This window comes from Pseudomonas sp. S32 (assembly GCF_016648095.1).
Classification (GTDB): domain Bacteria; phylum Pseudomonadota; class Gammaproteobacteria; order Pseudomonadales; family Pseudomonadaceae; genus Aquipseudomonas; species Aquipseudomonas parafulva.
On sequence record NZ_JACVVF010000038.1, the window covers coordinates 1 to 45,289 of the forward strand.

Here is a 45,289-nt window from a genome sequence, read left to right on the forward strand (position 1 = left end):
CGTAGGAGCGAGCAAAGCTCGCGATGCGCCGCGCGGGCGGCGCTCGGTCTCACAGGCGCAGACCCTGCTGTGGCGAGCACCCAGCGCCCCCCCGCCAATTCACCGCTTGCCCAAGATCTTCTCCAGCATCTCAGGCCGTGGTGCACCCTGCTGGCTCTGGATGTTGCCCTGGTCATCCTTGTAGAAAATCGCCGGGGTGGCCTGCAGGCCCATCTCCTGCATCAAGGCCATGTTCCCTGCCAACTTCTGCTGCACGGCAGCGGGCACCTGCTCAAGGGCCTTGAGAGTGCTCGCGCGGCCGGCTTTTTCATGCTGCTGCAGGGCCTTGGCAGGGTCTCTGGCGGCGAGCAGGGCCGCCGATTTGCCGGGGCTGTCTTCGCGGATGATGCCCACCATGATGTGGCGCAACTGGACCTTGCCAGCCTCTACCCACGGGCGCGCCTGCTCCCAGAACATGTTGCAGTACGGGCAGTTCGGGTCGCTGAACAGGTAGACCGTGCGCGGCGCGTCAGCCTTGCCATCGGCGATCCAGGCAGACTGTTCCATCTTGCCCCAGAATGCCTTGGTCATTGGCCCGTACACCAGTTTCTGCAGAGGCTCGGCGGTGAGGTCCTTGCCTTGTTCGTCGAACAGGTTACCCACCAGCACATGCTTGCCGTCCGGGGTCAAATACAAGGCCAGGCCGTTGTTCTGGTACTCGGCCGCATAGCCGCGCATGCCGTTGGGGGCGTCGAAGCTGCCTTTGATGACAGCGCCCTTGGCCTGCAACTGCTGAACGGCTTTGGGCAGGTCTTCGGCATACACGGCAGGGGTGGCCAGCAGGGCCAGGGTCAGGGGCAGCAGTGGGGTGATGCGCATGTCAGTTTCCTTGTGCGGCAGGCCCGGGCGCAGGGGCCCGGTCGAATGATTCAAGGGCATGACGCAGGCTGGCCCGGGACAGTTCGCCCAGGTGGCTGCCCACCAGCCGGCCATCCGCGTCATAGAAAAGGGTGGTGGGCAGCGCCATGGAGCCCACGCGCTGGGCCAGCAGGCCGGTGCCGTCGAACAGCACGTGGGTCAGGCTCAAGCCCGTGGTTGCGAGAAAGGTGCTGACGTTTTCCGGGGTCTCGCCCTGGTTGACGAACAGAAAGGTCACCTGTGGGTACTCACCCTGGGCCTGCTGCAGCACCGGCATTTCGCGGCGGCATGGCGGGCACCAGGTGGCCCAGATATTGATGACCAGCGGCTTGCCACGGTAGCTGTGCAGCGCCACCGGCTGGTCACTGGCATCGCGCAGGGTCAGGTCTGGCAGCTCGGTGCCCTTGCTGTACAGGTGGCCGCCCAAGCTGGCCAGCGCCCAGAACAAGGCGCCACTGAACAGCGCCCACCCCAGAGGCCGGCGCAACCCGGGCTGGCGCCCGCCCTGCCAGCCAGCCGCCAGCACCATGCCCACCAGGCCGGACCAGAACAGAAAGCCGCCATCACGGATGTCGATGACCTGCAAAGGCTCGTCCTTGTACATGGTCCAGTAGGCCACGACAAAGCCGATACGGGCGCACACCACGCCGACCAGGAACAGGTTGAACAATGCTGATTCGGGGCTTTCGCCACCCCGGCGGGCCACCCACAAGCCGACCACGCTGGCGATGCCCAGCGCCGCCAGCAGCAGCAGGTGGTTGAGGGCCATGGTGAGCGGCCCCAGGGTGACGGTGAGCATCAGCCTTGGCTCCTGGTGTGTGCCCAGTGTTGCACGAACGCCGCTGCATCCACTTCGCCGGTGATGCGCCTGGCGCGGCGCTCGTCGCCTTCAGGGCCAACCCAGATCAGCGTCGGCGGCCCCGGCACCTGGTAGCGCTGCAGCAGGGCCTTGCTGGCGGGGGTGTCTGCGGTTACGTCAAGGCGCAGCAGGTGCACACCTGCCAGCTCGGCCTGTACGTCAGGGCGATTGAACACCTGTTTTTCCATGACCTTGCACGACACGCACCAGTCGGCATAGTAGTCCACCAGCACCCACTGGCCACGGCCCTTGGCAGCGTCCAGTTCGCGTTGCAGGGCTTCTGGGGTGTTGACTGTGACGAAGTGGTCTTCGCCAACCTGGCTGGCCGCTGGCGCGCCTCCGCCACCCGTGAAGGGCCGCAAGGGTTGCCAGAGGTCATCGCCGCCGGCAGCCGCGCCTACCAGCAGCAGCCCACCCCACAGCGCGCCCAGCAGCGGCACGGCGCGCAAGGCCGGCAGGCGTTGCAGCGCCGGCCACGCCGCCCAGGCCAGGGCGATCAGCCAGGCGCCGCTCAACGCCAGCAGCAGGCTGGCCGGCAGCAGGGTACGCAGGATGTACAAGGCCATGGCCAGGAACACGAAACCGAACACGCCCTTGACCAGGTTCATCCAGGCGCCTGGGCGCGGCAGGAAGCGGTTGCCCAGGGTCACCAGCAGCAACAGGGGCAGGCCCATGCCCAGCCCCAGGCTGAACAGCACCAGGCCGCCTTGCACCACGTCGCCACTCTGGGCGATGTACAGCAGCGCGCCGGCCAGGGGCGCCGTCATGCAGGGGCCCAGTAGCAGGCCGGACAACGCACCCAGCAGGGCCGCACCGTACAGGTTGCCACCGCGGGTGCCCTGGCCAGCACGGTCCAGGCGGTCGCGCAGGGCAGCGGGCAGTTGCAGCTCGAACGCACCGAACATCGGCAGGGCCAGCAGCACGAACAAGGCGGCCAGGCTACCCAGCAGCCAGGGCTGTTGCAGCCAGGCCTGAAGGCTGGCGCCCAGCAGGGCGGCCACCACGCCCAAGGCGGCATAGACCAGGGCCATGCTCACCACATAGGCCCCGGCCAGCAGCCAGCCCCGGCGCGCGCTGGCGCCATTGCCCAACACCAGCCCGGCCAGTATCGGCAGCATCGGCAACGAGCAGGGCGTGAACGCCAGCAGCAGGCCAAGGCCGAAGAACGCCAGCAAGCCCCAGGCCAGGTTGCCGTCCTGCAGGTTGCTGGCCAGCGCTTGGTCGCTGGCCTGTTCGCCTGCCGGCGTTGCGGCGCTGCCACCCAAGTCGATCAACGTGGTCTGCGGCGGGTAGCAAAGGCCGGCGTCCGCGCAGCCCTGCCAGCCCAGGCGCAACTGGCCTTGGGCGTTGGCCGGGAGCACCAGCTCAAGCTGTTCACGGTACACCGTGCTGTCACCAAAGAACTCGTCATTGTGGTTGAGCCCGGGCGGCAACTGCGGGTGCTGCTCAGCCGGCAGGCCGTCGAACTTCAGGCGTTTCTGGTACAGGTAATAGCCGGGCTTGATTTGAAAATACAGGTGCATCTGGCCGTTGGCCTGGCGGTCCTGGGTGAGTACGAACGCCTGCTCGACGGGCAGGAAATCAGGTTTGACGGCGAAGGGGTTGGCCTGCAGGGGCCCGGCCAGCAGGACTGTCAGAAACAGCAGAAGAACGCGCATGTGTTTGCCTTGGCAGAATTTCGAATGCGGCCATGCTGGCCCGGGTTTATTAACCCAAGGTTAACCCTTGCCGGCTGGAACGGCAGCCGTGGGAGGGTCTGCCAACGTGAAACACCGCGACACAATGTCAGCTTGACTTTGATTGCGAGCACAAAATTGGTGTAAAGTTGACGCTTGGGTCAAATTTTTTGACCTGCATGACTCGGCTCACTGCCCCCCCACAGAGCCCAGCACAAGAATCAAAAAAAGCATGGGCTGCACGGCGTAGCCCAGAGGATCAAGCATGTCCAACCGTGATATATCCCGGCGCGCCTTCCTGCAAGGCGGGCTGGTTGCTGGTGTCGGCGTGACCATGGCACCCCTTGGCAGCCAGGCATTCGCAGCACTGATGGAGGAGCGTGTTACCGCCTCCCCACAGAAATGGATGAACCATGACGGCAAGGCACGTTTTCGTAACGACGCCTTGTCCAAGGTCTGCGGCAACAAGGTGTTCGCCCGCGATATCCGTGCCAAGGACATGCCCGGCTGGCCCGCCCAGCAGGGCCACGCACTGATGTTGAAAGCTACCCGTGCCGAGCGCATTTACGAAGGCTTTGACCTGAGCCTGCTGGGCGCCGACCTGCAGCCCGACCGCATCGTGGTGGCTGCCGACCTCGAACGTGACGGCATTGCCTGGCCCGAGGCTCACTCCCCAGACCCTTTACTGCCACCGGGCAAGGTCCCGATGTTCATCGGGCACCCGGTGGCGATCCTGATCTGGCACGATTTCGAGCGTTTTCGCCAGGCCAAGCGCACCCTGCAGTTCAACGACCAGGTGATCCGCTATGGCGCCTCGGCACCGCTGTACCAGCGCGACCCTTATGGCAGTTTCCGCTTTGTACGGGTGGCCGGCGCCACGCCGTTCGATGAGGATGAATTCTCAAGCCTGAAGAATTCGCCGCTGTTCCCCACCATCCTCAACCGCAAGCCGGTGTGGAACAAAGCGCCCAACCAGCACGGCGACCTGACCGAACAAGGTTTGTTCTACGCCAACCGCATGGCAGACCAGTTGGCCAACCCGCCGCAGGGCTGGCTGGTGTTCGACGAGCGCTTCAAAACGCCGTCCATCGAGCCGGCCGCGCTGGAGCCGGATAATGGCAATGGCTGGTACGACGCGGCCAGCGCCACGCTGCATTTCGTGGTGGCCACCCAGTGCCCGTTCGAGGCCGCCCAGGAATGCGTGCACATGATCAAGCCGTCACGCTTCGCCCTGAACCGGCTGAACATGCACCCCGGCTATACCGTGGGTTATGGCTCAAAGGACAACAACATCTTCGTCTTCTACGCCGCCGTTGCCGCGCTGTACGGCGGCGGGGTGCCAATACGCCTGGCCAACGACCGCTACGAGCAGTTCCAGAGCGGTATCAAGCGCCACGCCTTCGACATCCGCTACCAGCTGGCGGTGGACAAGCAAGACAACAGCTTCAAGATCTTCCGCGCCGACATGACCTGCGACGGTGGCGGGCGCATCAACTACAGCCCGTCGGTCGCGGCGGTGGGTGCCACCGCCGCGCAGTCGATCTACTACATGCCGCAGAACGACCTGTCGGTGACCGCCTATCACTCCCGCGCTGTGGAGGCCGGCTCCATGCGCGGCTACGGCACCCTGCAGACCATGGCTGCTACCGAGATGATGGTGGACGAAGTGGCCGGCCGGCTGGGCGTGGATGCCATCGACCTGCGCCGGGCCAACGCGTTGAAGTCGGGCATGAAGAATACCCAGGGCGCGGTACCTGCAGGTGCCTTGCGCCTGTACGAGATTCTCGACAAGGCAGCGCTGCACCCGGCCTGGCGCGAGCGGGCTGCGCGCAAGCAACAGCGCGAGGCCAGCGACCCGGACCACTGGTACGGCACAGGGTTTGCCATCTGCCAGAAAGACTTCGGCACCGGCGCCGAGGCGCCGATGGCCAGTATTGAATTCAGCCGCGAGGGCCGCATCAGCCTGCGCCATATCGGCACCGAGCTGGGTACCGGCATGTCGACCTCCCAGGCGCTGGTCGTCAGCGATTTTCTGGGCCACTCGGCGGACGAGGTGCAGACGGCAGTGACCGAATGGCCGGAGTTGCAGCTCAGTACCAGCGGCAACCCGTACCTGATCACCCAGGCCGAGCAGGACGCTGCCCTGCGCGACCCGCGCTGGGTCGGCAAGCTGGCTTCGCCGTCGTCCGCGACCAACTCGGCGTTCTACTTCAGCCATGCCACCCGCGAAGCGGCACGGGCCCTGTTCAACCACGGCCTGTGGCCGGCGGCCCTGGCCATCTGGCGCCAGGGCCCGTATGGCGGCCAGGCCAACCCGCTGGTGGTGCGCCGGGAAAACGCGGTATGGGTCAATGGCGAACTCACCGGCAATGGCCTGGCGCCCATCCCCTTTGCCCAGCTGGCCGAAAAGGCCCACGCCATGGGCCTGGTGACCGGCGTCAGCGTGCACGGTTTCAACCGCTGGAGCTGGGCCGAGGCCGACTTCGTCATCGACGGTGTGCGTGAGCGCTTCCCGCTGGACGCGCTGGCTGTGAAGTACGGCGAGGGGGCGGTAAACGCCAAGAAGGCGCAGATGACCAGCCATGGCTACCACCTGCTCGACCGGCAGAACCCTGCGTACCCGGTTACCCAACTGAACAACGCCATGGTCACCTACTACAGCCCGGTGGCAACCCTGGTGGAGGTAAAAGTGAACAAAGGCACGCACCAGGTGCAGGTGCTCGACCACCACAGCTGGGTGGAGTGCGGCCGGGTGCTGGTGCCCGAGCTGGTCAAGGGCCAGCTCGAAGGCGGCATCGCCATGGGCATCGGCCACGCCCTGACCGAGGAAATGCCCCTGTACGAAGGCGGGCCGGGGGAGGGCGACTGGAACTTCAACCGCTACCGCCTCCCGCACGCCCGCGACGTGGCGGTGTGGGCGCAAACCAGCGAGATACTGCCGCCGCTGTCACCCACCGACCCGTCCAAGGGCATTGCCGAAGTGGTGATGATCCCGGTGGTCGGCGCCCTCGGCAATGCCGTGGCCCATGCCATCGGCAAGCGCGTGCGCGACCTGCCCATCACCCCAGCCCGTATCCAGGAGGCCCTCAATGGCTAACCGTCCCCTGCAACTGACCCTCAACGGTCAACCGGTCGGCCCCGTCGAAGTCCCGGATGACCTGGCGATGATCGACTACCTGCACGAACACCAGAACCTCACCGGGTCACGCCTGGGCTGCGGCCAGGGTATCTGCCATGCCTGCGTGGTCATTGTCGACAACCCCGACGGCACCTGCGAGGAAGTGCGCACCTGCATCACCGGTGCGCACTATTTCGAGGGCAAGCGGGTGCGCACCATCGAAGGCCATGCCAGCCAGGACCCGGCCGGCAACCTGACGCTGAACCCGATCCAGCAGAGGTTCGTCGACCTGTTTGCATTCCAGTGCAGCTATTGCGCGCCGGGGTTCGTCAACGCCGCTACGGTGCTGGTGGAAACCGCCCAGCGCCAGCCGCTGAAACAGAGCGAAGTGCAGGACCGTATCGAGGCCAGCCTGGGCCACCACATTTGCCGTTGCACCGGCTATGTGCGCTATTACCAGGCCACCCGTGCGGTGCTCGACGACCTCGGTTTGGTGAAGGAGGGTTGAACATGGGTTGGCTACGGAACACCCTGGCATTCGCCCTGGGGCTCGCACTGGCAGCCCCGGTGCTGGCCGCCGACCCGGCCCAGGTCAAGCGCGGCCAGTACCTGGCACGTGCTGCCGACTGCATGGCCTGCCACACCGCCAAAGGTGGGGCGCCGTTTGCCGGTGGCCTGCCGATCGACTCGCCGTTTGGCACCATTTACGGCAGCAATATCACCCCTGACAAGCAGTACGGCATCGGCAACTACAGCGCTGACGAGTTCTTCGCCGCCCTCACTGAAGGCAAGCGCAAGGACGGCGCCAACCTTTACCCGGCGATGCCCTACACCTCGTACCACCTGATGCGGCGCGAGGACGCCGACGCCATTCTTGCCTACCTGATGACGGTGCCGCCCATCCACCGCCCGGCCCCACAGACGGCGCTGCGCTTTCCGTTCAATGTGCGGCTGGGGCTCAGCGGCTGGAATTTGCTGTATGGCAAAAGCGTGCAGTTGCAGCCAGCGGTGGGCAAAAGCCCCGAATGGCAGCGCGGGCAGTACCTGGTCGAGGTCATGGGTCACTGTGGCGAATGCCATACCCCGCGCAATGCCGTGGGTGCCCTGCAGCAGGGCCAACGCCTGCAGGGCGGCCTGCTCAACGGCTACCTGGCCCCGAGCCTGCTGGCCCAGGACCTGGCCAAGCGGGGCTGGACGCAGCCGGACCTGACCACGTTTCTCAAGCAGGGCATCAGTGCCCAGGGCAGCATGTTCAACGAGATGTTCCCGGTGGTGCACCACAGTACCCAGCACCTGGAGCACGCCGACCTCGCAGCCATGGCCAGCTTCCTGCTGGGTGACCCACCACCGAAGGCCAGGGTGATCGAGCCTGTACCGGCGGCGCAGATGGCCGCCAGTGCCCAGCGTGGCCGCCAGCAGTACCTGAACGTGTGTGCCGGCTGCCACGGTGTGGAAGGCGAGGGCAAGCCGCACATTGCCGTGGCCATGCAAGGCAACACCGTGCTGCGCCAGGGCGACTCGCGTAACCTGGTGAAGGTGATCCTGGACGGCATTGGCGAGCAGCAATTCACCGGCTTCGAGCGCATGCAGCCCATGCCGGGGTTCGCTGACAAACTCGATGAACGCCAGGTGACCGACATGGTCAACTATCTGCGTCAGGCATGGGGTGGCTTGCCCGGTGACTTTAGTGAACAACAGCTGGCCGAGCTGAAGGCGGAGTGAAGCGTGCAGCATCTCGATCTACAGGTGGTTCGCCAGGCGTTGCAGTGGTCGGGTGCCGGCCAGCGTGTCTGGTTGTGCACGGTGCTGGCCACCTACGGTTCGGCGCCTCGTGCGCCGGGTTCGCTGCTGGCGGTGAATGCCGCTGGCCAGTGGCTGGGCTCGTTGTCCGGCGGCTGCGTGGAAGACGATTTTCTGGAACGGGTGGCCTTGGGTGAATTCCCTGAGCCGGCCGCCATCGTGCGTTATGGCGATGGCAGTGATGCACGCTCGCAGGTGAGCCTGCCGTGCGGCGGGGTGCTGGACGTGCTGGTCGAAAACCTTGCCCCCAGCTGCGAGGTGCAGGGCCACCTGCGGCAACTGGAAAGCGCGCTGCTGGGCCAGCGCCGGGTGCTGCGACAGGTGAGGGTGCCCGAAGGCCTGCAAGGCTTGGCCGACGATCTCAGCCAGGGTCCGCGGGTACAGCGGGAAGGCAACAGCGTGCAACTGCGTGTTGGCGCGGCCCAGCGCTTGCTGCTGGCGGGTTACTCCAGCGTCGCCCAGTACTGCGCCGAGTTCGCCAGGGGCATGGGGTTCGAGGTGGTGCTGTGCGAACCCCGCGAAGAGGTGCTTGCTGGCGTGCACATCGACGGCATCGAGCTGCGCCGCGAGCTACCGTCCGAATTCATCATCAATGGTGGCTGCCATGCCGACACGGCGGTGGTGGCGCTCACCCACGACCCCAAGATCGATGACCTCGCCATGCTCGAGGCCGTGCGCACCGACGCGTTCTACATCGGCGTGATGGGCTCGCGGGCAACCTCCGACAAGCGTCGGGAACGCCTGCAGCGCATTGGTGGCCTTGGTGCACCGGAGCTGGGCCGTATTCATGCGCCCATTGGCCTGAACCTGGGCAGCAAGACCCCGGCGGAAATCGCCCTGGCGGTGCTCGCCGACGTGCTGCGCGTGCGCAACGGCATCCAGCGGGCTGCCCTGTGACGGTGGTCGCCCTGGTACTGGCGGCCGGGCGTGGCGTGCGCTTTGGCGGCGACAAGCGGCTGGCCGTCATGGCCGACGGCCGGAGCCTGCTGGCGCACAGTGTGGATAACGCCCGGGCAGTGTTCGAGGACGTGCGGGTCGTGCTGCGCGAGGGTGAACGGGCCGAAGCGTTTGGCCTCCCGGCCGATTGCAGGGTCGTCATCAGCCCCGAAGCGGCCTGTGGCATGGGGCACAGCCTCGCCGCCGGTGTGGCTTCGCTGGCAGACAGCCCGGCACAGGCCGTAGCGATTTTGCTGGGCGACATGCCATGGATTGCAACAGCCAGTTTGCGTCGCCTTGCCCAGGCCGCCAGCCCCAGCACCATCGTTGTGCCCTGCCATGACGGGCACAGCGGCCACCCGGTGATCTTTGGCCGCGACCTGTGGCCCGCGCTGCAGCAACTGGCCGGCGACCAGGGCGCACGGGTGATCGTGCAGGCCCACGGCGCACGCCAGGTGCGGGTGCACCTGGATGATGCAGGTGTGCTGCGCGATGTCGACACACCCGGCGCCCTGCAGTAGCCGGCAAAGCACCTCAGTGGGCCGCAAAGGGTTCATAATCCCCCCTTAATCCGCCCAAGGTGCAATGCCTGCCACACCATCCGGGAGCCCCACCATGCACGTTCTGCTCTGCGAGGACGATGACCTGATCGCCGCTGGCATCTGCGCCGGCCTTACTGCCCAGGGCCTGACCGTGGACCGTGTGGGCAACGCCGGCGCGGCGCGGGCCATGCTGCAGGCTGCGCAGTTCGACGTGATGATCCTGGACCTTGGCCTGCCCGACGAAGACGGCCTGAAGCTGCTGCGCCGCCTGCGTCAGCAGGGCGAGACGCTGCCCGTGCTGGTGCTCACCGCCCGCGATGCGGTCACCGACCGTGTCGATGGCCTGCAGGCCGGTGCCGATGACTACCTGCTCAAGCCCTTCGACCTGCGCGAGCTGGCGGCGCGCCTGCACACCCTGCTGCGGCGGGTGGCCGGCCGCGCGGTAAACGTGATCGAGCACGGCCCGTTGCGCTACGACCCCAGCAGCTGCGAGGCCACCCTGGCGGGCCAGGCGGTGGACCTGTCGCGCCGTGAGCAGGCACTGCTGCAGGCATTGCTGCAGAACCCCGGGCGCGTGCTGTCCAGCGACCAGCTCAAGGACTGCGTGTACGGTTTCAATGATGAGGTCGAGAGCAACGCCCTCAACGTGCACATCCATCACCTGCGGCGCAAGCTTGGCAACGGTATTGTCGAGACGGTGCGCGGCCTGGGTTACCGGCTGGGCCCGGCGCAGGCGCCGGAAGGGGTAGCATCATGAGCCTGCGGGTACGCCTCAGCCTCATTCTGGGCAGCGCCTTCGTGGTCATCTGGGTGCTGGCGGCCGCCTGGATGCTGCGTGATTTGCGCCAGCAGATGATGTTTTCCCTCGACCAGCGCCTGGTGGCATCGGCGCGCATGGTGGCCGGGCTCATCGACCAGTTGCCGCAACCGCTCAGCGTCAAGGGCGAAGGCACCCACTATGCGGCCGACCAACTCAGCGTGCCGGACGGCATGGCCTGCCAGGTCAGCTCGTTGCGCGGCGAAATCCTGGCGACCAACCACAAGCACGACGGCACCATGGATGACCAGCGCAGCGGCTTCCGTGACCAGACCATCGACGGCGCATCGTGGCGCACCTTTACCTACAACCATGGCGATGTGCGCATTACCACCGCCGACCGGCACCTGGAGCGCGAGGCCCTGAACCAGTCGATTCTGCTGGCCGCTTCGGCGCCGGTGCTCATGGCCCTGCTCGGTAGCCTGGGGCTGCTGTGGATCGGCCTGGGCAAGGGGCTGGAGCCGCTGAACCGCATGCGCGATGCCCTGCGGCGGCGGCGCCCCGACAGCGTCGAGCCGCTGCAGGTAGCCGGTATGCCCAGCGAGCTGCAGCCGCTGCTGGAAACCCAGAACCAGCTGTTTGCGCGCATTGGCCAAACCATCGAACGCGAGCGGCGCCTCACCGATGATGCCGCCCATGAGCTGCGCAGCCCGCTCACGGCCATCAAGACCCACCTGCAGGTGGCGCGCATGACCGATGGTGCCGTGCGCGAGCAGGCGCTGGAGCATGCCGAGCAGGGCACCGACCGCATGCACCGCACCCTGGAGCAGCTGCTGATGCTGGCACGGGTGGAGGGCAGCCTGTCGTTTGACGACGGCATCCAGTGCAGCGCCGAGCAGGTGGCCCGCCAGGCGGTGCAGGATGCAGGTGGCGGCGACAACCGGCGGATCGTGCTGCGTTTGCCCGAAGAAGCCACACAGGTCTACCTGGGCATGCCGGCGCCATTGGCCGTGGCGGCGCTGCGCAACCTGCTGGACAACGCCCTGCGCCATGGCGGCGATCAGGCCGTAGAGCTGGAGGTGCAGATGGCCGATGGGCAGGTGGGCTTCATGGTGCGCGACCATGGCCCAGGCATTGCCGAAGCCGACCTTGAGCACCTCACTGAGCGCTTCTGGCGCAATGGGCAGAGTGGGGGCTGCGGGCTGGGCCTGGCGATTGTCCAGGCCATCGTGCAACGCTGCGCCGGTAGCCTGCGCTTTGACAGCCATGCCGATGGGTTGCGGGTGCTGTTGCAGGTACCGGCGCGCGCCGGGCACTGACAAGAAATCCAGCAACAACCGCTAAATCCTCCTCGCACCCAAGCGTTTCCAAAGCGACAACTGCCCATTCGCTTGCTTGCGAGGATTCACCATGTCCACCGCTACCAGCCTTGCTCAGGTCGCCCCGGCCAATGCGCCGCAGCCCCTGTACGAATTCACCGACTCGCCGCTGCTGCACCGCCAGCAGCAGCAGGAATCCAACGCCCGCAGCTACCCCCGGCGCATCCCGCTGGCGCTCAAGCGGGCGCGGGGTATCTATGTCGAAGACGTCGAAGGCCGCCAGTTCATCGACTGCCTGGCCGGGGCCGGTACCCTGGCGCTGGGGCACAACCACCCGGTGGTGGTCGAAGCGATCCAGCGCGTGCTGGCCGACGAACTGCCCCTGCACACCCTGGACTTGACCACACCGGTCAAGGACCGCTTCGTCCAGGACCTGTTCGGCGTACTGCCCGAAGCCTTGCGACGCGAGGCCAAGGTGCAGTTCTGCGGGCCCACCGGCACAGATGCAGTGGAGGCCGCCCTCAAGCTGGTGCGCAGCGCCACCGGCCGCAGCACCATCATCACGTTCCAGGGCGCTTACCATGGCATGAGCCAGGGCGCGCTGAGCCTGATGGGCAGCCTGGGGCCCAAGCAGCCACTGGGTGCGCTACTGGGCAGCGGCGTGCAGTTCATGCCGTACCCCTACGATTACCGCTGCCCGTTCGGGCTGGGCGGCGAGGCGGGGGTGAAGGCCAACCTGCATTACCTGGAAAACCTGCTGCTCGACCCTGAAAGCGGTGTGCCGCTGCCGGCAGCGGTGATCCTTGAAGTGGTGCAGGGCGAAGGCGGGGTGATACCGGCGGACATCGAATGGCTCAAGGGCGTACGCCGCATCACCGAGCAGGCCGGGGTGGCGCTGATCGTCGACGAAATCCAGAGCGGCTTTGCCCGCACCGGGCGCATGTTCGCGTTCGAACACGCCGGCATCGTCCCGGACGTGGTCACCTTGTCCAAGGCCATCGGTGGTAGTTTGCCGCTGGCCGTGGTGGTGTACCGCGACTGGCTGGACACCTGGAAGCCAGGCGCCCATGCCGGCACCTTCCGCGGTAACCAGATGGCCATGGCGGCCGGCTCGGCCGTGCTCGACTACCTGGTGGAGCATCGCCTGGCCGACCACGCCGAGGCCATGGGCCAGCGGTTGCGCGGGCACCTCACCACCTTGCAGAAGGATTACCCGCAACTGGGCGATATCCGTGGTCGCGGGTTGATGCTGGGGGTGGAGTTGGTCGACCCTGACGGTGCAAGGGATGCCCAAGGGCACCCGCCCGCCCACCGGGCGCTGGCACCCCGCGTGCAGCGCGAGTGCCTCAAGCGTGGCCTGATTCTGGAGCTGGGCGGGCGCCATGGGGCGGTGGTGCGCTTCTTGCCGCCGCTGATCATCAGTGGCGAGCAGATTGATGAAGTGGCACGGCGCTTTGCCGATGCCCTGGTCGCGGCTGTCTGAGCCCGTACCGGGGGCCATGCGCCCCCGGTTGTGGCGCGTCAGTCGAAGGTTCGCCCGGCGCGCCAGTAACCCATCAAGGTCAGGCAATCGCGTGGCAGGCCGCGCTCCGTGATCAGGTAGCGGCGTATGTCCATCACCGTGCCTGACTCCCCTGCCACCCAGGCGTGGAACGCGCTGCGGTTGCCGCTGGCCTGCTCCCACAGGATGCGGGTGTCGATGTCCACGTCTTCAAGCGTTGCCGGTGATGCCGTCAGCCCGTGCGGCAGGCTTGCCAGTTCGCGCACGGCATGCAGCATGGCCTGCCCTTGTGCACAGCCCAGCAGGTCGCGCGGCAGCCAGTGCAACTGAACGGCACTGCCATGCACAAGCGCCAGGCAATCGGCCTCCAGCGGCACCTCGATGAACGCCTGTACCGCCAGGTCGGGTTGCGTCAGGGCCAGCGCTTCGAGCACGCCGGCAATCGCCGGCAGCGCGGTTTCATCGCCTATCAGCAAAACAGTGCGTACACCCTGGGGTGGCTTCCATTCGTAACCCCCAGGGTCGCCTTCGTAGGCCAGGTTGGGCGCCAGCATCTGCAGGCAATCGCCCACCTGCGCCTGGGTGGCCCAGGCCGAGGCCGGGCCGTTGACGCCGTGCAGGACGAAGTCCACGTCCACCTCCAGCGCCTCCCGGCGCAGGGCGCGGATGGTGTAGGTGCGCATGGGCGGGCGGGCGGCTTCCGGCAGTTTTTTGCGCGCCTCGTTCCAGTGGCTGCCGTGCGGCAGGGTGGGCAGGCTGCCGTCGGCAGCCGGGAAGAACAACTTGACCCGCTGGTCGGGCCCGGTACGTTGCATGCTGCCGACATCGGGCCCGGTAAATACCAAGCGGCAGAGCGAGGGGCTGAGCGTGACCTTGTCGACCAGTTGCAGGTCGAACATCCGGTAAGCGCTGGGCTTTTGCACCAGGCCGGTGGCCAGCCTGCGCAGGCCGCGCTGCATGGCAGTGGCGAGAGTGGAAGTGGTGGACATGGCAAGTCCTTTGGGATCGGGTTCACCGATTGGACGAAGCCTGCGCCGGACAATTTAGCGTCACGCCGGCCCGGTTGACCGGCTCTGGCCGGCCAACGCTAATTTTTCCGGCTTGGGTTCGTTCTATAGGGACGACCTGTCATCGGGTTATTCGACCCACGCTCCGGATGCCAAGAAATGAATGCTGAAGACGCCCTGAAACTCGCTCGCCGGTTCATCGGCCTGCCCGCGGAAAAACGCCAGGTGTTCCTGGCGGCGCTACGCAAGGAAGGGGTGGATTTCTCCCAGTTCCCCATCCCTAGGGATATAGAGGCCCAGGACCGTCAGGCCCTGTCCTATGCTCAGCAGCGGATGTGGTTTCTCTGGCACCTGGACCCGCACAGCGGCGCCTACAACCTACCCGCCGCGGTGCGCTTGAAAGGGGCGCTCAACCCCCAGGCGCTGGAGCAGGCGTTTGCCAGTCTGGTCGAACGTCACGAAACCCTGCGTACGGTATTTCGCCAATTGCCAGACGACAGCCTGTGCCAGGTGCCCTGCGAGCAGGCGCTGACCATAGCCTGGCGCGACCTCGGCGCGCTGTCGCCCGAGCAGCGCGAAGCCGAAGTGGCCGCCGAGGCCGAGGCCCAGGCGCAACAGCCATTCGACCTGGCTAACGGCCCACTGCTGCGGGTACGCCTGCTACGTTTGGCCGAACAGGAGCACGTGCTGCTGTTGACCCTGCATCACATTGTGTCTGACGGCTGGTCGATGACTGTGCTGATCGATGAGTTCTGCCGTTTCTACGACGCCCATGATCAAGGTGACCAGCCGCGACTGGCGGCACTGCCGGTGCAGTACAGCGACTATGCCTTGTGGCAGCGCCGTTGGCTGGAGGCGGGCGAGCAGCAGCGCCAGCTGGATTACTGGAGGGCGCAGCTGGGTGATGAACACCCCGTGCTGGAACTGCCCAGTGACCATCCGCGCCCGGTGCAGCCGACTTACGCGGGGCGCCGCCACCAGTTGGCCCTGGATGAGCAACTGGTCGAGCAGGTGCGCGTATTGTCCCGCCAGCAGGGGGTGACCCTGTTCATGCTGCTGCTGGGGGCATTCAACATTGTCCTGCACCGCTACAGCGGCCAGGGCGACCTGCGCATCGGCGTACCCGTCGCCAACCGCAACCGCAACGAGACAGAGGGCCTGATCGGCTTTTTCGTCAACACCCAGGTATTACGTAGCCAGCTTGACGGCATGACCTCGGTGGCCGAGATGCTGGCTGATATCAAAGACACCTGCATGGGCGCCCAGGATCATCAGGACCTACCGTTCGAATGCCTGGTGGACGCCCTCAAGCTTGAACGCAGCCTGAGTTACAACCCGTTGTTCCAGGTGATGTACAACCACCAGCCGGAAGTGGCTGACGTCACCCGCCTGACGGTGGGCAAGGACCTGGAACTGAGCGTCATCGAGTGGGAAAGTCGCACCACCCAATTCGATCTGAGCCTGGACACCTTTGAGCAGGGTGGCCGCTTGAATGCCGCCTTCACCTACGCCTGTGACCTGTTCGAAGCGCCGACCATCGAGCGCCTGGCCCGGCACTGGCAAAGCGTGTTGCGGGCGATGGTCGCCAACCCGGCCCAGCGCATCGGCGACATTGCACTGCTGGACCCGCAGGAATACCAGCAGGTGGTGGAGGGCTGGGGCCGCAACGAGGCTCGATACCCCAACGAGCTGACGGTGCATGAGTTGTTCGAGATCCAGGCCGCCCGTGCGCCTGAGGCAGTCGCGCTGGTTTTCGAGGGCCGGCAGTTGTCTTACGGGGAACTCAATGCCAGGGTCAATCGCCTGGCCCGCACCCTGGTCGACCGTGGCGTGGGCCGTGAGGTGTTGGTCGGCATCGCCCTGGAGCGAGGCCTGGACATGGTTATCGGCCTGCTGGCGGTGCTCAAGGCCGGTGGCGGTTACGTGCCACTCGACCCTCAATACCCGGCCGACCGCCTGCAGTGCATGATCGAAGACAGCGGCAGCCGCCTGGTCCTGACCCAGGACAGCCTGCTGCAGCGGTTGCCGCTGCCCCAGGGTGTGCAAACCCTCTGCCTGGACCATCAGGAAGCCTGGGCACAGAGCGACGACAGCGACCTGGCCAACCGCGCCTTGCCCGGTAACCTGGCCTACGTCATGTTCACCTCCGGCTCCACCGGCCGGCCCAAAGGCGTCGGTATCAGCCACCGTGCGCTGGTGCGCCACGCCCACGTGTCGCTGGGCTTCTTCGAGCTGAGCGCTGCCGACCGGGTGCTACAGTTCGCCACCTTCAACTTCGACGGCTTCGTCGAACAGCTCTACCCGGCATTGATCTGCGGTGCCTCGGTGGTGATCCGCGGTAGTGAGATCTGGGACGCCGAAACCCTCTATCGCCAACTGGTCGAGCAACGCATCAGCGTGATGGACCTGACCACCGCCTACTGGCACATGCTGGCCAAGGAATTCGCCACCGTCGGCCCGCGTGACTATGGCGTACTGCGCCAGGTGCACGGGGGTGGCGAAGCGATGCCGCCGGAAGGCCTGCTGGCCTGGCGTCAGGCCGGGCTGGGCCATGTGCGCTTGCTCAACACCTACGGCCCGACCGAGGCGACGGTCACCGCCACTACCCTCGATTGCGACGACTATGTGCAAGGCAAGCGCCTGATCCCGCTGACCCTGCCGATCGGCTCCGTTCTACCAGGGCGCAATATCCTGGTGCTGGACGACAATGGCTTGCCGGCGCCGGTAGGGGTGGTCGGCGAACTGGTGATCGGGGGTGAGTTGCTGGCGCGTGGGTACTTCCAGCGTCCAGGGTTGAGCGCCGAGCGTTTCATCCCTGACCCGTACAGCGGTGCTGGCGCACGCCTGTACCGCACGGGCGACCTGGCCCGTTTCAATGCCGAAGGGGTGATCGAGTACGCCGGTCGAATCGACCACCAGGTGAAGATCCGAGGTTTCCGTATCGAGCTGGGTGAGATCGAAGCGCGTCTGCTGGAGCGCGATGAAGTAGCCGATGCCTTGGTACTGGCGGTACCGGGTGCCCATGGCCTGCAACTGGTGGGCTATGTGGTGCCGGCCGAGCGCGACCTGGTCGACGCCGATCCGGCCACCCAGGTTGCCCTGCGCGAAACCATTCGCAGCGGCTTGCAAGCGCATCTGCCCGACTACATGGTGCCGGCGCAGTTGCTGCTGCTGGCCCAGTTCCCCCTTAGCCCCAACGGCAAGCTCGACCGCAAGGCCCTGCCACGCCCCGATGCCAACGAGATGCAGCGCAGCCACGTGGCGCCACGCACTGCGCTGGAACAGCGAATCGCGGCCATTTGGCAAGATGTGCTCAAGCGCGAGCAGGTCGGTGTCACCGACAACTTCTTCGAGCTGGGCGGCGACTCGATCATGTCGATCCAGGTGGTCAGCCGTGCCCGTCAGGCCGGTTTGCTGTTCAGCCCCAAGGACCTGTTCCAGCATCAGACCGTACAGGGCCTGGCCAGTGTCGCTCGCCAGGGCGAGGAGGGTGTAGTGATCGCCCAGGGCCCGGTGCACGGGCCGCTGGAGTTGTTGCCGATTCAGTGCGATTTCTTTGCCCAGCCCATTGTGGCGCGCCACCACTGGAACCAGGCATTGCTGTTGCAACCGAAGCAAGCCTTGCAGGCTGATGCCCTGCGCCAGGCACTGGGATCGATCGTTACCCATCACGACGTGTTGCGCTCGCGCTTCCTGGAACAGGCGGGGTGCTGGCAAGCACGGATCGCCGCGCCGATCTCGGGCGATGAAGACCTGTTATGGGTGCACGAGGGTGTGCCCCTTGGGCAGCTTGTCGAAGTGAACGCCCAGGCGCAGGCCAGCTTGAACCTTGCCCAGGGTCCACTGTTGCGTGCGGTACTGACGACGCTGGACGATGGTAGCCAGCGCCTGCTACTGGCTATTCACCATCTGGTCGTGGATGGTGTGTCCTGGCGCATCCTGCTGGAGGACCTGCAACAGGCGTACAGCCAGTTGCTGCAAGGCCTGCCGGTGCAACTACCAGCCAAGACCAGCTCGGTCCAGGCTTGGGCCGAGCGCCTGAGCGCATGGGCACAAACCCAGGCCATGCAGGACGAGCTGGGCTATTGGGCCGGCGTATTGCGCGATGCCCCCCTCGACCTGCCGTGCGATCGCCCGCAGGGCAGCCTGCGAAGCCGTCACCGCCAGGTGGTCCGCAGCCGTCTTGATCGCCAGGCCACCCGCCAACTGTTGCAGCAGGCGCCTGCCGCCTACCGCACCCACGTCAATGACCTGCTGCTCACCGCCCTGGCCCGAACCCTGTGTGGCTGGACCGGCCATGCCGACGCCCTGATCCAGCTCGAAGGCCATGGCCGTGAGGACGTGTTCGCCGCAATCGACCTGAGCCGTAGCGTGGGCTGGTTCACCAGCCTGTTCCCGGTACGCCTCACAGCCCACGACGACGTGGCGGCCAGCCTCAAGGCCATCAAGGAACAACTGCGCGCGGTGCCGGCCAAAGGCCTGGGCTTCGGCGTGCTGCGCTACCTTGGCCCACAGCCGGTGCGCGATACCCTCGCGGCACTGCCGCAGCCACGCGTGACCTTCAACTATCTGGGGCAGTTTGACGCCAGTTTCGACGAAGGTGCGCTGCTGGTGCCCGCCCACGAAGGCGCTGGTGCCGAATTGAGCGAAGATGCACCGCTGGGTAACTGGCTGGAGGTGGAGGGCCAGGTCTACGACGGTGAATTGGAGATGCGCTGGACCTTCAGCAGTGCACAGTTCGACACCGCTACCATCGACCACCTGGCCGCCAGCTTCGATGAGCAGCTACGCGCCTTGGTCGAGCATTGCTGCCAGCCCGGGTCCATGGGTATCACGCCGTCCGACTTCCCGCTGGCGGGCATCGACCAGGCCCAGCTGGATGCGCTTGAGGTGCCGGCCAGCCAGGTCGAGGATATCTATCCGCTGTCGCCCATGCAGCAGGGCATGTTGTTCCACAGCCTGCTGGAGCAGGGCAGCGGCGAGTACGTCAACCAGTTGTGCGTAGATGTGGATGGCCTTGACGTCGAACGTTTCCGCGGCGCATGGCAGGCGGCGATGGATAGCCACGGTATCTTGCGCAGCGCCTTCGTCTGGCAAGGCGGCGGCCAGCAGTTGCAGATCATCCATCGCCACCTGCCGCTGGATTTCACCTGCGTTGACTGGCGCGGTAGCGGTGACCTGGACGGCGCCCTGCAGGCACTGGCCGAGCAGGACCGCGCCCGTGGCTTCGAGTTGTCGCGCCCCGGCTTGCTGCGCCTGACGCTGGTGCGTACCGGCGTACATCGTCATCACCTTATGTTCACCCACCATCATATCCTCATGGACGGCTGGAGCAGCTCGCAGTTGCTGGGTGAGGTGATGCAGCGATACCACGGCAAGGCGTCCGAGCGCCCGCTGGGGAGTTATCGCGACTACATCCAGTGGCTGCAGCAGCGCGATGCGCAGAGCAGCGAGCGCTTCTGGAAAGAGCGCCTGGCGGCGTTCGAGGCGCCGACGCTGCTGGCCCGGACAGGCGCCGAGCCTGCCAGCAGCAGCGGCCACGAGCTGTTGCACCATGATTTCGACACGGCCGCGACCCAGCGCCTGAACGCCTTCGCGCGGCAGCAGAAAGTTACCCTCAACACATTGGTGCAAGCTGCCTGGCTGTTGCTGTTGCAGCGTTACACCGGCCAGGATTGCGTCACCGTTGGCACCACCGTGGCCGGTCGCCCGGCTGATCTGCCGGGGGTGGAAAACCAGTTGGGGTTGTTCATCAATACTCTGCCCCTGGCCGCCAGCCCGCACCCGCAACAAACCGTGGCGCAGTGGCTGCATACCCTGCAGGACCTGAGCCTGGCCATGCGCGAGCACGAACACAGTGCCCTGTTCGAAGTGCAGGGCTGGGTCGGCCATAGCGGTGAGGCCCTGTTCGACAACATCCTGGTGTTTGAAAACTTCCCGGTTTCCGAGGCGCTGGAGCGCGGAGCACCGCAGGGCCTGCAGTTCGGTCCGGCCAGGCACAGTGACCTGACCAGCTACCCACTGACCCTGGGCGTGACCCAGGGTGAGCGCCTGGCGCTGCACTACAGCTTCGACCTGGCATACTTCAGCGCCGAGCGCATCCGCCGCATCAATGGCCACATGGCACAGCTGCTCGACGCCCTGGCGCAAAACCCACAGCGCGCCCTTGGCGAGCTAGGCATGCTCACTGCGCCCGAACAGGCGCAGGTGGTCGAACAGTGGAACGCCACCGTCGCCGACTATCCGCTGGACACCTGTGTACATACGTTGATCGAAGCCCAGGCGCGCAAGACGCCAGATGCCGTGGCTCTGGTGTTCGGCGAGCGTCAGCTGAGCTATCGCGAGCTGGATCAGCAGGCCAACCAGCTGGCCCATCAACTGATTGAACAGGGCGCGGGCCCGGACGTATTGGTCGGCATCGCCGCCCAGCGTAGCGTGGAGATGGTCCTTGGCCTGCTGGCGGTGCTCAAGGCCGGTGCTGCCTACGTGCCGCTGGACCCCGAATACCCCCGCGAACGCCTGGCCTACATGTTCGATGACAGCCGTATGGCGTTGCTGCTGACACAGACCGAGGTGCTGCCACAATTGCCGCTGCCAGCGGGTTTGCGTGCACTGTGTCTCGACCGGCAGGCTCACCTGAACTACCCGCTGACTGCGCCCCAGGTGCAGCTTGAGCCGGAAAGCCTGGCTTATGTGATCTACACCTCCGGCTCCACCGGTAACCCCAAGGGCGCAGGCAACCGCCACAAGGCGCTGACCAACCGGCTGTGCTGGATGCAGCAGGCCTACGGCCTGGATGCCACGGACGCGGTGTTGCAAAAAACCCCATTCAGCTTCGACGTTTCGGTGTGGGAGTTCTTCTGGCCGCTGATGGCCGGTGCCCGCCTGGTGGTCGCGGCGCCGGGCGATCATCGCGAGCCGGCACGGCTGGTGCGGTTGATCGAGCAGCAGGGCATCACCACCCTGCACTTCGTACCGTCGATGTTGCAGGTGTTCCTGCAGGATGAAGGCGTGTCGCGTTGCACCAGCCTTATACGCATCGTCTGCAGCGGTGAGGCGCTGCAGGTGGATGCCCAGCAGCAGGTGTTTGCCAAGTTGCCGAACGCCGGGCTCTACAACCTCTATGGCCCTACCGAGGCTGCCATCGACGTCACCCACTGGACCTGCCGCGACGAAGGCCTGGACAGCGTGCCGATCGGGCAGCCCATCGCCAACCTGGGCACCTATGTGCTGGCTGACGACCTGTCGCCGTTACCGGCGGGGTTGGTGGGCGAGTTGTACCTGGGCGGTGAAGGCCTGGCGCGGGGTTACCACCGTCGTCCGGGGCTGACCGCCGAGCGCTTCGTCGCCAGCCCGTTCGGTAATGGCCAGCGGCTGTACCGCACCGGCGACCTGGCCCGCCAGCGCGCCGATGGGGTGCTCGAGTACATGGGGCGTATCGACCATCAGGTGAAGATCCGCGGCCTGCGTATCGAACTGGGCGAGATTGAGGCGCGCCTGCTGGAACAGCCTGAAGTGCGTGAAGCCGCAGTGCTGGCCGTGGGCAGTGGTGCCGACGTGCAACTGGCGGGCTATGTGGTGCCTGCTGCGCTGGACAGCGCCGATGAGGCCGCACAGGCCCTGTTACGCGACGTACTCAGGGCCCGCCTGAAGGCGCTGCTGCCCGAATACATGGTACCTACCTACCTGTTGTTGCTCGACCGCCTGCCACTGAGCCCTAACGGCAAACTCGAACGCAAAGCGCTGCCGAGCGTGGCTCCAGGTCAGGGGCGGGTCGCCCATCGGCCACCTGTTGATGAGACCCAGCGCCAGTTGGCCGGCCTATGGTGCGAGGTGCTCGGTGTGCCCGAAGTGGGCCTGGACGATGACTTCTTCGAACTTGGCGGGCACTCGCTGCAGGTAGTCATGCTGCTGTCGCGCATTCGCAACGCATTTGGCATCGAACTGCCTATCAAGGCATTCCAAGGATTGCGCAAGCTCGTCGATTTGGCGGATTACCTTGAAGGTGCCGCGGCCGGGCAGGCATCCACTGACGAACTCGACCTGATCTTCGACGCGCTCGATGAACTGGAGGAAAACAATGCTCAAGCCTGATCCAGCACGTTCCCAGGAACTGATTGAACGCATCCGGGGGCTGGACGGCAACAAGCGCCAGCAACTGTACCGCAAACTGCACCAGGCGGGTGTCAACGTCGCCCGCCTGCCGATCGTGCCCGCACGCGAAAGCGGCGTGTTACCGCTTTCCTACGCACAGCAGCGCCAGTGGTTCTTGTGGCTGCTCGAACCACAATCGGCGGCCTACAACATCTGTACGGCGCTACGGCTCAAGGGTGAGTTCGAGGCTGGCGCCCTGGAACAGGCATTGCAGGGGCTGATCGCACGCCAGGCAAGTTTGCGAACCCGCTTCGTCGAGGAGGATGGCCAGGCTTGGCAGCGCATTCTGACGCCGCAAGAACTGGCTTTTGCAGTGCAGCATCGGAAGGCGGGCGAGGCAAACCCGACGCAGGCCATCGAGGCATGCGTGGCCGAACAGGCCAAGCGTCCGTTCGAGCTCACGGCGCAACCGTTGATTCGCGCCTGCCTTTTGCAGTTGGCCAGTGACGATCATGTACTGGTGCTGACCTTGCACCACATCATCACCGATGGCTGGTCGATGGGTGTGCTGGTCGAGGAACTGCTGGCGCTCTACCAAGCCGCCTGCCTGGGCACCGTGGCGCAGTTGCCCGAATTGTCGATCCAGTATGCCGACTACGGCATGTGGCAGCGCCAATGGCTGGAGGCCGGCGAGCGTGAGCGGCAACTGGCCTACTGGCAAGCGCAACTTGGGCGCGAACAGACAGTGTTACCGCTGCCGCTGGACCGCCCGCGCCCGGCTGTACAAAGCTTGCGCGGCGCGAGCCTGGGCGTGCACCTGCCCGCAGCGCTGCGTGATAGCCTGCGGCAGTTGGCCCGGCAACAGGATGTATCGTTGTTCACCGTACTGCTGGCCAGCTTCCAGGTTTTGCTGCATCGCTACAGCGGTCAGGCCGATATCCGGGTTGGCGTACCCAATGCCAACCGCAACCGAGCCGAGGCCGAGCGCCTCATCGGCCTGTTCGTCAACACCCAGGTTTTCAAGGGCCTGCTCGATGGCCCGCTTCCGTTTGACGCCTTCCTGCATGCGGTGCACCTGACCGGGCAGGATGCGCAGGCTCATCAGGACCTGCCGTTCGAGCAACTGGTGGAGGCTTTGCAGCCAGAGCGCAACCTCAGCCATAACCCACTGTTCCAGGTGATGTTCAACCACCAGGACAGCGGCCGGCTGGGCCAGGTAGGTAACGGCCTGGCAGTGGAAGCACTGCAGTGGGACAACCACACCGCACAGCTGGACCTGACGCTGGACACTGTCGAGTCTGCCGAAGGCCTGTCGGCCAGCCTGACCTACGCGACCGATTTGTTCGACCGTACTACCATCGAGCGCCTGGCCGAGCACTGGCAGAACCTGCTGCAGGCCATCGTCGCCAACCCCCGGCAACCGGTGGGCGAGTTGCCGATGCTGGGCACGGCCGAGCAGGAGCGCATCGTCGTGCAGTGGAATGCCACCGCGACCGACGCCTACCCACTGGACGCCTGCGTCCACACCCTGATCGAGGCCCAGGCGCAAAGGACCCCGGACGCCGTGGCCCTCGTGTTCGGCGAGCGCCAGCTGAGCTACCGCGAGCTGGACCAGCAGGCCAACCAGCTGGCGCACCAGTTGATCGAGCAGGGTGTGGGCCCCGACGTACTGGTGGGCATCGCTGTGGAGCGCAGCCTGGAGATGGTGCTGGGCTTGGTGGCGGTGCTCAAGGCCGGTGGCGCCTACGTGCCGCTGGACCCGGAATACCCCCGTGACCGCCTGGCCTATATGTTCGAAGACAGCGGTATCGAACTGTTGCTGACCCAGTCGCACCTGCGTGCCCAGTTGCCGGTACCGGATGCGGTCCGCGTGCTGAACCTGGACGGGCAGGGCCACCTGGCCTTCCCGACCCAGGCGACCGGCGTGCAGCCCGCGCCCGAGAACCTGGCCTACGTGATCTACACCTCGGGCTCCACCGGCAAACCCAAGGGTGCGGGCAACCGCCACAAGGCGCTGACCAACCGCTTGTGCTGGATGCAGCAGGCCTATGGCCTGGAGGCCAGCGACACGGTGTTGCAGAAAACCCCGTTCAGCTTCGACGTGTCGGTGTGGGAGTTCTTCTGGCCGCTGATGGTCGGTGCCCGCCTGGTGGTGGCCGCCCCGGGCGATCACCGCGACCCGGCGCGGCTGGTGGCGTTGATCGAGCGTGAGCAGGTCAGCACGCTGCACTTCGTGCCGTCGATGCTGCAGGTGTTTTTGCAAGACCCGGGGGTGTGCGGTTGCACCAGCCTCAAACGCATCGTGTGCAGCGGAGAGGCGTTGCAGGTGGATGCCCAGCAGCAGGTGTTCGCCAAGCTGCCGAATGCGGGGCTGTACAACCTGTACGGGCCGACCGAGGCGGCCATCGACGTGACCCACTGGACGTGCCGTGAAGAAGGGCAGGACAGCGTGCCGATTGGCCAGCCGATTGCCAACCTGAGCACCTATGTACTGAGCCACGACCTGGCGCCGGTGCCGGCCGGGGTGGTGGGCGAGCTGTACCTGGGCGGGGAAGGGCTGGCGCGGGGTTACCACCGCCGCCCGGGGTTGACCGCCGAACGCTTTGTGGCCAGCCCGTTCGAGGTGGGCCAACGGCTTTACCGTACCGGCGACCTGGCGCGTCAGCGCGCCGACGGGGTGATCGAGTACATGGGTCGCATCGACCACCAGGTGAAGATCCGCGGGCTGCGTATCGAGCTGGGCGAGATCGAGGCGCGCCTGCTGGAGCAGGCCGAAGTGTGTGAAGCGGCGGTGCTGGCGGTCGGTACCGGCGCCGACATGCAACTGGCGGCCTACGTAGTGCCGCACCAGCCAGATTCGGCGCAGCTAGGCGAACAGCTCAAGGTTCGCCTGCGCACGCTATTGCCCGCCTACATGGTGCCCACCCAGGTGGTGCTGCTGGCCAGCCTGCCGCTGAGCCCCAACGGCAAGCTCGACCGCAAGGCCCTGCCGACGCCTGACAGCAGCCAGCGCCAGCAGGCATATGTGCCGCCGCAAACCCCACTGCAGGCGCAGTTGGCGCAAGTCTGGCAAACCGTGCTCAAGCTCGAACAGGTCGGCTTGCACGACAACTTCTTCGACCTCGGCGGCCATTCGCTGCTGGCAACCCAGATGATGATGCAGATCCGCCAGCAACTGAGGGTCGATGTGCCGCTCAAAGCCCTGTTTCAGACCGCCAGCCTGGAACAGTTCGTCGAGCAGGTGCAGCAGTTGCAAACAGACGTCCAACCCGTTGAAGACGAGTTGGCTAAATCCTTGGAGGCCCTCAAACGTTTATCAGCACAAGAGCTTGAAAGTCTGATTTCCTAGTTTGGGGGTGCGCGTGCAAAAGTTGATCGAGTCGGTGGAAGGGCTGTCCTTGACCGAGAGGAAAGCCCTCGCCGTGATGCTCGGGAGGAAAGGGATCAATCTGTTCGGCATAGCGCCGATGTTCAAGCGTGATGCCTCCCAGCCGCTGCTTTTGTCCTATGCGCAGGAACGTCTGTGGTTTCTCTGGCAGTTGGACCCTGACGGTAGTGCCTACAACATGTCGTCGGTACTGCGCCTGCAAGGCTCCCTGGACAGCGATGCCTTGCAGGCAGCCTTCGACGAGCTGGTCGCTCGGCACGAGCCGCTGCGCACCCGCTTTGCCGAGGTCGACGGCCAGCCAGTGCAGCACGTCGACGCTCAGGGCCGCATTCAGGTCGAGCACCAGGCAGTGGGCGACCCGGCAAGTTTGGCCGAGCTGATCGAGGCCCATGAGCAACAGCCCTTCGACTTGCGTGAGGGGCCACTACTACGGGTCAAGTTGCTGCGTCTGGGTGACCAGCAACACGTGTTGTCATTGGTGCAACACCATATCGTTTCCGATGGCTGGTCAATGCGCATCATGATCGACGAGCTGATCAAACTGTATAGCGCCCGTGTCTCGGGCAGCACAGCTGCGCTGGCGGCATTGCCGGTGCAATACGCCGACTACGCCCTTTGGCAGCGCAGCTGGATGGACGCCGGGGAGCGTGATCGCCAGCAGGCCTACTGGAAGCAACGTCTCGGCGGCACCCAGCCGGTGCTGGAACTGCCTGCCGACTTCCCTCGACCCCAGGCCATGAGCTATCGCGGCGACCGGCTGGACTTCCAGCTTTCAGAAGCGTTGACCCAAGGTCTCAAAGACCTGGCCCGGCGCGAAGGCGTGACGCTGTACACCTTGCTGCTGGCCGCGTTCCAAGCATTTTTGTACCGCTACAGCGGCCAGGAAGATGTGCGCGTCGGTGTGCCAGTGGCGGGGCGCAATCGCCCTGAGGTCGAAGGCCTGATCGGCTTCTTCGTCAACACCCAGGTGTTGCGCGCGGTGGTTGATGGCAGCCGACCCTTCACCGAGTTGCTCGCCCAAGTGCGTGAGGCAACCATGCAAGCCCGTGAATACCAGGACCTGCCATTTGAACAGTTGGTCGAGCTGCTGCAGCCACAACGCAGCATGAGCCATAGCCCGTTGTTCCAGGTCATGTACAACCACCGTGGCCAGGAAGTCGGTGAAGCCTCGGTCACCCGCTTGCCGGGCCTTGAGGTGAGCAACTACGACGCCCGCCAGCACACCGCGCAGTTCGACCTGACCCTGGAAACCGTGGAAACCCCCGGCGGTATCGGTGCCTCCCTGGTGTTTGCCACCGACCTGTTCAGCCCCGCCACGGTTCAGCGTCTCGGCCGCCACTGGCAGAACCTGCTGCAGGGCCTGCTGGTCAACCCTGCCGAACGGGTCGACGCCTTGGCGTTGTTCGACGCCGCCGACTGGCAACAGCTTGTTCACGGTAACAACGCCACGCCCATGGCGGTACCGGCGTTGCCGGTGCACCAGCAGTTCGCCGCCCTGGCGGCACGTACCCCGGATGCCCCGGCACTGGCCTTTGCCGAGCAGGTACTGAGCTACGCCGAACTGAACCTACGCGCGAACCAGTTGGCCCATCGGCTGATTGCCCTGGGCGTTGGCCCTGAGGTGATGGTGGGCCTGTCGGTCGAGCGCGGGGTTGACCTGGTGGTCGGCCTGCTGGCCATCCTGAAGGCGGGCGGTGCCTACATTCCCCTGGACCCAGCCTACCCACAGGCGCGCCTAGACTACATGATCGAGGCCAGCAACATGGGCCTGCTGCTGACCCACCAAGCCCTGGCTCCGCGCTTCGAAGGCCGTGGCCCGCAGTTGTTGTGCCTGGACCGTCTGCCCCCGGCAGCGGTAGCACTGGACGACCCGCGGCCGAACCTGCCCGCCGACTCAGCGGCGTATGTGATCTATACCTCCGGCTCTACCGGCAACCCCAAAGGGGTGGTGATCAGCCACCATGCTCTGGCTAACTTCGTCGCCAGCATGGCGCAGCAACCTGGCCTGGACGCCGCTGACCGAATGTTGTCGCTGACCACCTTCTCGTTCGACATCTTCGGCCTGGAGCTGTACGTGCCGTTGACCTGCGGCGCCCAGGTGGTGCTGGCCGGCAAGGACATCGCCCAGGACCCGTCGGCCGCGTTGGCGCTGGCCCGGCGCTGGTCCGTCACGGCCTTGCAGGCTACGCCGTCGACCTGGCGCATGCTGCTCGACCACGGCGACACCCAGGCACTTGCTGGCTGCAAATGCCTGTGCGGTGGGGAGGCCCTTGCGCCAGAGTTGGCGGCGCGCCTGCTGGAGGCCATTGGCCCGGTCTGGAACCTCTATGGCCCGACCGAAACCACCATCTGGTCGGCGCGCTACCGGCTGGACATCGAGCACCCACGGCCGCTGCTCGGCCAGCCGATCGGCAACACTCAGCTGCATGTGGTCGGTGCCGACTTTGGCCCGGTACCAGAGGGCGTGGCAGGTGAGCTGATGATCGGCGGCCAGGGCTTGGCCCGCGGTTACCTCTACCGCGCCTCGCTCACTGCCGAGCGCTTCCTGCCCAACCCGTTCTCCAACCAGGGCGAGCGGCTGTACCGCACCGGTGACGTGGCGCGGCTGAACGTTGGCGGCGAGTACGAATACATCAGTCGCGCAGATCATCAAGTGAAAATCCGTGGTTTTCGCATCGAATTGGGCGAGATCGAGTCGGCCCTCTTGGGTTGCGAGGTGGTACGCGAGGTGGTCGTGGTCGCCCAGCCGGGCATCGGTGGTGACCAGTTGGTGGGTTATGTCGTGGCGCACGACCCGGCGTTGGCCCAGGCCGACAGCGTCACCCAGAATGCCGTTCGCGAGCAACTCAAAGGCCGGCTCAAGGCACAGTTACCGGAGTACATGGTGCCGGCGCACGTAATGTTCATAGCGGCCATGCCGCTGACGCCTAACGGCAAACTGGACCGCAAGGCCCTGCCCAAGCCGGATGCCAGCCAATGGCAACAGGCCTATGTGGCGCCACGTACTGTGCTGGAGCAGCAACTGGCTGTCATCTGGCAGACGCTGCTCAATCTCGAACGGGTCGGCCTGCACGACAACTTCTTCGACCTGGGCGGCCATTCGCTGCTGGTCACCCGGCTGGTGTCGCGCATTCGTGACGAGTTGGGCCGTGAGGCACGCCTGCGTCAGGTCTTCGAAAACAGCACCCTGCAAGCCCAGGCGGTGATGCTCGAAGCCTTGCCGTCGGACGGCGGGCCACGTATCACCCCTGCGCCGCGTGAAGGTGTATTGCCGTTGTCTTACGCGCAGGAGCGTTTGTGGTTCCTCTGGCAGATGCAGCCCTACAGCGCTGCCTACAACCTGCCGCGTGCCCTGCGCCTGCGTGGCGTGTTGGATATCGAGGCCTTACGTGTCAGTTTCGGCACCCTGGTGGCCCGCCACGAGCCGCTGCGCACTACCTTCGCCCATGACGCAGACGGTGTTCGCCAGGTGGTGCACGCTACGCTGCCGGTGCAAATTCAGGTGCATGCCCAGGCCGATGAAGGCACGCTCGTTACCCGCTTCATCGAAGAGCAGGTGCGCCAGCCGTTTGACCTGGTCAATGGCCCATTACTGCGCGTAGCCCTGTTGCCGCTGGCAGATCAGGACCACCTGCTGGTGCTAACCCAGCATCACATCGTCTCCGACGGCTGGTCGATGCAGGTAATGGTCGATGAGCTGGTGCGCAGCTATGTCGCCCAGGTCGAAGGCCGTGAGCCGGACTTTGCTGCCTTGCCGATCCAGTACGCCGACTACGCGCTGTGGCAGCGTCAGCGCATGGAGGGCGGTGAGCGCGAGCGGCAATTGCAGTACTGGCGTACGCAGCTGGGCGAGCAGCAGCCCGTGCTGCAACTACCCGGCGACCGTACGCGCCCGGCCCAGCCCAGCCACCGTGGCGGGCAGCTTGAACTGAAACTGCAAGCGCCGCTTTGCGAAGGCTTGCGCGAGCTCGCCCAGCGTCAGCAGGCGACCTTGTTCATGGTCTTGCTCGCCGGGTTCCAGGTGCTGTTGCATCGCTACAGCGGCCAGGACGATATCCGCGTTGGTGTGCCGGTGGCCAACCGCAACCGCCAGGAAACCGAAGGCCTGCTCGGGGTATTCATCAACACGTTGGTTATACGTGCCAATGTCGATGGCCGCTTGCCATTCAGTCAGTTGATCGAGCAGGTGCGCCAGACCACCTTGCAGGCCCAAGACCATCAGGACTTGCCGTTCGAGCAACTGGTCGAAGCCTTGCAGCCTGAGCGCAGCCTCAGCCATACCCCGCTGTTCCAGGTGCTGTACAACCACCGTGCCCAAGGTACCCAGGCCCAAGGGCCGCTGGTATCCGGGCTGAGCATCGAGCCATTGGCCGCCGACATTCAGGAGGCCAAGTTCGACCTCAACCTGGAAACTGTCGAAACCCCCGAGGGCGTGATCGCCACCCTGGTGTATGCCGCCGACCAGTTCGACAGCGATACCGCTGAGCGCCTGCTGGCCGACTGGCGCCGCCTGTTGCAAGCGATGGTGGCCGATGCCGCCCAGCTGGTCGGGGCCGTACAGATGGGCAGCGAGGTGTCGCGTCAGGCAATGGCTGAACTGTGCCAAGGCGATGTGCGGGATGACAGCCAGGCACTGCAAGCCTTGCAGCTGTTCGAAGATCAGGCACGGGCCAATCCGTCCAAGTTGGCGCTGGTGTGTGGCGAGCAGCGCCTGAGCTATGGTGAGTTGAACCAGCGCGCCGGGGACCTGGCCGTGCACCTGCAAGCCAACGGTGTCGGCCCGGAATGTGTGGTGGCGATTGCCGCCGAGCGTTCGGCGCAGTTCGTGGTTGGCCTGCTGGCGGTGTTCAAGGCCGGTGCAGCATTCCTGCCGCTAGAGCTGCGGGCACAACCTGCGCGTACCCGGCAGATGCTTGAAGACAGTCAGGCGTGCCTGCTACTGGGGCCGGCTTCCTGGCTGGTCGAACACGCCACGTCGCCTGCTGTGCACGGCCTTGCCTTCGAAGCGTTTGCCCAGTTGCCGCACGGTGGTTCGCTCAGTGCCATACCGCGCGATGCCGAGCTGGCCGCATACGTGATCTTCACCTCCGGCTCCACAGGCCGGCCGAAAGGTGTGCTGGTCAGCCAGGGTGCGCTGGCCGACTACCTGGCTTCGGCGCTGGCGGTGCTGCCATTGGAAGGGGTAGAGCGCATGGCGCTGGCCTCCACCCTGGCCGCCGACCTGGGCTACACCACCTTGTTTTCGGCCCTGTGCAGCGGCCGCAACCTGCACCTGCTCGACGAGCAACTGGCCATGGATGCCCAAGGCATGGCGCAGTACATGAGCCGCGAGGCGATCGACTTCATCAAGCTGGTGCCTTCGCACCTGCAATCATTGCTCAAGGTGGCCAAGCCGGCCGAAATGCTGCCGCGTCGCTGCCTGGTTTTGGGTGGCGAACCCAGTAGTGTCGAGTTACTGGCCCAGGTCCAGCAACTGGCGCCGGCATGCCGGGTGGTCAACCACTATGGCCCGAGCGAAACCACCATTGGCGTGCTGGCCGCCGAGTTGCCAGCGGCCGCGCAATTGTCGGGCGTGCCCTTGGGGCACCCGCTGCTCAACGTGCATCTGCAACTGCTGGATGCGAGCCTGCAAGCGGTGGTCGAAGGGGTTCACGGCGAACTGTACGTGGGTGGGCCGAGCCTCGCCCGAGGCTACCTGGGCCGCCCGGGGCTCACCGCCGAGCGCTTCGTTCCTGACCCGCAGGCCAGTCATGGCGAGCGCCTGTACCGCACGGGTGACCGGGTACGTATCCATCACGGCACGATCGAGATCCTTGGCCGTATCGATGACCAGGTGAAGGTCCGCGGTTACCGGGTCGAGCCTGGTGAAATCAGTGCCTGCCTGCGCGGCATGGCGCAACTGGTCGACGCCGCTGTGGTCGCCCGTGACACCGAGCAGGGCAAGCAACTGGTGGCCTATGTGGTAGTACCGTCCGACGTCGGTGGGCTGCGTGAGCGAGTGCAGGCTTACCTGCGCCAGCACCTGCCCGAACACATGATTCCGGCCCACGTGGTGAGCCTCGCGGCCCTGCCGCTGACCGCCAACGGCAAGCTTGACCGCCAGGCCCTGCCTGCCCCCGACCTGGATGCCGCCCGCGCCACCTATCAGGCACCGCAGACCTCGCTGCAGCAACAGGTCGCGCAGATCTGGCAGGACGTGCTCAAAGCCGAGCGCGTAGGGCTGGGCGACAACTTCTTCGAACTGGGCGGCCATTCGCTGCTGGTCATGGGCGTGCTCTCGCGCCTGCAACTGGAACTGGGTATCGGCGCCGCTCCCCAGTTGATGTTCCAGTTCCCTGTACTCAATGAATTTGTCGATCACCTGGAGCCGCCTGTCGCAGTGCTGGATGCGGACCGTTTGAATCGACTGGAAAGTTTGCTGGATGAGGTGGATGAAGCATGATGGAAAATAAAGCAGCTGCACTGAAGATCGCCGAGCGCTTCATCCTGCTACCGCTGGAAAAACGCCGGGTCTATTTGCAGAAAATGGCTCAGGAAGGCATATCCCCGGCCAACCTGCCCATCCCCCGGACCAGTGCCCAGTTTGAGCATGTACCACTTTCATTCGCCCAGCAGCGCCAATGGTTCATCTGGCAGATGGCGCCGCACAGCAGTGCCTATGCCATTCCACGTGCCTTGCGCCTGCATGGCGCCCTGGATCTTGCGGCGCTCGAGGGCGCCTTCGCCCATCTGATCGCCCGCCACGAGCCGCTGCGCAGTACCTTCCATGAGCACGACGGACAGGCGGTGCAAGTGATTGCCGAGCCGAGCGCACCGAACATCGTCGCCGAGCCGCTGGCCTGCTCGGTCGACCCAGTGCAGCGCGATCAGCAGATTCGCGCTGCGGTGGAGGAGGAGACCCAGCGCCCGTTCGACCTGGGCAGCGGTCCGTTGCTGCGGGTCAAACTGCTGCGCCTGGCTGCTGACGACCATGTGCTGGTGCTGACCCAGCACCACATTGTCTCCGATGGCTGGTCGATGCAGATCATGGTTGACGAGTTGATCCGTGTGTATGCCGCGCTCAGTACGGGTGGCTCCCTCGACTTGCCGGCGTTGCCAATACAGTATGCCGACTACGCCATCTGGCAACGCCACTGGATGGAAGCAGGCGAGCAGGAGCGCCAGTTGAGCTATTGGCGCGAACAGCTCGGCGCGATCCAGCCGGTACTCGAGCTGCCCACCGACTACCCGCGCCCAGCGGTGCAGAGCATGCAGGGCGCTCGCCTACAGGTGCCGATCAGCCGCGCGCTTAGCGACCAGCTCTCAGCCTTGGCGCAGCAGCAGGGTGCCAGCATGTTCATGTTGCTGCTGGCCTCACTCCACACCCTGTTGTACCGCTACAGCGGCCAGCAGGATCTGCGCATCGGTGTGCCGCTGGCCAACCGGAACCGGGTGGAGACCGAGCGCCTGATCGGCTTCTTCGTCAACACCCAGATCATCAAGGCCGAGCTGCATGGCGAGTTGAGCTTCCTCGACCTGCTCGCGCAGGTACGCGCCACCACATTGCAAGCCCAGCAGCATCAAGAGCTGCCGTTCGAGCAACTGGTAGAAGCCCTGCAGCCGGAACGCAGCCTCAGCTACAACCCGCTATTCCAGGTGATGTACAACCACCAGAGCGCAGGCAAGGGCGCCAGCCAGTCGCTGGGCCAGTTGCCGGGCCTGAGCGTGGAGAGCCTGGAGTGGGAGATCCGTAGCGCCCACCTGGACCTGACCCTGGACACTGTCGAAGGCCCCGAGGGGCTGTCGGCCAAGCTGGTCTACGCCACCGACTTGTTCAGCGAGGCCACCGCCCAGCGTCTGGTGGACCACTGGCTCAACCTGCTGCGAGGCATCGCCGCCAACCCTGCGCAGACCCTGGGCGCGTTGCCGCTGCTCAGTGACGCCGAACAGCGCACCTTGCTGCTCGATGGCCAGCCACAAAGCGATGCCCAGGCGCCGCTGGTACACCAGCGCATCGCCGAACAGGCGCGGCTCACCCCGGATGCTCCAGCGGTGCTGTTTGGCGATCGCACACTGACTTTCGCCCAGCTCGACCAACAGGCCAACCGCCTGGCCCACGCCCTCGTCGCCCGTGGTGTCTGCCCGGAAACCCGGGTAGCGGTGGCCTTGCCGCGCAGCGAAAACATGATCGTGGCCCTGCTCGCGGTACTCAAGGCCGGCGGGGCCTACGTCCCACTGGATAGCCAATACCCTCGCGAGCGGCTGGCCTACCTGATGGGCGACGCCGGCATTGGCTTGTTGCTTACCGACACCAGCCTGCAAGCGCAACTGCCGTTACCCGAGCAGGTCGCCGTGTTGCTGTTCGACAGCCTCGACCTGAGCGCGTTGCCGCATCAAGCGCCCGAGGTGAACGTCGACCCGCGCAACCTGGCCTATGTAATCTACACCTCCGGCTCCACTGGCCTGCCCAAGGGTGTGGCGGTCAGCCACGGCCCTTTGGCCATGCACTGCCGCGCTATCGGTGAGCGCTACGAGATGCGTACCGACGATTGCGAGCTGCTGTTCATGTCGTTCGCCTTTGACGGTGCCCAGGAGCGCTGGCTCACTGCGCTGACCCACGGCGCACGGCTGCTGGTGCGCGACGACAGCCTGTGGACCCCGGAGCAGACCTGCTGGCAGATGCACGAACACGGTGTGACCGTGGCGGCGTTCCCGCCGGTGTACCTGCAACAGCTGGCCGAGCATGCGGAGCGCGAGGGCAATCCGCCGGCAGTGCGTGTCTACTGCTTTGGTGGCGACGCGGTGCCCCAGGCCAGTTTCGAACTGGTCAAGCGGGTGCTGCGCCCGCAGTACATCATCAACGGGTACGGCCCCACCGAAACCGTGGTCACGCCGCTAATATGGAAGGCCGCGACCAGCGATGTCTGCGCGGCCGCCTACGCACCGATCGGCACGCGTATTGGCCATCGCCGCACCTGTATTCTCAACCTTGAACTGAACCTGCTGCCGCCGGGCGCCAAGGGGGAGCTGTACCTGGGCGGGGAAGGGCTGGCCCGTGGTTACCTGGACCGGCCTTCGCTAACAGCCGAGCGCTTCGTGCCCGACCCATTCGATGGCCGGGGCGGTCGCCTGTACCGCACCGGCGACCTTGTCAGTCAGCGCCAGGATGGTGTGTTCGACTACCTCGGCCGGATTGACAACCAAGTGAAGATCCGTGGTTTCCGTATCGAGCTCGGTGAGGTCGAAGCCCGTCTGCAAGGGTTGGTCGAGGTTGTCGACGCTGTGGTCGCGGCTCAGGACGGCAACACCGGCAAACAGCTGATCGGCTATGTGATCGCCCAATCTGGCACGGCCCGCGAAGGCCTGGCCGAGCGCCTGCGCGGCCAGCTCAAAGCGCTGCTGCCCGATTACATGGTGCCCACGCACATCCTGTTCGTCGAGCGGTTCCCGGTCACCCCCAACGGCAAGCTCGACCGCAAGGCGTTGCCCAAGCCGGACACCAGCCTGCTGCAACACAGTTACGTGGCGCCGCGCACCGAGCTGGAACAGCGCATCGCCGAGATCTGGCAAACCGTGCTCAAGCTCGAACGCGTCGGCCTGAGCGACAACTTCTTCGAACTGGGCGGCGATTCGATCATCTCCATCCAGGTGGTGAGCCGGGCACGTCAGATCGGTATTCGTTTCACCCCCAAGGACCTGTTCCTGCACCAGACCGTGGAAGGCCTGGCCACGGTGGCCCAGGTCGATGACGGCATCGCCCTGATCGACCAGGGCCCGGTGACCGGCCCGATCACGCTGCTGCCGGTGCAGCAAGCGTTCTTCGCCGAGTCGATGGCCGAGCGCCATCACTGGAACCAGGCAGTGCTGCTGCAACCACAGCAGGCACTGGATGCTGCCGCGCTGGGCCAGGCGTTGGATGCGCTGCTCGAGCACCATGATGCCCTGCGCCTGCGTTTCGTCGAGCAGGACGGTGTGTGGAGTGCCAGCCATGGCGAGACGGGCCCGCGCCCGCAACTGCTGTGGCAGGCCAGCCCGGACTCGTTCGAGGCGCTCTACGCGTTGGCCAACCAGGCCCAGGCCAGCCTTGACCTGGCCAGCAGCGAGCTGGTGCGTGCCGTGCTGGCGACGTTGCCCGATGGCAGCCAGCGGCTGTTGTTGGCCGTGCATCACCTGGTGGTCGATGGTGTGTCATGGCGCATCCTGTTCGAGGATCTGCAAAGCGCCTACCAGCAGATCGTCCAGGGCCAGACCGTGCGCCTGCCGGCCAAGACCAGTGCCTACCAGACCTGGGCCGCCCAGCTTCAGGCGCATGCCCAGAGCCCGCTTTTGCTACAGGAGCTCGAAGGCTGGCAACAACGCCTGCGAGGCGCCCCTGAAGGCGTGCCGTGCAAGAACCTGGCAGCCAGCCAGGAAAAGCGCCACGCCGTGAGCGTGTACACCGTACTCGACAAGGACCTCACCAGCCAGTTGCTGCAACGTGCCCCGGCGGCCTACCGCACCCAGGTCAACGACCTGCTGCTGACTGCCCTGGCCCAGGTACTGTGCGACTGGAGCGGGCATGGGTCGGCGCTGGTCCAGCTCGAAGGCCATGGCCGCGAAGCTCTGGATGACGCGATCGACCTGACCCGCACCGTTGGCTGGTTCACCAGCGTGTTCCCGGTGCACCTCGCGCCGGCCGCTGACATCGGCAGCTCGATCAAACGCATCAAGGAACAATTGCGCGCAGCGCCCAACAAGGGCCTGGGCTTTGGCGTGCTGCGCTACCTGGCCGGTGCGCACGTGCGGCAGGCCATCGATGCGTTGCCGGTGCCGCGGGTGACGTTCAACTATCTCGGCCAGTTCGACGGCAGCTTTGATGCCGAGCAGGGGGCACTGTTTACCCCGGCGCAGGAGTCGGCGGGCGAGGAGCAAAGCCCGTCGGCGCCGCTGGGCAACTGGCTGACCGTCAATGGCCGCGTCTATGACGGCGAGTTGAGCCTGAGCTGGACCTTCAGTGGCGAACGCTTCGAGCAGGCGGCCATGCAAGCCCTGGCCGATGCTTACGGCGTTGCCCTGCGGCGTGTGGTCGAGCACTGCTGCCAGGCTGACAGCCAGGGCGTGACCCCGTCGGACTTCCCACTGGCCCGCCTGACCCAGGCGCAACTGGACAGCCTCGGCCTTGAGGCCGGCCAGATCGAAGACATCTACCCGCTGTCCCCGATGCAGCAAGGCATGCTGTTCCACAGTCTGTACGAGCAGGGTGACGGGCATTACATCAACCAGTTGTGCCTGGAAGTGCGCGGTCTTGACCCACAGCGTTTCGTGCAGGCCTGGCAGGCCATGCTCGACCGTCACGACATCCTGCGCACCGGCTTTGTCTGGGGCGGGCTGTTTGAGCAACCGGTGCAGGTGGTGCGCAAGCACCTGCAGTTGCCGTACGCCGAACACGACTGGCGCCACAAGGCCGACCAGCAGGCGAGCATGGCCGCATTACTGGTCAGCGAGCGCGAGCGCGGCTTCGATGTCGCACAGGCGCCATTGCTGCGCCTGGTGCTGGTGCGTACCGGCGAGGATTGCTACCAAGTGGTCTACACCAACCACCATGTGCTGATGGACGGCTGGAGCAATTCACAGTTGCTGGGCGAGGTGCTGCAGCACTACGCCGGCCAGCCCGCCCAGCGTCAGCCGGGCCGGTTCCGCGACTACATCGGCTGGCTGCAGCAACGTGACGCGGTGTGCGGCAAGGCCTTCTGGGATGGGCAATTGCGCCACCTGGGCGAGCCGACCCGGCTGGTGCCGGCCATGGCCGCTGGCAAGCTGCATGGCCTGAGCGGCCACGGCCACTGCTCCCGCCTGCTGGACCAGGCCACCACCCAGCGGCTGGCCGATTTCGCCCGCCAGCAGCGGATCACTCTCAACACCCTGGTGCAGGCTGCCTGGTTGCTGCTGTTGCAGCGTTATACCGGCCTCGACACCGTAGTGTTCGGTGCCACCGTAGCGGGTCGGCCGGCTGAATTGAAGGGCGTCGAGCAACAGATCGGCTTGTTCATCAACACCCTGCCAGTAATTGCCCCGATTCGTCCGGAGCTACGCCTGGGCGCCTGGCTGCAGGCTCTGCAGAACGACAACCTGGTCCTGCGCGAACACGAGCACACTGCGCTGTTCGATGTGCAACGCTGGGCAGGCCTTGAAGGGCAGGCGCTGTTCGACAACCTGCTGGTGTTCGAGAATTATCCGGTCTCGCAAGCCCTGCGGGAAGGGGCGCCGCAAAGCCTGGAGTTCGGCGATGTCGATGTTCATGAGCAAACCAACTACCCGCTGACCTTGGCGGTGAACCTGGGCCAGACCCTGTCGTTCACTATCAGCTATGACCGCGCCTGCGTCGATGAAGCCGGCGTCGAGCGCCTGCTTGGCCAGATCGCGCGCCTGTTGCTGCAGATGAGCGGCGATGCAGAGCGTGCCCTGGGTGATTTCCAAGTGCTGGAAGCCGACGAGCACGACCGCATCATCCGGCAGTGGAACGCCACCGACATGCGTTACCCCGACGAATTCGCCGTGCACCGCCTGTTCGAGGGGCACGCCCACGCGCAGCCCGAAGCGATTGCCTTGATCAGTGGTGAGCGCAGCTTGAGCTACAAAGCGCTCAACCAGTGTGCCAACCGCTTGGCTCTCGATCTGGCGGAACGTGGGGTAGGGCCGGATGTGCTGGTCGGCGTGGCTGCCGAGCGCAGCCTGGAAATGGTCATTGCCCTGTTGGCCATTCTCAAGGCCGGCGGCGCCTATGTGCCGCTCGACCCTGAGTACCCGCAGGACCGGCTGGCCTACATGATTGAGGACAGTGGCATCGAATTGCTGCTGACCCAGGCTCACCTGCGTGTCGCGTTGCCGGTGGGTGACGCTGTACGCATCCTGACGTTGGATGGCTACGCCGAGGTGTTCGATGGCGACCTGCTGACCGATCCGTGCGTCGAGCTCAACCCGGAGAACCTCGCCTACGTCATCTACACCTCGGGCTCCACCGGCAAACCCAAGGGCGCCGGCAACCCGCATCGGGGCCTGAGCAATCGGTTGTACTGGATGCAGCAGGCTTATCCGCTGGCTGCTCACGACTGCGTGCTGCAGAAAACGCCTTTCAGCTTCGACGTATCGGTGTGGGAGTTCTTCTGGCCGCTGATGACCGGCGCACGCCTGGTCATGGCGGCCCCTGGCGATCATCGCGAACCGGCTCGCCTGGTGGCGGTAATCGAAGCGCAGCAGGTCACCACCTTGCACTTCGTGCCGTCCATGCTTCAGGCCTTCATGCAGCACCCCGAACTCTCGGGCTGCGCGAGCCTGCGGCAGATCATGTGCAGTGGCGAAGCATTGCAGGTGGATACCCAGCAGCAGGTGTTCGAGCGCCTGCCGCAGGTGGGATTGTACAACCTCTATGGCCCGACCGAGGCGGCTATCGATGTCACCCACTGGACGTGTCGTGACGAAGGCGCCGATACCGTGCCGATCGGCCAGCCTATCGCTAACCTGGCCACCTATGTGCTCGACGGCGAACTGTCACCGGTACCGGTCGGCGTCACCGGCGAGCTGTACCTGGCCGGTACCGGCCTTGCCCGTGGCTACCACCGTCGTCCGGCGATGACCGCCGAGCGCTTCTTGGCCAGCCCGTTCGTGCCTGGTACGCGTCTGTACCGTACCGGCGACCTCTGCCGTCAGCGTGCCGATGGGGTGATCGAGTATCTGGGCCGCGCCGACCACCAAGTGAAAATTCGCGGCTTGCGCATCGAACTGGGCGAAATCGAGTCGCGCCTGCTGGAACAACCGCAGGTTCGCGAGGCCGTGGTGCTTGCCGTTGAACTCAATGGCAGCAAGCGCCTGGTTACCTACCTGGTGCCCACCGACGCCAGCCTGCTGGACGATGTGCCTGCTGCGCAGCAGGCACTGCATCACGAATTGAGCCAGGCGCTGCTGTGCGAGCTGCCGGACTACATGGTGCCGACCCAAACAGTGGTACTGCCGCGCATGCCGCTCAGCCCCAACGGCAAGCTCGACCGCAAGGCCCTGCCGCGGCCGCACACCGGTTCAGGCGCCGTTGCTAGGGTGGCACCGCGCAATGCCTTGGAAGCCAGCCTGGTGCAGATCTGGCAGGACGTGCTGGGGCTGGAGCAGGTGGGTGTTACCGACAACTTCTTTGGCCTGGGCGGTGACTCGATCATCTCCATTCAGTTGGTCAGCCGCGCCCGGCAGGTGGGCATCGCCTTCAGCGCCAAAGACCTGTTCCAGCAACAGACCATCGAGAAGCTGGCACTGCGCTGTGACACCAACGATCGCGCGCCGGCCACACCCGTGCCGGTGGTGCCGCTGCACGGCCTGAACGAAGCGCAAGTGCTGGCCCTGCCGATCGAGCATGCGCGGGTCGAGGCACTTTACAGCCTATCGCCGATGCAGAAGGGCATGCTGTTCCTCGGCCTCAACACCCCGGAGGCCGATCTTTATGTCAACCAGTTGAGCATTCCGGTGCAGGGCCTGGATGGCGAGCGCTTCGCTGCCGCTTGGGCCGCCGTCAGCCATCGCCATGCGGTGCTGCGTACCGGTTTCTTGTGGCAGGACCTGGATGAGCCACTGCAGTTCGTCATGGCCGAGCTACCGGTACCGCTGACCTCCTATGACTGGCGCGGCGAACAGAACGTCGAGACGCGGGTGTCAGCGCTGGCCGAGGCCGAACGCCAGCGCGGCTTCGCCCTCGAGGCGCCGCCGTTGCAGCGGCTGGTGCTGGTGCGCACGGGCGAAGACAGCCATCAGCTGATCTGGACCTACCACCACATCCTTATCGACGGCTGGAGCACTTCACAACTGATGGGCGAGGTGCTGGCACACTACGCTGGGCAGACGCTGGAGCCGGTAGTCGCCTATGGCAACTACATCGCCTGGCTGCGTGCCAAGGACGTGAACGCCGCCGAAGGCTTCTGGCGCGGCCAGCTGGCGCGCCTGGACGAGCCGACCTACCTGGTCAACGGCTTCCCGGCGCAACCGGCCGGGCAGGGCCACCATGCGCTGTACACCCGCTTGGACGCCCAGGCCACCGAACAGCTCAAGACCTTCGCCAAGGCCGAGCAGGTCACCCTCAACACCCTGGTGCAAGGTGCATGGCTGTTGCTGCTTAGCCGTTACAGCGGCCAGCGTACCGTGGCCTTCGGGGCGACCATGGCCGGCCGCCCGGCAAGCCTGGTGCACAGCGAGCGCATCCTTGGCCTGTTCATCAACACATTGCCGGTGATCCAGGAAATCGCCCCAGGCCAGTCGGTCGGCCAATGGCTGCGCAGACTGCAGGACTACAACCTGGAAATGCGCGAGCACGAGTACACGCCGCTCAGTGATATCCAGCGCTGGTCGGGCCGCAGTGGTCAGTCGCTGTTCGACAGCATAATCGTCTTCGAAAACCAGCCAGTGGACCGCACCCTGCGTGAATGGAGCGGTGAGTCGCTGCGCTTCGGCGACCTGGAAAGCTCCGGTGTGACCAACTTCCCGATGGACCTGATGGTCACCGTCGAAGAAGGCCTGGTGATCGAATACATGTATATGCGCGAGCACTTCAGCGAGGCTGCGGTAGCGTCGATCCGCACCAACATGCAAGGCTTGCTGGCGGTGCTAGCCAGCGACGCGGGCCGCCTGCTCGGCGAGATCGGCCTGCCTGAGGGCCTGGCCCAGCTCGACGCACCCCGCTTGCCAGCGCAGCTGAACGAGCCGACCTTCGTGCCGGTGCACCAGCGCATCGCGCAGCTTGCCCTCAGCCAGGGCGGGTGCCCTGCGGTGCGGGTCGGCGAGCAGGTGCTAAACTTCGCCGAACTCGACGCGCGAGCCAATGCCCTGGCCCATGCGCTGATCGCCCGCGGCGTTGGCCCGGAAATTCGTGTAGGCGTGGCGATGCCGCGCAATGCCGGGCAGGTGATTGCCTTGCTGGCGGTGCTCAAGGCCGGCGCGGGTTATGTGCCGCTGGACAGCAGCTACCCCCGTGAGCGGCTGGAGTACCTCATCCAGGATTCTGGCATCGCCTTGCTGCTGACCGAGTCGCCGCTGCTGTCGCGCTTGCCGGTGCCAGCCACCTTGCAGGTGCTGAGCCTCGACACCCTGGTGCTGGACGACCAGCCGCACACCGCGCCGCTGGTTGAGCTGCATGCTCACAGCCTGGCCTACGTGATCTATACCTCAGGCTCCACCGGCCGACCCAAGGGCGTGGTGGTCAGCCATGGCCCGCTGGCCATGCATTGCCAGGCCATCGGCGAGCTGTACGAGATGAGCCCGCAAGACTGCGAACTGCACTTCATGTCTTTCGCCTTCGACGGTGCCCACGAACGTTGGCTGACCACGCTGACCCACGGCGGCAGCCTGTTGCTGCGCGACGACAGCCTGTGGACTGCGGAGCAGACCTACCAGGCCATGCAACGCCACGACGTGACTGTGGCTGCGTTCCCGCCGGCTTACCTGCAACAGCTGGCCGAACATGCCGAGCAGGCGGGTAACCCGCCTGCAGTGCGGGTCTACTGCTTCGGTGGCGATGCCGTTCCGCAGGCCAGTTACGACCAGGCGCGCCGGGCATTGCAGCCGCGCTACATCATCAACGGCTACGGCCCGACCGAAACGGTGGTGACGCCACTGCTGTGGAAGGCGGCCGAGGGCGAGACGTGCGGTGCGGCGTACGCGCCCATCGGGCGCTGCGTCGGGACGCGGGTTGGGTATGTCCTCGACCAGGACCTCAACCCATTGCCGGTGGGGGCTGCCGGTGAGCTCTACCTGGGCGGTGAGGGCCTGGCACGTGGCTATCTGGACCGCGCCGGGCAAAGCGCCGAGCGCTTCGTGGCCGACCCGTTTGGCGGCCCGGGAGACCGCCTGTATCGCACCGGCGACCTGGTGCGCAAGCGCATCGATGGTATCTATGACTACCTGGGCCGTATCGACAACCAGGTGAAGATTCGCGGCTTCCGCATCGAGCTAGGCGAGATCGAGGCCAGCCTGCGCCAGGCGCCGACCGTGACCGATGCCGTGGTGGTGGCCCGCGAGGGCGGCAGCGGCAAGCAGCTGGTGGCCTATGTAGTGGCGACCAGCAGCCAGGCAACGGGCCTGTGCGAGGGACTTCGTGCGCAACTGCAGCAAAGCCTGCCGGACTACATGGTGCCTGCCCAATGGGTTGTGCTCGATAGCTTACCACTGACCCCCAACGGCAAGGTCGACCGCAAAGCGCTGCCAGCGCCGCAAGCCGTACCCCAGGGTGATGACTTCGTCGCGCCACAGACCGAACTGCAGCGTGCATTAGCCGAGATTTGGCAGGCGGTGCTGAAGGTCGAGCGGGTGGGCCTGACAGATAACTTCTACGACCTAGGCGGCGACTCGATCCTCAGCCTGCAGGTGATCGCCAAGGCGCGTCGTTTGAAAGCGCTGGGGCTGAACCTGAAGCTGCGAGACCTGGTGCAGAAGCCGACCATCGGCCAGCTGACGGGTGTGGATGACAGCGACACGGTGTCGCCGCTGCTGACGCTCAACCGTGTTGTCGAGCAAGTACCGCCGTTGTTCTGCGTGCATGCAGGGTTTGGCACCGTATTCGACTACGAGCCACTGGCCCGGCGTCTGAATGGTAAGCGTACGCTGATCGCCATCAGCAACCGCATGCTGCTGGACGCGCAGTGGCAGGACGACTCGCTTGAGAGCATGGCGCGGGACTACGTGACCTACCTGCGCCAGAGCCAGCCTCAGGGGCCGTACCACCTGGCCGGCTGGTCGCTGGGCGGGACCCTGGCGCTGCTGATGGCCGCCGAGCTTGAAGCGCAGGGCCAGAAGGTTGCCTTCGTCGGCCTGCTCGACAGCTTCGTACCCTCCGCCAGCTGCAGCGTCGAGGACGACTGGCTGGAGGACTTGCAGTCCTTCTCCCGGGTGATGTTGCCGGGCACCACGGTACCGGTGGTAGACGGGCCGGAAAGCCCTGACGCCATTCGCCGTTTGATGGCGCAGATGGTAGTCGAGCGCGATACCAGTGAGGCTGCCCGTTCGGCCTACGCGGCGCTGAGCAGTGACGAACTGGCTAACGTGTTCGTGGTCGCCCGGAAGCTCAAGCAGTTATCAATGCTGTTGCCGCGCTGCCGCGAAGTGGCGGTCGAACCCGTCAGTTGGTGGGTGCAGGGTCGCGATGCCGGGCGCCAAGCCCTGGCTGACCAGATCGGCCAGCCATTGGCCGGCGATGTGCTGTCATGCGGGCACTTCGACATTCCGCGTGAGGCCTCCCTGCTCGCGGCGCTCGAAAATGCTCTGGATACCCTGACCCTGCCAGTTACCCTCTGCTGACCCTTCCTTAATCTCTCAACCGCCGGTCGTGCCTAGCGCCGACCGGTCTGGAGCATTCGCACCATGTCCCTTAACCCTGATATCGCTGCCTACCTGCAGCTGGTCGAAGCCGGCCGCGCCGAAGGCAAGACCCTGGCCATGCACGCCGCAAGCCCCGAACTGGCCCGCGAAGTGTTCGACCAATCGTCGCTGCTGATGAGCGCGGGAGGCGACGATCTTGAACACATTGAGGAACTAGAGATTTCGGCCCGTGACGGCGCGCTGCTGCCCGCACGGCTGTACCGCGCTCATGGCATCGACCGTGATCGCTTGCAGCCGGGTGTGCTGTACTTCCATGGGGGTGGCTACGTGGTCGGTAGCCTGGACTCCCACGATGCACTGTGCCGCACCCTGGCTGCGCTGTCCGGTTGCGTGGTGTTGTCGGTGGCTTACCGGCTGGCGCCGCAGTGGCGCTTTCCTACTGCGGCGGAGGACGCCCTGGATGCCTGGCAATGGCTACAGGACCAGGGGCCTGGCATTGGCATTGATGCCGGGCGCCTGGCGGTTGCCGGTGACAGTGTCGGTGGCAGCCTGGCCACGGTGGTAGCCAACCACGCGGCGGTGGCGCCGCGCCTGCAGGTGATGATCTACCCGGTCACCGATGCCAGCCGCTGGCACGATTCAGTCGGGCGCTACGCCACCGGACACTTGCTGGAGGCTGACACCTTGGAGTGGTTCTACCAGCATTATCAGCGTAGCGTTGAAGACCGCTCAGACCCAAGATTCTCGCCGTTGCTCGAAACGCCCGAGCGCCTGCGTGTGCCGGCGCTTTTCGTGGTTGCCGAATGCGACCCGCTGTTCGATGAAGGGCGCGCCTATGCCGCGCACCTGCGTGCAGCGGGGGTAGAGGTGGAGGAGCGCATTTACGAAGGCATGGTCCATGACTTCATGCGCATGGATGCATTGGTGGACGAAGCACATGAGGCGCTGGAAGTGATTGCCGAGGCGTTGCAACGGCGGCTGTAGGAGCCAGCTTGCGGGCGCTTTGCACCCTCTTGTCTGCATCGTGGGGGGGGGGGGGGGGGGGGGGGGCGCGGGGGCGGGGGGGGGGGGGGGGGGGGGGGGGGGGGGGGG

At 65.5% G+C, this 45,289-nt stretch carries 17 protein-coding genes; 13 read left to right on the plus strand and 4 right to left on the minus strand.

The genetic code is table 11. The features are described from left to right. Positions 1-99 precede the first annotated feature (99 nt). The 3 genes from dsbG to dsbD are packed head-to-tail and all read right to left on the minus strand — an operon-like array spanning position 100 to position 3,414. Positions 100-858 carry a thiol:disulfide interchange protein DsbG gene (gene dsbG / locus IAE38_RS18240; protein ID WP_201218539.1) on the minus strand — a complete coding sequence of 253 codons (759 nt, stop codon included), beginning with the start codon at positions 856-858 and terminating at the stop codon, positions 100-102. A 1-nt stretch (position 859) separates the two neighbouring features. Further along, complete coding sequence (locus IAE38_RS18245; protein WP_201218540.1) at positions 860-1,696, minus strand: TlpA disulfide reductase family protein; 837 nt, start codon at positions 1,694-1,696, stop codon at positions 860-862. Continuing rightward, complete coding sequence (gene dsbD, locus IAE38_RS18250; RefSeq protein WP_201218542.1) at positions 1,696-3,414, minus strand: protein-disulfide reductase DsbD; 1,719 nt, start codon at positions 3,412-3,414, stop codon at positions 1,696-1,698. Before dsbD ends, IAE38_RS18245 begins: the two co-directional genes overlap by 1 nt. Before the next feature lie 283 nt (positions 3,415-3,697). Here dsbD and IAE38_RS18255 point away from each other — a divergent pair, with 283 nt between their 5' ends. From IAE38_RS18255 to IAE38_RS18290, 8 genes are all read left to right on the plus strand, one after another. Continuing rightward, positions 3,698-6,529 (plus strand): xanthine dehydrogenase family protein molybdopterin-binding subunit, encoded by a 2,832-nt coding sequence (locus IAE38_RS18255; protein WP_201218543.1) that lies wholly within the window; start codon positions 3,698-3,700, stop codon positions 6,527-6,529. Continuing rightward, complete coding sequence (locus IAE38_RS18260; RefSeq protein ID WP_201218544.1) at positions 6,522-7,058, plus strand: (2Fe-2S)-binding protein; 537 nt, start codon at positions 6,522-6,524, stop codon at positions 7,056-7,058. Before IAE38_RS18255 ends, IAE38_RS18260 begins: the two co-directional genes overlap by 8 nt. A gap of 2 nt (positions 7,059-7,060) precedes the next feature. Further along, positions 7,061-8,272 (plus strand): cytochrome c, encoded by a 1,212-nt coding sequence (locus tag IAE38_RS18265; RefSeq protein ID WP_201218545.1) that lies wholly within the window; start codon positions 7,061-7,063, stop codon positions 8,270-8,272. A 3-nt stretch (positions 8,273-8,275) separates the two neighbouring features. Next, a complete protein-coding gene (locus IAE38_RS18270) occupies positions 8,276-9,247 on the plus strand; it encodes an XdhC family protein (RefSeq protein WP_201218547.1) in 972 nt (323 codons plus the stop codon). Continuing rightward, positions 9,244-9,807 carry a nucleotidyltransferase family protein gene (locus tag IAE38_RS18275; protein ID WP_201218548.1) on the plus strand — a complete coding sequence of 188 codons (564 nt, stop codon included), beginning with the start codon at positions 9,244-9,246 and terminating at the stop codon, positions 9,805-9,807. The genes IAE38_RS18270 and IAE38_RS18275 overlap by 4 nt, the downstream gene beginning before the upstream one ends. A 94-nt stretch (positions 9,808-9,901) precedes the next feature. Then, positions 9,902-10,585: a response regulator gene (locus tag IAE38_RS18280; RefSeq protein ID WP_201218549.1), complete on the plus strand. Its 684-nt coding sequence runs from the start codon at positions 9,902-9,904 to the stop codon at positions 10,583-10,585. Further along, the gene (locus IAE38_RS18285; RefSeq protein WP_201165260.1) at positions 10,582-11,904 is read left to right on the plus strand and encodes an ATP-binding protein; all 1,323 of its coding nucleotides are present in this window, start codon (positions 10,582-10,584) and stop codon (positions 11,902-11,904) included. Before IAE38_RS18280 ends, IAE38_RS18285 begins: the two co-directional genes overlap by 4 nt. Positions 11,905-11,995: 91 nt before the next feature. Next, the gene (locus IAE38_RS18290) at positions 11,996-13,387 is read left to right on the plus strand and encodes an aspartate aminotransferase family protein (protein ID WP_060483614.1); all 1,392 of its coding nucleotides are present in this window, start codon (positions 11,996-11,998) and stop codon (positions 13,385-13,387) included. A 38-nt stretch (positions 13,388-13,425) separates the two neighbouring features. Here the strand turns inward: IAE38_RS18290 and IAE38_RS18295 are convergent, their stop codons facing one another. Continuing rightward, positions 13,426-14,394 (minus strand): siderophore-interacting protein, encoded by a 969-nt coding sequence (locus tag IAE38_RS18295; RefSeq protein ID WP_201218550.1) that lies wholly within the window; start codon positions 14,392-14,394, stop codon positions 13,426-13,428. Between the two features lie 177 nt (positions 14,395-14,571). Here IAE38_RS18295 and IAE38_RS18300 point away from each other — a divergent pair, with 177 nt between their 5' ends. The 5 genes from IAE38_RS18300 to IAE38_RS18320 all read left to right on the plus strand — a co-directional run bounded on the left by IAE38_RS18300 (position 14,572) and on the right by IAE38_RS18320 (position 45,181). Continuing rightward, positions 14,572-22,506 (plus strand): non-ribosomal peptide synthetase, encoded by a 7,935-nt coding sequence (locus IAE38_RS18300; RefSeq protein WP_201218552.1) that lies wholly within the window; start codon positions 14,572-14,574, stop codon positions 22,504-22,506. After that, entirely contained in the window at positions 22,493-25,855 is a 3,363-nt protein-coding gene (locus IAE38_RS18305; protein WP_442968308.1) for an amino acid adenylation domain-containing protein, read from the plus strand. Before IAE38_RS18300 ends, IAE38_RS18305 begins: the two co-directional genes overlap by 14 nt. 13 nt (positions 25,856-25,868) lie before the next feature. Continuing rightward, entirely contained in the window at positions 25,869-32,336 is a 6,468-nt protein-coding gene (locus IAE38_RS18310) for a non-ribosomal peptide synthetase (RefSeq protein ID WP_201218554.1), read from the plus strand. Next, positions 32,333-44,176: a non-ribosomal peptide synthetase gene (locus IAE38_RS18315; RefSeq protein WP_328822899.1), complete on the plus strand. Its 11,844-nt coding sequence runs from the start codon at positions 32,333-32,335 to the stop codon at positions 44,174-44,176. Before IAE38_RS18310 ends, IAE38_RS18315 begins: the two co-directional genes overlap by 4 nt. Positions 44,177-44,239: 63 nt before the next feature. After that, positions 44,240-45,181, plus strand: a complete 942-nt coding sequence (locus IAE38_RS18320; protein WP_201218556.1) for an alpha/beta hydrolase — start codon at positions 44,240-44,242, stop codon at positions 45,179-45,181. The last annotated feature ends 108 nt before the right edge of the window (positions 45,182-45,289 follow it).

Excerpts from the sequence above, each read along its gene's own strand:
- dsbG (WP_201218539.1), bottom strand. The coding sequence starts at position 858 with ATGCGCATCACCCCACTGCTGCCCCTGACCCTGGCCCTGCTGGCCACC.
- IAE38_RS18245 (WP_201218540.1), bottom strand. The coding sequence starts at position 1,696 with ATGCTCACCGTCACCCTGGGGCCGCTCACCATGGCCCTCAACCACCTG.
- dsbD (WP_201218542.1), bottom strand. The coding sequence starts at position 3,414 with ATGCGCGTTCTTCTGCTGTTTCTGACAGTCCTGCTGGCCGGGCCCCTG.
- IAE38_RS18255 (WP_201218543.1), top strand. The coding sequence starts at position 3,698 with ATGTCCAACCGTGATATATCCCGGCGCGCCTTCCTGCAAGGCGGGCTG.
- IAE38_RS18260 (WP_201218544.1), top strand. The coding sequence starts at position 6,522 with ATGGCTAACCGTCCCCTGCAACTGACCCTCAACGGTCAACCGGTCGGC.
- IAE38_RS18265 (WP_201218545.1), top strand. The coding sequence starts at position 7,061 with ATGGGTTGGCTACGGAACACCCTGGCATTCGCCCTGGGGCTCGCACTG.
- IAE38_RS18280 (WP_201218549.1), top strand. The coding sequence starts at position 9,902 with ATGCACGTTCTGCTCTGCGAGGACGATGACCTGATCGCCGCTGGCATC.
- IAE38_RS18285 (WP_201165260.1), top strand. The coding sequence starts at position 10,582 with ATGAGCCTGCGGGTACGCCTCAGCCTCATTCTGGGCAGCGCCTTCGTG.
- IAE38_RS18290 (WP_060483614.1), top strand. The coding sequence starts at position 11,996 with ATGTCCACCGCTACCAGCCTTGCTCAGGTCGCCCCGGCCAATGCGCCG.
- IAE38_RS18295 (WP_201218550.1), bottom strand. The coding sequence starts at position 14,394 with ATGTCCACCACTTCCACTCTCGCCACTGCCATGCAGCGCGGCCTGCGC.
- IAE38_RS18300 (WP_201218552.1), top strand. The coding sequence starts at position 14,572 with ATGAATGCTGAAGACGCCCTGAAACTCGCTCGCCGGTTCATCGGCCTG.
- IAE38_RS18305 (WP_442968308.1), top strand. The coding sequence starts at position 22,493 with ATGCTCAAGCCTGATCCAGCACGTTCCCAGGAACTGATTGAACGCATC.
- IAE38_RS18315 (WP_328822899.1), top strand. The coding sequence starts at position 32,333 with ATGATGGAAAATAAAGCAGCTGCACTGAAGATCGCCGAGCGCTTCATC.
- IAE38_RS18320 (WP_201218556.1), top strand. The coding sequence starts at position 44,240 with ATGTCCCTTAACCCTGATATCGCTGCCTACCTGCAGCTGGTCGAAGCC.